The organism is Acinetobacter sp. ANC 5054 (assembly GCF_002135295.1).
GTDB lineage: Bacteria > Pseudomonadota > Gammaproteobacteria > Pseudomonadales > Moraxellaceae > Acinetobacter.
Genome location: NZ_NEGG01000010.1, coordinates 1 through 57,671 on the forward strand (window position 1 = coordinate 1; position 57,671 = coordinate 57,671).

At 39.6% G+C, this 57,671-nt stretch carries 52 protein-coding genes and 2 pseudogenes (1 of these 54 running past the window's edge); 31 read left to right on the plus strand and 23 right to left on the minus strand.

All coding sequences use genetic code 11. The features are described from left to right. Positions 1 to 248: 248 nt before the first annotated feature. Positions 249 to 466: pseudogene (locus B9T33_RS16685) on the plus strand (hypothetical protein); the annotation flags it as partial. Positions 467 to 501: 35 nt separating this feature from the next. On the opposite strand, the gene pcaD reads toward B9T33_RS16685, so the two are convergent. From pcaD to B9T33_RS10890, 12 genes are all read right to left on the minus strand, one after another. Continuing rightward, positions 502 to 1,281, minus strand: coding sequence for a 3-oxoadipate enol-lactonase (gene pcaD / locus B9T33_RS10835; RefSeq protein WP_086178918.1), 780 nt, complete (start codon positions 1,279 to 1,281; stop codon positions 502 to 504). Between the two features lie 67 nt (positions 1,282 to 1,348). Further along, positions 1,349 to 2,554: a 3-oxoadipyl-CoA thiolase gene (pcaF, locus tag B9T33_RS10840; protein WP_086178919.1), complete on the minus strand. Its 1,206-nt coding sequence runs from the start codon at positions 2,552 to 2,554 to the stop codon at positions 1,349 to 1,351. 136 nt (positions 2,555 to 2,690) lie between these two features. Next, positions 2,691 to 3,344 carry a 3-oxoacid CoA-transferase subunit B gene (locus B9T33_RS10845; protein WP_086178920.1) on the minus strand — a complete coding sequence of 218 codons (654 nt, stop codon included), beginning with the start codon at positions 3,342 to 3,344 and terminating at the stop codon, positions 2,691 to 2,693. 15 nt (positions 3,345 to 3,359) lie between these two features. Beyond that, complete coding sequence (locus B9T33_RS10850) at positions 3,360 to 4,031, minus strand: 3-oxoacid CoA-transferase subunit A (protein ID WP_086178921.1); 672 nt, start codon at positions 4,029 to 4,031, stop codon at positions 3,360 to 3,362. A gap of 46 nt (positions 4,032 to 4,077) precedes the next feature. After that, the gene (gene benE, locus B9T33_RS10855) at positions 4,078 to 5,307 is read right to left on the minus strand and encodes a benzoate/H(+) symporter BenE (RefSeq protein WP_086178922.1); all 1,230 of its coding nucleotides are present in this window, start codon (positions 5,305 to 5,307) and stop codon (positions 4,078 to 4,080) included. Positions 5,308 to 5,361: 54 nt separating this feature from the next. Continuing rightward, on the minus strand, positions 5,362 to 6,147 hold the full coding sequence (benD, locus tag B9T33_RS10860; RefSeq protein ID WP_086178923.1) for a benzoate diol dehydrogenase BenD: 786 nt from the start codon (positions 6,145 to 6,147) through the stop codon (positions 5,362 to 5,364). 17 nt (positions 6,148 to 6,164) lie between these two features. Beyond that, the gene (gene benC, locus B9T33_RS10865) at positions 6,165 to 7,181 is read right to left on the minus strand and encodes a benzoate 1,2-dioxygenase electron transfer component BenC (RefSeq protein WP_086178924.1); all 1,017 of its coding nucleotides are present in this window, start codon (positions 7,179 to 7,181) and stop codon (positions 6,165 to 6,167) included. 90 nt (positions 7,182 to 7,271) lie between these two features. Next, the gene (gene benB, locus B9T33_RS10870; protein ID WP_086178925.1) at positions 7,272 to 7,781 is read right to left on the minus strand and encodes a benzoate 1,2-dioxygenase small subunit; all 510 of its coding nucleotides are present in this window, start codon (positions 7,779 to 7,781) and stop codon (positions 7,272 to 7,274) included. Next, entirely contained in the window at positions 7,778 to 9,175 is a 1,398-nt protein-coding gene (benA, locus tag B9T33_RS10875; protein WP_086178926.1) for a benzoate 1,2-dioxygenase large subunit, read from the minus strand. The genes benB and benA overlap by 4 nt, the downstream gene beginning before the upstream one ends. An 80-nt stretch (positions 9,176 to 9,255) precedes the next feature. After that, a complete protein-coding gene (gene catA / locus B9T33_RS10880; RefSeq protein ID WP_086178927.1) occupies positions 9,256 to 10,176 on the minus strand; it encodes a catechol 1,2-dioxygenase in 921 nt (306 codons plus the stop codon). 139 nt (positions 10,177 to 10,315) lie between these two features. Then, positions 10,316 to 10,606: a muconolactone Delta-isomerase gene (catC, locus tag B9T33_RS10885; RefSeq protein ID WP_086178928.1), complete on the minus strand. Its 291-nt coding sequence runs from the start codon at positions 10,604 to 10,606 to the stop codon at positions 10,316 to 10,318. Between the two features lie 26 nt (positions 10,607 to 10,632). Continuing rightward, the gene (locus B9T33_RS10890) at positions 10,633 to 11,742 is read right to left on the minus strand and encodes a muconate/chloromuconate family cycloisomerase (RefSeq protein ID WP_086178929.1); all 1,110 of its coding nucleotides are present in this window, start codon (positions 11,740 to 11,742) and stop codon (positions 10,633 to 10,635) included. A 116-nt stretch (positions 11,743 to 11,858) separates the two neighbouring features. On the opposite strand from B9T33_RS10890, the gene B9T33_RS10895 reads away from it, so the two are divergent. From B9T33_RS10895 to B9T33_RS10965, 15 genes and pseudogenes are all read left to right on the plus strand, one after another. Further along, a complete protein-coding gene (locus B9T33_RS10895; protein WP_086178930.1) occupies positions 11,859 to 12,773 on the plus strand; it encodes a LysR family transcriptional regulator in 915 nt (304 codons plus the stop codon). Between the two features lie 323 nt (positions 12,774 to 13,096). Beyond that, complete coding sequence (locus B9T33_RS10900; RefSeq protein WP_086178931.1) at positions 13,097 to 14,473, plus strand: MFS transporter; 1,377 nt, start codon at positions 13,097 to 13,099, stop codon at positions 14,471 to 14,473. A 126-nt stretch (positions 14,474 to 14,599) separates the two neighbouring features. Then, entirely contained in the window at positions 14,600 to 15,835 is a 1,236-nt protein-coding gene (locus B9T33_RS10905) for a DcaP family trimeric outer membrane transporter (RefSeq protein WP_086178932.1), read from the plus strand. Between the two features lie 253 nt (positions 15,836 to 16,088). Next, positions 16,089 to 17,039 (plus strand): annotated as a pseudogene (locus B9T33_RS10910) (RHS repeat domain-containing protein); the annotation flags it as partial. Then, positions 17,039 to 17,308, plus strand: coding sequence for a hypothetical protein (locus B9T33_RS10915; protein WP_086178934.1), 270 nt, complete (start codon positions 17,039 to 17,041; stop codon positions 17,306 to 17,308). The pseudogene B9T33_RS10910 and the gene B9T33_RS10915, both read left to right, overlap by 1 nt. A 667-nt stretch (positions 17,309 to 17,975) precedes the next feature. Continuing rightward, the gene (locus tag B9T33_RS10920; RefSeq protein ID WP_086178935.1) at positions 17,976 to 20,228 is read left to right on the plus strand and encodes a TonB-dependent hemoglobin/transferrin/lactoferrin family receptor; all 2,253 of its coding nucleotides are present in this window, start codon (positions 17,976 to 17,978) and stop codon (positions 20,226 to 20,228) included. 76 nt (positions 20,229 to 20,304) lie between these two features. Beyond that, positions 20,305 to 21,117: a hypothetical protein gene (locus B9T33_RS10925; RefSeq protein ID WP_086178936.1), complete on the plus strand. Its 813-nt coding sequence runs from the start codon at positions 20,305 to 20,307 to the stop codon at positions 21,115 to 21,117. A 52-nt stretch (positions 21,118 to 21,169) separates the two neighbouring features. Further along, complete coding sequence (locus B9T33_RS10930) at positions 21,170 to 21,982, plus strand: DUF4198 domain-containing protein (protein ID WP_086178937.1); 813 nt, start codon at positions 21,170 to 21,172, stop codon at positions 21,980 to 21,982. A gap of 315 nt (positions 21,983 to 22,297) precedes the next feature. Next, the gene (locus tag B9T33_RS10935) at positions 22,298 to 22,990 is read left to right on the plus strand and encodes a GntR family transcriptional regulator (RefSeq protein ID WP_086178938.1); all 693 of its coding nucleotides are present in this window, start codon (positions 22,298 to 22,300) and stop codon (positions 22,988 to 22,990) included. 221 nt (positions 22,991 to 23,211) lie between these two features. After that, positions 23,212 to 23,337 carry a hypothetical protein gene (locus B9T33_RS16650; RefSeq protein WP_265733594.1) on the plus strand — a complete coding sequence of 42 codons (126 nt, stop codon included), beginning with the start codon at positions 23,212 to 23,214 and terminating at the stop codon, positions 23,335 to 23,337. Next, positions 23,334 to 24,515: a phosphotransferase enzyme family protein gene (locus B9T33_RS10940; RefSeq protein ID WP_086178939.1), complete on the plus strand. Its 1,182-nt coding sequence runs from the start codon at positions 23,334 to 23,336 to the stop codon at positions 24,513 to 24,515. The genes B9T33_RS16650 and B9T33_RS10940 overlap by 4 nt, the downstream gene beginning before the upstream one ends. A gap of 186 nt (positions 24,516 to 24,701) precedes the next feature. After that, the gene (locus tag B9T33_RS10950) at positions 24,702 to 26,873 is read left to right on the plus strand and encodes a TonB-dependent siderophore receptor (RefSeq protein WP_086178941.1); all 2,172 of its coding nucleotides are present in this window, start codon (positions 24,702 to 24,704) and stop codon (positions 26,871 to 26,873) included. Between the two features lie 13 nt (positions 26,874 to 26,886). Further along, a complete protein-coding gene (pnuC, locus tag B9T33_RS10955; RefSeq protein WP_086178942.1) occupies positions 26,887 to 27,465 on the plus strand; it encodes a nicotinamide riboside transporter PnuC in 579 nt (192 codons plus the stop codon). Between the two features lie 112 nt (positions 27,466 to 27,577). Beyond that, a complete protein-coding gene (locus tag B9T33_RS10960; RefSeq protein WP_086178943.1) occupies positions 27,578 to 28,315 on the plus strand; it encodes a 5'-nucleotidase, lipoprotein e(P4) family in 738 nt (245 codons plus the stop codon). Between the two features lie 48 nt (positions 28,316 to 28,363). Then, positions 28,364 to 28,663 (plus strand): hypothetical protein, encoded by a 300-nt coding sequence (locus B9T33_RS10965; RefSeq protein WP_228145815.1) that lies wholly within the window; start codon positions 28,364 to 28,366, stop codon positions 28,661 to 28,663. A 351-nt stretch (positions 28,664 to 29,014) separates the two neighbouring features. Here the strand turns inward: B9T33_RS10965 and B9T33_RS10970 are convergent, their stop codons facing one another. Then, entirely contained in the window at positions 29,015 to 29,683 is a 669-nt protein-coding gene (locus B9T33_RS10970; RefSeq protein ID WP_086178944.1) for an epoxyqueuosine reductase QueH, read from the minus strand. Between the two features lie 148 nt (positions 29,684 to 29,831). Next, positions 29,832 to 30,272 carry an Rrf2 family transcriptional regulator gene (locus B9T33_RS10975; RefSeq protein ID WP_086178945.1) on the minus strand — a complete coding sequence of 147 codons (441 nt, stop codon included), beginning with the start codon at positions 30,270 to 30,272 and terminating at the stop codon, positions 29,832 to 29,834. A 108-nt stretch (positions 30,273 to 30,380) separates the two neighbouring features. Here B9T33_RS10975 and B9T33_RS10980 point away from each other — a divergent pair, with 108 nt between their 5' ends. The 5 genes from B9T33_RS10980 (at position 30,381) to B9T33_RS11000 (ending at position 35,421) form a co-directional block, all read left to right on the plus strand. After that, positions 30,381 to 31,268, plus strand: a complete 888-nt coding sequence (locus B9T33_RS10980; RefSeq protein ID WP_086178946.1) for an NAD(P)/FAD-dependent oxidoreductase — start codon at positions 30,381 to 30,383, stop codon at positions 31,266 to 31,268. A 505-nt stretch (positions 31,269 to 31,773) separates the two neighbouring features. Next, positions 31,774 to 32,757 (plus strand): putative oxygenase MesX, encoded by a 984-nt coding sequence (locus B9T33_RS10985; RefSeq protein ID WP_086178947.1) that lies wholly within the window; start codon positions 31,774 to 31,776, stop codon positions 32,755 to 32,757. A gap of 111 nt (positions 32,758 to 32,868) precedes the next feature. After that, positions 32,869 to 33,912 (plus strand): methionine synthase, encoded by a 1,044-nt coding sequence (locus tag B9T33_RS10990; protein WP_086178948.1) that lies wholly within the window; start codon positions 32,869 to 32,871, stop codon positions 33,910 to 33,912. Between the two features lie 165 nt (positions 33,913 to 34,077). Further along, a complete protein-coding gene (locus B9T33_RS10995) occupies positions 34,078 to 34,572 on the plus strand; it encodes a flavin reductase (RefSeq protein ID WP_086178949.1) in 495 nt (164 codons plus the stop codon). 48 nt (positions 34,573 to 34,620) lie between these two features. After that, positions 34,621 to 35,421 carry a sulfite exporter TauE/SafE family protein gene (locus B9T33_RS11000; protein WP_086178950.1) on the plus strand — a complete coding sequence of 267 codons (801 nt, stop codon included), beginning with the start codon at positions 34,621 to 34,623 and terminating at the stop codon, positions 35,419 to 35,421. Between the two features lie 379 nt (positions 35,422 to 35,800). Here the strand turns inward: B9T33_RS11000 and B9T33_RS11005 are convergent, their stop codons facing one another. Beyond that, complete coding sequence (locus tag B9T33_RS11005) at positions 35,801 to 36,496, minus strand: DUF1826 domain-containing protein (protein WP_086179049.1); 696 nt, start codon at positions 36,494 to 36,496, stop codon at positions 35,801 to 35,803. Between the two features lie 235 nt (positions 36,497 to 36,731). Here B9T33_RS11005 and cfa point away from each other — a divergent pair, with 235 nt between their 5' ends. From cfa to B9T33_RS11030, 5 genes are all read left to right on the plus strand, one after another. Next, a complete protein-coding gene (gene cfa, locus B9T33_RS11010) occupies positions 36,732 to 37,871 on the plus strand; it encodes a cyclopropane fatty acyl phospholipid synthase (protein WP_086178951.1) in 1,140 nt (379 codons plus the stop codon). 316 nt (positions 37,872 to 38,187) lie between these two features. Continuing rightward, the gene (locus tag B9T33_RS11015; protein ID WP_213033197.1) at positions 38,188 to 38,598 is read left to right on the plus strand and encodes a cation efflux protein, CzcI-like; all 411 of its coding nucleotides are present in this window, start codon (positions 38,188 to 38,190) and stop codon (positions 38,596 to 38,598) included. A gap of 46 nt (positions 38,599 to 38,644) precedes the next feature. After that, entirely contained in the window at positions 38,645 to 39,967 is a 1,323-nt protein-coding gene (locus B9T33_RS11020; protein ID WP_086178953.1) for a TolC family protein, read from the plus strand. Between the two features lies 1 nt (position 39,968). After that, positions 39,969 to 41,210 (plus strand): efflux RND transporter periplasmic adaptor subunit, encoded by a 1,242-nt coding sequence (locus tag B9T33_RS11025; RefSeq protein ID WP_086178954.1) that lies wholly within the window; start codon positions 39,969 to 39,971, stop codon positions 41,208 to 41,210. Next, the gene (locus B9T33_RS11030; protein WP_086178955.1) at positions 41,200 to 44,355 is read left to right on the plus strand and encodes an efflux RND transporter permease subunit; all 3,156 of its coding nucleotides are present in this window, start codon (positions 41,200 to 41,202) and stop codon (positions 44,353 to 44,355) included. The genes B9T33_RS11025 and B9T33_RS11030 overlap by 11 nt, the downstream gene beginning before the upstream one ends. A gap of 332 nt (positions 44,356 to 44,687) precedes the next feature. Here the strand turns inward: B9T33_RS11030 and B9T33_RS11035 are convergent, their stop codons facing one another. The 3 genes from B9T33_RS11035 to B9T33_RS11050 all read right to left on the minus strand — a co-directional run bounded on the left by B9T33_RS11035 (position 44,688) and on the right by B9T33_RS11050 (position 46,254). Next, positions 44,688 to 44,924: a VF530 family DNA-binding protein gene (locus B9T33_RS11035; RefSeq protein ID WP_086178956.1), complete on the minus strand. Its 237-nt coding sequence runs from the start codon at positions 44,922 to 44,924 to the stop codon at positions 44,688 to 44,690. A gap of 140 nt (positions 44,925 to 45,064) precedes the next feature. Further along, positions 45,065 to 45,400 (minus strand): hypothetical protein, encoded by a 336-nt coding sequence (locus tag B9T33_RS11040; RefSeq protein WP_228145816.1) that lies wholly within the window; start codon positions 45,398 to 45,400, stop codon positions 45,065 to 45,067. A gap of 632 nt (positions 45,401 to 46,032) precedes the next feature. After that, the gene (locus tag B9T33_RS11050; protein ID WP_086179050.1) at positions 46,033 to 46,254 is read right to left on the minus strand and encodes a hypothetical protein; all 222 of its coding nucleotides are present in this window, start codon (positions 46,252 to 46,254) and stop codon (positions 46,033 to 46,035) included. A gap of 109 nt (positions 46,255 to 46,363) precedes the next feature. Here B9T33_RS11050 and B9T33_RS11055 point away from each other — a divergent pair, with 109 nt between their 5' ends. Together B9T33_RS11055 and B9T33_RS16470 are read left to right on the plus strand one after the other, a co-directional pair. Beyond that, complete coding sequence (locus B9T33_RS11055; RefSeq protein ID WP_086178959.1) at positions 46,364 to 46,570, plus strand: hypothetical protein; 207 nt, start codon at positions 46,364 to 46,366, stop codon at positions 46,568 to 46,570. A 488-nt stretch (positions 46,571 to 47,058) separates the two neighbouring features. Continuing rightward, a complete protein-coding gene (locus tag B9T33_RS16470) occupies positions 47,059 to 47,217 on the plus strand; it encodes a hypothetical protein (protein WP_171263623.1) in 159 nt (52 codons plus the stop codon). Positions 47,218 to 47,280: 63 nt separating this feature from the next. Here the strand turns inward: B9T33_RS16470 and B9T33_RS11060 are convergent, their stop codons facing one another. Beyond that, positions 47,281 to 48,084: a hypothetical protein gene (locus B9T33_RS11060; RefSeq protein ID WP_086178960.1), complete on the minus strand. Its 804-nt coding sequence runs from the start codon at positions 48,082 to 48,084 to the stop codon at positions 47,281 to 47,283. 190 nt (positions 48,085 to 48,274) lie between these two features. On the opposite strand from B9T33_RS11060, the gene B9T33_RS11065 reads away from it, so the two are divergent. Together B9T33_RS11065 and B9T33_RS11070 are read left to right on the plus strand one after the other, a co-directional pair. Continuing rightward, positions 48,275 to 49,693, plus strand: a complete 1,419-nt coding sequence (locus B9T33_RS11065; protein WP_086178961.1) for a PLP-dependent aminotransferase family protein — start codon at positions 48,275 to 48,277, stop codon at positions 49,691 to 49,693. A gap of 169 nt (positions 49,694 to 49,862) precedes the next feature. Next, on the plus strand, positions 49,863 to 51,290 hold the full coding sequence (locus tag B9T33_RS11070) for an amidase (RefSeq protein WP_086178962.1): 1,428 nt from the start codon (positions 49,863 to 49,865) through the stop codon (positions 51,288 to 51,290). 119 nt (positions 51,291 to 51,409) lie between these two features. Here the strand turns inward: B9T33_RS11070 and B9T33_RS11075 are convergent, their stop codons facing one another. Continuing rightward, a complete protein-coding gene (locus B9T33_RS11075) occupies positions 51,410 to 53,557 on the minus strand; it encodes a TonB-dependent receptor family protein (RefSeq protein ID WP_228145817.1) in 2,148 nt (715 codons plus the stop codon). A gap of 243 nt (positions 53,558 to 53,800) precedes the next feature. Between B9T33_RS11075 and B9T33_RS11080 the strand changes: the two genes are divergently transcribed. Continuing rightward, the gene (locus B9T33_RS11080; RefSeq protein WP_228145818.1) at positions 53,801 to 54,478 is read left to right on the plus strand and encodes a Sir2 family NAD-dependent protein deacetylase; all 678 of its coding nucleotides are present in this window, start codon (positions 53,801 to 53,803) and stop codon (positions 54,476 to 54,478) included. A 250-nt stretch (positions 54,479 to 54,728) separates the two neighbouring features. On the opposite strand, the gene B9T33_RS11085 is transcribed toward B9T33_RS11080, so the two are convergent. From B9T33_RS11085 to B9T33_RS11095, 3 genes are all read right to left on the minus strand, one after another. After that, a complete protein-coding gene (locus tag B9T33_RS11085; protein WP_086178964.1) occupies positions 54,729 to 55,343 on the minus strand; it encodes a TetR/AcrR family transcriptional regulator in 615 nt (204 codons plus the stop codon). A 68-nt stretch (positions 55,344 to 55,411) separates the two neighbouring features. Beyond that, positions 55,412 to 57,157: a bifunctional 3-(3-hydroxy-phenyl)propionate/3-hydroxycinnamic acid hydroxylase gene (locus B9T33_RS11090; RefSeq protein WP_086178965.1), complete on the minus strand. Its 1,746-nt coding sequence runs from the start codon at positions 57,155 to 57,157 to the stop codon at positions 55,412 to 55,414. Positions 57,158 to 57,264: 107 nt separating this feature from the next. Beyond that, positions 57,265 to 57,671, minus strand: the 3' portion of a protein-coding gene (locus B9T33_RS11095; protein WP_086178966.1) for a VOC family protein. Its footprint extends 571 nt past the window's final position; the window shows 407 of its 978 coding nt (coding positions 572–978); its start codon lies off the right edge, out of view; the stop codon is at positions 57,265 to 57,267.

The following is a 57,671-nucleotide window of genomic DNA, read 5'->3' on the forward strand; positions in this document are numbered from 1 at the left end:
CCTCTATGCTCAATTTGGGTGGCCTGCCTTTCACTAGAATATGCTTGCGCAATTGCTCAACCATTAAATAAAGGGTTGACCATGAGATGCCTGTGTATCGCTTAAACTGGGTTTCAGAAAGCTTCTTTGAATCAATGTATTTCATCCGCATATTATGCATGATAATTTAAGATTGTTTGGTACAGATAATCAGCAAAATGTAGATCGTTTTTTGATTTATGAAAGAGATCTAATGATTAAACTATGAATGGGATAAGTGTAAAGCAGAAAAAGCTAAATCCAATTTCTTTGAAAACTCAGAAATTAGCAGCAATAACATTCGTTTCCAAGGTGCATGAGCAAAGACAGAGCATTGCTCTGTCTGAAGCACAAGAATCAATACACAGGACTGCATTACAATCGCTATCGTTATTATTCGCCTTATTTAAGACGCTTAATTTATAAAGATCCGATAAAGCCTTTAGGATGATTGCTATGTAATTATATTTATTAGCGATAAACTCAAATGCTAATAAAACCTTTAAGTGCCTGACAAAATGCTTTCGGTTGCTCTAGGTTGGAAATATGAGATGCATTAATTTCAAATAAGGAGCTGCTTCGTACATTGTTAATAATGTATTGCGCATCGGCCACAGTCGTCACAGGGTCTTTTTGACCTGCAACCACCAACATTGGCACAGTGATGTTTTTAAGCTGTTCACGAACATCCGCTTTAGCCAAAGCTTCACAGCAGCTTGCATAACCTTCTGGGCTGCCAGCACCAAGGTCGTTACTTAAAGATTCTACAATTGCTGCGTTGCTTCGGATAAAGGGTTCGGTAAACCAGCGTAATGCTGCTGTTTCGGCAATCGGTTTTAGGCCTTGTTCGCGTACTAAAGCTGCGCGCTCGTTCCAAGCCTGTTCTTGCCCGATTTTTGCCGCCGTATTGCAGACTACAACATGGTTAAAGCGTTCTGGATGATGAATGGCCAACCATTGACCTGTCATTCCTCCCATGGATATACCGCAAAAACTAGCTTTGGCAATATTTAAATGATCTAGTAGATTTATCACATCATTTCCAAGCTGCTCTATGTTGTATGGTCCTTTTGGTGCGCTAGATGCACCATGGCCGCGCGTGTCATAACACACAATAAAATATTCTTTTTTAAAGAAATTGATTTGCGGCTTCCACATACTGAATTTGGTGCCCAGCGAGTTAGAAAAAATTAGTGCAGGCTTGGTACTGTCACCAAATGTTTCATAATTAATTTCAGCATCATTTGAAATAAATTTTGGCATGTTTTGAATCCTTAATTTTATAAATCCCCCTAAATCCCCCTTTGATAAGGGGGACTTTTATTGAGGATTAAACACGTTCAATAATCAAAGCGATCCCTTGTCCAACACCAATACACATTGAACATAGCGCATATTGACCGCCAGTTTGTTCCAGTTGATTGAGTGCTGTTGTGACTAAACGTGCACCCGATGCGCCGAGTGGATGTCCCAAAGCAATCGCACCGCCATTTGGATTTACTTTAGCCAATCCATCTTCTAGACCAAGATCACGAGTCACTGCTAAAGCCTGTGCTGCAAAGGCTTCATTCAGCTCAATCACATCCATCTGATCGAGTGTTAAGCCTGTTTGAACAAGTAATTTTTTGATGGCAGGCGCTGGACCAAAGCCCATGATGCGAGGCTCTACACCAACCGTGGTTGCGCCAATAATTTTGGCACGCGCTTTGAGTCCATATTTTTCTACGGCATCATCCGATGCAATGAGTAGGGCCGCAGCACCGTCATTAATCCCTGAAGCATTACCTGCAGTGACTGTACCTTCTGCCTTCACTACTGGTTTGAGTTTATTTAAACCTTCGAGTGTGGTTGACGCACGCGGGTGTTCATCTGTATCAACAATAACGGCATCACCTTTACGTTGAGGTATGCTGACCGCAATAATTTCGTTTTTAAAAAAACCTTTGGCTTGGGCTACTGCGGTGCGCTGTTGACTGTTATATGCAAAGGTGTCTTGATCTGCACGGTTAATATTGAACTGTTCCGCAACATTTTCCGCAGTCTGCGGCATGGTTTCTACGCCATACATGTCTTTGAGTTTTGGATTAATAAAGCGCCACCCCATTGTGGTATCTTCAATCTTTTGACTGCGGCCATATGCACTGTCCGATTTACCCATGACAAAGGGTGCACGCGACATGCTTTCTACGCCACCTACAATAATCAGATCTGCTTCGTTGGCTTTGATTGCACGTGCGGCCATTGCTATGGCATCTAGTGATGATCCGCATAAACGGTTTACTGTGGTTGCAGGTACTTGATATGGAAGTCCTGCCAACAGTACAGACATACGTCCGACATTACGGTTGTCTTCACCTGCTTGGTTGGCACAGCCGTAAATGACATCATCTACTTGTTCCCAATTAATAGTTGGATTGCGTTGCATCAGTGCTTTAATCGGCACTGCGCCGAGATCATCTGCACGTACTGGTGCAAGTCCACCAGCATAACGTCCAAATGGTGTGCGAATAGCATCGATGATGTATGCGTTTTTCATTTTGTTTATTTCCAAATCCTTTGAATCCCTCCCAACCTCCCTTTAAAAAAGGGAGGAGAACCACAACCCAAATTGATCATGTGGAAGTCCCCCTTTGAAAAAGGGGGATTTAGGGGGATTAATCATTCATTCTGTATTAATTAAATGTCCCATCCACCAGCTTTGCACCAGTCATAGACTGCAGTTCCTCAAAGCTCAGACCGTCTACTTTTTCAATCACGGTCATGCCTGTAGGCGTCACATCAATGACGCATAGGTCGGTATAAATGCGGTCTACGCATTTCAAGCCAGTGGCAGGGTAACTTAATTCAGCGACAATTTTAGGCTCGCCTTTTTTAGTTACATGATCTGTGGTGATAAATACTTTCTTTGCACCCACAGCCAAGTCCATTGCACCGCCCACCGCAGGGATTGCATCGGGAGCGCCTGTATGCCAGTTGGCTAAGTCGCCATTTTCAGCCACTTGGAATGCACCAAGTACAGCAATATCTAAGTGACCACCACGCATCATGGCAAATGAGTCACCATGATGGAAAAATGCACCGCCAGTCAACATGGTGACAAATTCTTTACCCGCATTAATCAGCTCTGGGTCTTCTTGACCTTTTTCTGGAGGTGGGCCAAAAGCCAATAGGCCATTTTCAGAGTGTAGAAATACGTCTTTATCTGAAGGTAAATAGCTGGCAATTTTAGTCGGCAGGCCAATACCCAAATTGACATAAGCGCCATCTGGAATATCTTGTGCCACACGTTCAGCGATTTGATCGCGGCTTAATTTTAAATAGCTCATCATGATCTCCTCGTTTTACTGTGCTGGCTGCACTTGTACAACATGCTGTACAAAGATGCCTGGGGTAATAATATGCTCTGGATCTAAAGCACCAAGGTCGACTACTTCTGCAACTTGAGCAATAGTCACATCAGCCGCCATAGCCATGATTGGACCAAAGTTACGTGCAGATTTGTTATAAACCAAGTTGCCCCAGCGGTCGCCCTGATGTGCCTTAATTAAGGCAAAGTCCGCTTTGATTGGATTTTCTAAAACGAAATCTTTGCCTTCATAATGTAAAGTCGGTTTGCTTTCAGCAAGCAAAGTACCAAAACCAGTCGGTGTATAGATTGGACCGAGACCCATACCAGCAGCTTGAATTCGGCAAGCCAAGTTGCCTTGCGGCACCAGCTCTAATTCAATTTTGCCAGCGCGGTAAAGCTCATCAAATACCCAAGAGTCAGACTGACGCGGGAAAGAACAAATGATTTTACGTACAGCACCTGCTTTCAGCAGTTTGGCTAGGCCATAATCGCCATTACCCGCGTTGTTATTGACGATCACTAAATCTTTAATACCGAGTTCAATCAGACCATCAATGAGTTCAGCAGGCTGACCTGCTGTGCCAAATCCGCCAATCATGATGGTTGAACCATATTTAATTTGGGAGAGTGCTTCTTTTAAGGAAGCTGTGCTTTTATCAATCATAATTGTTCCTAAGGCCAAATAATGTGGCGTTATGCATAACAAAAAACTATTTAGAATCTATTTGAGGTGCAGCAGGTGCAGTGACTGCTGAAATTTGCTGCTTAGGTTTAGTCAATAAAAGATGGGCAATAATACCGATACAAATTCCCCAAAATACTGAACTTAAACCTAAAAAATGCATACCTGATGCTGTTGCCAAAAACGTAATGAGTGCAGCATCGCGTTCAGATTCATCTTTCATGGCAACAGAAATATTGGTGGAAATTGCGCCAAGCAAGGCCAAGCCTGCAAGTGCTGCAACTAGCTCTTTAGGCAAGAGACTGAACAGCATGACAATACTGCCCGCGAACAATCCGCCTAAAATGTAGAACAGACCATTTGCAATCCCCGCGATATAGCGCTTATCTTTCAGCTCATGCGCATCTTTACCCATACAGAGTGCTGCGGTAATGGACGCTAAAACAATCGTAATACCGCCCACACAAGCGACAGCCAAAGAGGCAATACTGGTTGCAGTAATAATAGGTTTGGCAGGGGTGTCATAACCGCTGAGCTTCATAATGGCCATGCCCGGTAAAAATTGTCCCGTCAAACTGACTAAAATGAGCGGAATGGCTAAATTCAACATGCTATTTAGAGTCCATTCAGGGCTAATCCAGTGTGGAATGGCCAGACTGAAATTGACGGACACTGGGTTCATTTTTCCAAAAAACAAACTCAGCAGTACGCCTGCGAATAAAACCCACACCATGCTGTAACGCGGATTCAGGCGTTTTGAAATCAGAAAAACCAGCAACATGCCAAAGACAATCAGCGGCATACTATCTGTAGATGTAAATAATCCCAGTCCAAACTGAAAGAGAATGCCGGCCATCATCGCAGCTGCAATTGACTGCGGAATCCATTTCAATAATTTGTCAAAATAGCCACTGAGTCCAATAAACAAAATGACTAAAGCTGCTGTGATATAGGCAGCAACGGCTTCATTTAATGAAATATTCGGAAACAGCGTAACCAGCAGTGCAGTGCCAGGTGCAGACCAAGCAGTGATGACTGGTACTTTGTATTTAATAGAAAGAAAAATGCCTGCAGCTGCTGCACCAATTGAAATGCCCCAAATCCAAGAAATCATCATTTCTGGCGCAACTTGGGCCTTTTGTGCAGCTTGGAAAAAAATAATCAGCGGTCCTGAATATGAAATAAGAACCGCTAAAAATCCTGCCACCGTAGCGGATACAGACCAATCCGCTTTAAGCATTTTTAACAGGGTCGCCATTGCTCTTGCCTCCATGCCGATAAATCAATGATCCTGTGTCATGAACGATCAGTTTTAACCTTGATCACCGCCGCCAACGGGAACTACAGTCCCAGTCATATATGAAGATTCGTCAGAAGCAAGGAATAGAATTGCATTCACTTGTTCTTGAATAGTGCCGTAACGCCCAAGGAATGTACGGTCAATGGTTTGATCGACAACTTCTTGCATCCATTGTTTTTCGGCATCGGATAGTGGATTCGCGTTACGTGGCACTTTACGCGGTGGTGCTTCTGTACCGCCAGTTGCGACTGCATTGACACGAATACCATCTTTAGAATGGCAAAATGCTAAAGATTTGGTTAATGCATTGACGCCGCCTTTAGAGGCCGAATAAGGAATTCGGTTAATGCCGCAAGTGGCAATAGACGATACATTAACAATCACGCCAGACTGATTTTTTAACATTTCAGGCAATACGGCATGGCAGCACCACATGGTTGGAAATAGTGAACGGCTGACTTCTTTTTCAATTTCTTCAGGGCTAAATTCGGTGAATGGCTTCATCCAAATCGCACCGCCGACATTATTGATTAATCCATCAATTCGGCCATAAGTTTCAACGGCTTTGGCTGCAACAGCTTCAGCTCCCGTATAGGTCTCTAAATTTGCTTTCACCACAATGGCATCACCATTGTTGGCCTCAATTTCTGCTAAGGTCTCGTACACATAGTTAGAAAAATCTGCCAATACCACATGAGCGCCTTCGCTTGCCGCTTGCAATGCAACACCACGGCCGATGCCTTGTGCGGCACCTGTCACAATAATGACCTTATTTAAAAATCTTTGACGATCCGACATTGAAAAAACTCCTAAAATTAATTTGCAGAGAATTTTTCAAAAAGGAAGTTCGCTGGTTTAACGCCAGCAGAATCCAGCCATCCACGTACAGCATCAACCATCGGTACGGGGCCGCAGAGGTAAACATCAACATCGCCGCCGTTTAGCCATTCATTGTCTACATGACTGGTGACATAGCCTTTACGTTCATGCGCAGATTCAGGGCTTGCAACAACGGTACGGTATTCAAACCAAGGTAATTTATTTTGTAAATCGTTCAGCTTTTCTAGGGCAACCAAGTCAAAGTCATTGGTCACGCCAAAGACAAGACGTACAGGCTGATCAGAACCTTTTTCTTCTAAAACTTGCAGCATCGACATAAATGGCGCAATTCCTGTACCGCCAGCCAGCATAACGACAGGTCGTACAACATTACGCAGGTAGAAGCTACCAAACGGGCCTTTAAAACTCATCACATCGCCAGCTTTGGCATTGGCGCTAAGGAATGAGCTCATTTTGCCTTCTGGCACATTACGTACAACAAAGCCAGTCAAACGGTTGCCCGGTTTAGAGCTAAACGAATATGAACGAGTTTCTTCTGTACCAGGAATGCCTACATTGACATATTGACCCGCCAAGAAGTTAATTTCTGGCTGACCTTCGTCTAGCTGAATATCGAAAGTAATGGTCGAATCAGACAAATTTTCTACACGTGAAAGTGTGCCTTTAAACTCGTGGATTTCAGTTTTGCAGACATCAGAAGATGCCTGAATTTGGAATATTGCGTCTGAGGTTGGTTTGCATTGGCATGCCAAAATATAGCCTTCAGCTGCTTCTTCAGGTGTTAACGCGTCTTCAATATAATTATCTTCAGGCATATCAAATGAACCTGATTCACAAAATGCACGGCATGTACCGCAAGCACCGTCTCGACAGTCTAGAGGAATATTGATCTTTTGGCGGTAGGCTGCATCCGATAAGGTTTCACCTTGTGCAACAGAAATAAAGCGTGTTACGCCATCTTCAAATTGAAGTGCAACATTGTGGTTTGACATGGCTGAATATCCTATATAAATCTTTGGAACTAAGCCTTTCAGCCAAATGTCCTTCTGGCCGAAAGGTATACCTTGCTGTAAATAACAGTCTTAGAGGTGATAAATATCAATCACTTGGTTGATATAATCGTTTTTCAATACAACATACTTGCTCAGAATCTTTGGTTCAGTACCAGAAAAATCAATTTCATAGCGTGACATGCCAAAGTAGCTGTAATTGGTTTTGTAGCGGAAGCTCAACGTATTCCAGTTAAATCGAACGGTCACTTTGCTGCCTTCACGTTCAACCACTTCAATATTACAAATGTTGTGGCTGGTGCGGGTGTCTGGCATGGTTGCAGAGGAGCGTTCTGTTTTAATACGGAACACGCGATCTTCTAAACCTTGACGGTCAGGGTAGTAAATTAGTGAAATTTCTGACTGAGGGTCTTGGGTGAGTTTGTCGTCATCGTCCCAAGCAGGCATCCAAAATGATGCAGAAGGTGCATAGCAATTTACCCAGTCATCCCACTGTTCATCGTCCAAAAAACGCGCTTCGCGATACAAAAACTGAGAGATTGCTTCAAGCGTTACGGCATCTTGCTGCACGGCTGCATTCATGCACTTTCTCCCATAGCTTTAGCTTCTAATTCCGCTAAGTCTTTTTCTGCTTGAATCGCGTGTTTCATCATATGCAGCCAATATTGATGCTGCGCAAGATATAAACCTTCATCTTCCGTTTTAATGCCGCTGAGCACAGGTTTTAAACCGATTTCATTGGCTGCATCGTCTGGGCCTTGAATCCAATGTTTTGAACCGCGGCACATATCGTTCCATTCCAGTTCAATACCCGCATAGCCCGCTTGGCAAGCACGGAATTCTTCTAGATCATCTGGTGTTGCCATGCCTGAAGCATTAAAGAAGTCTTCATACTGGCGGATACGGCGTGCGCGAGCTTCAGGCTCTTCTCCCACAGGCGCAATACAGTAAATCGTCACTTCAGTTCTATTGACTGAAAGTGGGCGAAGCACTCGAATTTGCGAACCAAACTGGTCCATCAAATATACGTTTGGGTATAGGCAAAGGTTACGTGAACGCTCAATCATCCATTTAGACATTGGCGCGCCAAATTTTTCGGTATATTCATCCGCTTTAACAAAGTTTGGACGGTCTTCAGGGTTTGCCCATTGCGTCCAAAGCAGCATGTGGCCATGTTCAAAACCGTATGATCCGCCGCCTTGCTTGCCCCAAGAACCTGCGCTCATAGCGCGGATATTATCAGCAGCCTGTGCTTCTTTACGATGCTGAGTAGTTGCCGCATAGTTCCAATGAACCGCAGAAACGTGATAACCGTCTGCACCATTTTCTGCAGTCAGTTTCCAGTTGCCTTCATAGGTATAAGTAGATGAACCGCGAAGTACTTCTAGGCCTTGATCAGATTGGCCAACAATCATGTCAATAATTTTTGTGGTTTCACCTAGAAATTCTTCAAGTGATGGAACATCAGGGTTGAGGCTACCAAATAAAAAGCCTTTATAACTTTCAAAACGTGCGACTTTTTTTAAGTCATGCGAACCGTCTTGGTTAAAGCAGTCTGAATAGCCCGCTTCTGATGGATCTTTAACTTTTAGCAACTTACCTGAGTTATTAAATGTCCAGCCGTGGAATGGGCAGGTATAGGTTGCTTTGTTGCCTTTTTTATGACGGCAAAGCTGTGCGCCGCGGTGTGAGCAGGCGTTAATCATGGCATTCAGTTCACCTTGGCGGTTACGCGCAATGATGATGGGCTGACGGCCAATATGTGTGGTGTAGAAATCGTTATTATTTGGAATTTGGCTTTCGTGTGCCAAGTACACCCAGTTACCTTCAAAGATGTATTTCATCTCTAAATCAAAAAGGGCTTGATCTGTAAATACAGAACGATGAAGTTTAAATTCACCGCTTTCAAAATCGTCAACTAAAAGCTCGTCAATACGATCAAGATGGCAGGTGTTAATTACTGGAATACGAGGCATGTCCGTTCTCCGATTTTCCAACTTATTAGGGGAGCCACTCAGAAGTCATGGAACTGACATCTGAGTTTCCTTTGAGAGTATTAAGCGCTAGCGCGGCGACGATCAACTTCTGTCGATGGCGCTACTGATTGGTCTTTCACCAATTCCACATTAAAAGTAATGTGTTTAAACGCTTCTTTCTGGCCGCGGCGTTCCAGTTCTGCAGCATCTGTCACATCTACAGCAGTCGCGACTAAACCGTCACGAGTTGCAAATGCAAAGTCGTCCCAAAGATATTTGTCGCCTTCAATATTGAATTGAGTGGTCAGCTTGCGGTAGCCCGGCGCGGAAACAAAGTAATGCACGTGAGAAGGGCGGTTGCCGTGACGTCCTAATTTGTTTAATACAAACTGAGTTGTGCCTTCAGGCGGGCAGCCATAGCCCACTGGCATAGTGGTTTGAGCTACATATTGACCGTCTTGATCTGCAAGAATGGTACGGCGCAGGTTAAAATCAGACTGAGATTTATCAAAGAATGAATAGTTGCCTAAGCTGTTGGCATGCCAAATTTCAACTTTAGCGTCTTCAATAACATTGCCTTCTGTATCGGTAACTGTGCCTTCAATAAACAATGTTGGAATTTTTCCAGCTTCAGAACCATCATCCATACGGGCAAAGCCAACTGTTTCTGGTGCGCCTGCAACATAAAGTGGGCCTTCAATCGTACGTGGCGTACCGCCTGTAATGCCTGCTTTGGCATCCGCTTCATCAGCACGTAAATCAAGATAATGTTCTAAGCCTAAACCAGCTGCCAAAAGCCCCAATTCGTTGGCTTGGCCCGCATCTGTAAAGTATTCAAGGCCTTTCCATAGCTCTGATTGTGAAATATCCAAGTCTTCAATGGCTTGGAATAAATCACCCAGCAAACGTACAGTAATTTGCTGTATACGTGCGTCTACAGGTCCAGTTGCAGTGTCTACATTCATTTGTTTAACGAGTGCATCAATTTCTTGACGGTTCATACTAATGCTCCTTAAGTATGCAATATATTCAGGTGGCTGGAGTGAAAGAAGATTTCACTTAGCTGCCATAATCCTTGTTTCAAAACATTTAATTTTTAGCAGCCTGTTTTCAGGCTCTAACTACATCAACAGCTGCTCCTTAGCTGTCGTCACTGCGTACCGAAGATGGATGACGATTTAACGCCATGACTTCAATCTTCATGTAAGGGTAAAGTGGTAAACCTTGTAAAATGCTGTGCAATTCTTCATTGCTTTCAACATCAAAAATGCTGATGTTTGAATATTGTCCAGTAATACGCCAAATGTGGCGCCATTTACCCTTGTTTTGCAGATCTTGTGAATAGGCTTTTTCGACTGCCTTAATCTCATTGGCTGTTTCCGCAGGCATATCCAGCGGAATATTCACGTCCATACGTACTTGAAAAAGCATGTGAAACTCCTGTTAATTCTTAACGCTTATTTACGGCGCAAGTTGTCAATCTTATCTTCATCCAGTTCAATACCTAGGCCCGCAGTTTTAGGGACTGCCAATTCAAAGTTTTGGTATTGAAGCGGTGTTTTTAAAATGTCCTCTGTTAGCAGCAGCGGGCCAAAAAGTTCTGTGCCGTAAGCAAGGCTTTCAAATGTTGTAAATGCATGTGCAGATGCGATAGTGCCGACTGGGCCTTCCAGCATGGTGCCGCCATACAGGTCTATACCTGCCAATTTGGCAATTTTGGCAACTTCACAGCCTTCGCTTAATCCGCCTGATTGAGCGACCTTTACTGCAAAAACAGAGGCTGCATTGCGTTTTGCTAGGTGATAAGCGCTGTTTGGTCCCATCAGTGATTCATCAGCCATAATGGCAATATCAAACTTACGGGTTAAACGCTGCATAGCATCAATATTGTCAATTGCGCAGGGCTGTTCAATCAGATCAACGCCGCCATCTTGCAGTAATTGAATACCTTTGATTGCTTCTAATTCTGACCAAGCGCGGTTCACATCTACTCGGATTGAAATATCTGCACCTAAAGCTTTTTTGATTGCCAGTACATGCTCAACATCTGCTTCTACAGGGCGTGAACCAATTTTTAATTTGAAAATATTGTGGCGTTTTGCCTCAATCATTTTTTGCGCTTCAGCAATATCTTTATCTGTATTTCCAGAAGCTAGCACCCAAAGCACAGGTACACTGTCACGCAGACGCCCGCCAAGCAGCTCACTGACTGGCAAGCCAACACGCTGCGCTTGAATATCTAATAAAGCCGTTTGAATGGCACATTTAGCAAAACGGTTGCCGTTGATATTACGCTTAATGATTTGCATAGTTTTCGCGACATTTAAACCCTGCAGCGATTTCATCAGTGGCGCAAAATAAGTTTCAATATTGGTTTTTATGCTTTCTGGACTTTCTTCACCGTAGCCTAAACCGCCAATCGTGGTCGCTTCGCCCCAACCGATAAATCCATCTTCTGTTGTGACTTTAATCAAAACGAGGGTTTGTGTTTGCATTGTCGCAACCGCCATCTTATGAGGGCGAATTGTAGGAATTTCGACAAGCAGTGTTTCAATGGATTTATACATCTTTGACTCTTCGCAACCTTGCGTTGTGTACTTGATGTGATATACCTTAAAAGAATAATATTTGACTGTCGAAGATCAAATTTGCATTTTTTTATATTTAAAAGGTATGGATTGAAATGGAACTCAGGCACCTTCGTTATTATGCAGCAGTGGTAGAGGAGCAAAGTTTTACCAAAGCCGCAGAAAAGCTTTTTATTGCTCAGCCACCGTTAAGCCGCCAAATTCAGAACCTTGAAGCAGAGCTTGGCATTCAACTTTTTGAACGCGGCAGCCGCCCACTTAAGACTACGGAAGCAGGTCAATTTTTTTATCAGCACGCAGTTAAACTTTTGTCTAATGCTGAAGAAATTAAAACCATGACCCAGCGCATTGGTTTAGTCGAAAAAACCATTACCATGGGTTTTGTAGGATCTTTGCTTTATGGCTTTTTGCCAAAAATTATTTATTTATTCCGTCAGCAGCATCCAAATCTAAAAATTGAATTGATTGAGATGAGTACCAAAGATCAAATTTCGGCATTAAAAGAAGGAAGAATTGATGTCGGATTTGGCCGTTTGCGTATTTCAGACCCCGCGATTAGACGTGTGTTGTTACGTGAAGAACCCTTAATGCTAGCTGCACATAGCAGCCATCCTTTTTCGCAACAAAAAGAAGGAGTGTATTTAGCCGACATTGTAGATGAAAATTTATTTTTGTACCCAAGTATGCCTAAACCAAATTTCACTACTCAAGTCCGTCAGTTGTTTTCAGAACATGGACTTGACCCAAAGAACTTAAAGGAAGTTCGTGAAATTCAGCTTGCTTTAGGTCTGGTGGCGGCAGGAGAAGGGATGTGTATTGTGCCAGCCAGCGCACGCACCATTCAGTTTTCACATTTAAATTATATTCCGATATTAGATAACGCTGCTGTCAGTCCAATTTTCTTAGCGATACGCTCTATGGATGAAAGTGAATATATCCGCTCTCTATTTGATAGTATTTATCAAGTCTATGATTTAGAAGCAATTAAATACGATCGAGCGGTGATCTAGCTTTAGGCGAAATTTTATTAAAAAAATGCAATTCTTCACAGCTTAATAAAACAATAAAAATCATGTAAATATTAAAGTTATAGCGAATTTAAGCGAAAGTCTTAAATTCGCTTTTTTATGCTTAAAAATAAGCCAAAAATGCTTAAATTGCATTATTTTAAACACTTTTTAAAATATAAATACTGTTTTAACTATTTGCTATATATAAATAATTTTTTAAAACCGACTAAAAAGGTATAAATTTAGAGCTAATCGGTTTTGGACATAAAACCCCTTTGCTTCATTGTTTCTCCTGCAAGGAACATCGCAAGCAGGAGGCGAGCATGAACACCCAATCTATAAATATCAACCATGTGATTGATGAAGCAAAATTTAAGCCTTTCCATTGGGGCGTACTCATTTGGTGTCTTTTAATTATTATTTTTGATGGCTACGATTTAGTCATTTATGGCGTTGCATTGCCATTGCTGATGCAGGAATGGTCACTTTCTGCGGTACAGGCAGGCATGCTGGCCAGTACCGCATTGTTCGGCATGATGTTTGGTGCCATGTCCTTTGGAACGCTGTCAGATAAGTTAGGCCGTAAAAAAACCATTATGATTTGCGTCGCCATTTTCAGTGGTTTTACATTTTTAGGCGCGTTTGCAACGAACCCTGTCGAATTCGGTATTTTACGATTTCTCGCAGGTTTAGGTATTGGCGGTGTGATGCCAAACGTCGTTGCGTTAATGACAGAATATGCACCAAAACGCATCCGCAGTACCTTAGTGGCTTTGATGTTTAGTGGATATGCCATTGGTGGTATGACTTCTGCATTATTGGGCGCATGGCTAGTTACCGATTATGGCTGGAAGATCATGTTTTATATTGCAGGGATTCCATTTTTAGCATTGCCCATTATTTGGAAGTTTCTACCTGAGTCGCTGATGTTTTTGACCAATAAAGGCGAAACCGAAAAAGTTCGTGCGATTGTTCAAAAAATTGCACCAGAACAGAATGTTACAGCACAAACGACATTTACACAGAATGAAGCAACCGCTGGAGATGAAGCGCCTTTAAAAGCACTGTTCCAGCAAGGCCGAACCTTTAGTACAGTCATGTTTTGGATTGCATTTTTTATGTGCTTATTGATGGTATATGCGCTAGGTAGCTGGTTACCAAAACTCATGATTCAGGCTGGCTATTCATTAGGTGCAAGTATGCTATTCCTCTTTGCCTTGAATATTGGCGGGATGATTGGCGCGATTGGCGGTGGTGTTTTGGCAGATAAATTCCATCTAAAACCAGTACTCAGCATTATGTTTACTGTTGGTGCAATTGCTTTGGTGCTGCTTGGTTTTAATAGTCCGCAAGCCGTACTGTATACCTTAATTGCTTTAGCTGGCGCAGCAACGATCGGTTCTCAAATTTTACTCTATACTTTTGTCGCACAATTTTATCCAGCTGCAGTACGTTCTACAGGCATGGGCTGGGCATCAGGGATTGGACGAATTGGCGCAATTGTAGGTCCTGTACTGACAGGCGCATTACTTACGCTTGAATTGCCGCACCAAATGAATTTTCTAGCGATTGCCATTCCAGGCGCTATAGCAGCTATAGCTGTATTCCTTGTGAATTTAAAAGCGTCTGTGGAAGGCGTTAAAAAAGAAGAGCAAGGGCTACCGATCAAAGGCACAGCCATAAAAAGCGCTACGAATTAAGCGACACATTTAAAAACCCTTCAATCTTTAAAATCCTCAAAACCCTTATGCATATATATAAGGGCTAGAGAAATGCTGTATCTAAAAACTGTAAAAAAGGAACGGGTTTAGCCCAGAGAGGTCAGGATGAACACTCAATTTTTAAACTTTATGCTTAAACCCTTAACATTGGCCTGCATGATTGCATTGCCTGCTGTCACACAAGCTGCACCAGCATCTGAAGCAGAAGTAGAACAACTGCGCACAGAGGTTAAAGCAAAATCTGAATTCGTTGCTGTACAAGCGTCTACACCTGCCATTAAAACCGAAGGGTTAGCTTTAAAAACCAAAGGCGGCGCAGAATTGAGTATTTATGGTAACGTCCGTGCCGATGCACTGTATCAATCTGAAGGCGGCAGTGCTTCACGCCTATATAACCAAATTAGTTCTGTACCTTTAGATGGCAATGGGGAAAGTTCTGACCGTTTAAAAGCATCACTGGCAGCTACACGTTTAGGATTGGATTTTAAAACTCCAACTCAGGCAGGTGATGTGGGCGGTAAAATTGAAGTCGATTTTTTAGGGGCAAATGATAGTTTGCGTATTCGCCATGCCTATTTAACTTATGATAATTGGCTGATCGGACAAACATGGTCAAACTTTGCCGTACCCGATTATATGCCCGAAACGATTGATGCATTAGGCTATGTAGGGGGGGCAGTAAAGCGTACACCGCAAGTGCGCTATAGCTATAAATTTGATCCTGCTACAAATTTAGTTGTGGCAGCAGAAGATTCAAAAGATGATAGTTCCAATATGCGTTTGCCTGCATTGACTGCCCGTTTAAATCATAAATTTAGCGATACATTGGCAGTCAGCGCACGTGCAATGGCAACAGAAAAGAAAACTGATGCAGACACTGAAACAGCATGGGGTCTAGGACTGGGCGCAAAATTGGATCTTAGTGATCAAACCGTAGTGAAAGCAGATTACTACCATGTAAAAGGCGACAGCAGTTTTGTATCGTGGGCCAACTCAGGTTTTGTCACGAATGCGGATAAAGATATTATTGCAAGTAATGAATTCGATTCAATTACTTTAGGCATCACCCAACAATTTAACGCACAACTGCGTGGAACTTTGGGCTATGGCTACATGAAGGCAGATAAAAATAATCGTTATATCAATGCTTTTGCAGATAAAACCAAAATTAATAAAGACTTATGGCAAGCATGGGCCAATGTATTTTATAGCCCAACAAAGCCCATCAGCTTAGGGCTGGAATATGTCTACGGTGAACGTGAAGCATTTGGTGCCGCACCAAACGGTAGTACTAAAGGTGAAGATAACCGTGTAAATGCCGTAGCAATGTACAATTTTTAAAATTATTCAAAATAGGTAAATGTAAAAATGGCAATTTAAGTTTCAGATTTTGATTCTTAAATTGTCATTTGGATATTTACCTATTGTTTTATAAAAAATTAAGTTCAATAAACAATATTTTAACTCCATGCCGCACTATCGATTTTAAGTATTTCGAAATACGTAGGACAATATCTACGTTGACATCGTAGAGGTCGTTAATTCGAGTCGACTTATCCGTATTAAATTTTTTATTTTTAAAACAAGTAAATTTAATCAACATCATCAAACAGATAATGAGCAAAATGTGATTTATGGATATGAGGTGAATACTTTAGCCTATGAATCCAATGATCAAGTGACCAAGCACTATGTATACGAGAAAGGTTCATTTGTTCCATTAGTCCAAGCAGTTTATACAGAAGGCATTGAGCTTCATCAATCCCCTGACTGGTCAAATAAGCCTTATAGCCTACAACGTGATCCATTGTGGAAAATGAGTAAGAAGGCTAAAGATTGGAATGATGTATGGTTTTACCACTGTGATCATTTGGGTACGCCACAGGAAATGACTGAGCATACGGGTGCGATCATTTGGAAAGCCAATTATTTTGCTTGGGGCGAGTGTAAGCCTGAAAAAGCTAAATCCAATTTCTTTGAAAATTCTGAAATTATTTCAAATAACATTCGTTTTCAAGGACAGTATTTTGATTTAGAAACAGGTTTGCATTACAACCGCTACAGATATTATTCACCTTATGTGGGGCGTTTTATAAGTAAAGACCCAATAGGACTTTTAGGTGGATTGAATGTTTATGCTTATGGAATAAATGCAATAGGGTGGACTGATCCGCTTGGATTGAGTAGTAATTGTCCATTGAATTGCCCAGCTGGGACTATAGATCCTTCAAGTGTTCATTTCATGCAAAGTAGTGCGAAGAATCAGACTGGTGATTATACTGTTTTAGGCAATGCTAAATCCCTTAAGAATGGAACTTTAGATGCAAATGTATTGAGAGCAAAAGTATGGAAGGATAATTCAGGTAAAATTTGGACATTAGATCATAGGCGTCTTGCTGCGTTTAAATTGGCGAAGAAATGTATGCCGATCACTTGGGCTTCTGCTCAAGAAGTAGACCAACAAATGTGGAAAATGTCGACTAAAAATGGTGGAAATTCAATGAAGTTAAAATTAGGCAATGGTCAATCTACGGTGGTGAAATAGTGAATAAGTTGAACGAAGCAGTTGAAAAAATAAGTACTAAAGAGGATTTTTTAGAATTTACACAAATTCTAATGGAGGATCTTTCATTAAATAAATGGGAGAATAATAATTTAGCTGATTATCTTGAAGGTGTTAATAGTTGGGTGGATGATATGGAGGGTTATTTTGAAAATATGAAAGATTTTGACACACTAGAAAAAATTAATAAAAATCAGCTCGATTGGAAAATTTTCGCTAAAATTTTATTAGCAGCTACAATGTATGAATAATTAAATTTCATAAATAAATATTCGGAGTTATCTATATTTAAATTATGGATAACTCTAAGTTCTTATTTAATAAATTTTTGATCCTATCACTTAATTATTCAATTAGACAATCAGAAACGGAAACTAATTTGGAAAGTGAGTTACCTTGCTTGGGGTGAGTGTAAGGTTGAAAAAACTAAGTCGAATTTCTTTGAAAACTCAGAAATCATTTGTAATAACATTCGTTTCCAAGGTACATGAGCAAAGTTAGAGTACTGCTCAAACTGAAGTGCAAGGATCAAGAAACAGGGCTTCATTACAACCACTATCACTATTTTTCACTCCAGTAGGGCGTTTCACTTCTAAAACTCCAAATGTATTGGTTGTTAGGCATAAGGTTGATGCTAAATTTCCTAATCGAGTCGAAATAATTTATTAAAAATTCACATCAAAATCATGTCATTAAATCTTAAATATAGGCAAGTATTTGTAATATAAAAATAAATATAAAATATTTAATGTGGGAAAATAACAAGGTAAAGTATTGTAAAGTTTAATACAAATGATTATGATTCGCATTTATAAAATATCATCCATTTATTGAGCCCCTTAGCGTGTGCGCTATAGGGGTAAATTTATGGGTAGATAAGTTGAATGATTATTATTATCTTTTGTGTGGGATGTCGTGATGGATCATCAAATAAATAATTGCTTGTTGACCAAGAAAATTGGATTGACGTTGTTAAAACCAAGCCACTTAACATTATGTTTAGCTGCGATTATGGGGGGAGGTCACACATTCGCGGAAACCGTCCAAGAGGAAAAAACTGGATTTAAGACAGCGGTAACATTGCCTGTGATTACTGTATATGCAGAGCAAGCGGAAAATACTGCGGCATCGGTGACCAGCATCAACCGTGACAGTATGGATCAAACGGGTGTGCAGGATATGGCTGATATAGTGAAATATTTGCCCTTAGTTCAAGCGCCATTTTCTGTATATGGTGGCGGTACATATATTGATAGTGCTGGCACCAGTAGTTATAACATTCGTGGTTTGGATGCCAATCGAATTGGATTAGATATTGATGGTGTTGATTTGGCTGAAGCCGCGATCAGTCCGTATATGCCACCTGCAAGTATGAATAAGCGTGGTGCAGGACGTGATTATATTGAGCCTGAAATGCTGAATGCAGTAGATATTGTTTCAGGTACAACAGATGCATCAACCGATGGTGTGGGTGGTCGCGTATCGTTTAAAAACAAATCACCCCATGACTATTTAAAACATGGAGAAACCCTCGCAGGTGCTGCCAAAGCTGGCTATAGCTCTGCCGATGATTCTTGGTTGGCATCGGTCACTGGTGCAGTCGGGAATGAACAAGTTAAAGCTCTAGTTGCTTATGCACACCGTGATGGTCATGAAACCAATGGAAATTCTAAAACCAAGGCATTTAAAACAGATTGGCAACAAGATGCTGCACTTGCCAATTTTAGCTGGGAAATGAACGATGAACATCAACTTAATCTGACTGCAGATATCTATCAAAAAGAAGCAGATACACTGGGGATGGATGTATCTGCATTTATTGCGTTTAAAACAGATACTGCAACCCAGCATCAAAAAATTCAACGTAGTACATTTTCGATTGAAGATATCTACAAGCCAACACAGCTATCTTTATTTGATAAATTAAGTACCAAGCTGTGGCATCAGAAATCGGAAAATGAAACACGTACGATTTATGATACTGGAACCTATATCCGAGATTTCTTAAACAGTTATGAGCAGACCAGTACGGGTATAAAGCTGGATGCAAAAAAAGATTTAGATGCACAAAAACTCAAATATGGTCTGATCTATGATCACAAAGCCTATTCAAGTGACCGCGTAGAAAGTCGTAGTAATGGACAAAAAATTCCATTTACTGGCACATATTTAACCGATTCAACTTTGGACCGATATGCAGTTTATGTTTCAGATCAATTCAGTTTTTATCCAAATAACAAAGAGCTTTCATTTACACCTTCACTACGTGTAGAGCATCAGCAATATAAACCTGAAGATTCAGGTTCTAAAATTGAATCAAAAGACTTTACATATTTAGCACCGGGTTTCACAGCTGCATATCAACTGACACCTGAAAATTATAGCTATTTTAAATATGCTCGCGGTGCACGTATTCCATCACCCATGGAAATGGGCGGATCTTATGAAACCTCCAATGGTGCAACGTATCTGGTGAAAGGTAACTCTGATTTAGAAAAAGAAACCAGTGATGCTTTTGAAATTGGCTTAAAAAATACCGCAATTGATGGCGTAAAATTCGACTTAACGGGCTTTTACACCGTTTATAGCGACTTTATTGATTATAAACAGGTTTCAGTTCCTAACTATTTCTTGGTTTATCAAGCGCAAAACATTGCCGATGCGAAAATTTGGGGTGGTGAGCTCTCTGCTCGCCTTGACCTTGGACAATTTATACAAAATTCAGAAGGTTTTAGCCTTGCATTAGTGGCAGGAAAAACACGTGGTACGGCAAAAAATAAAGATGGTTTAAAAACTGGACTGAACTCGGTACAGCCAGAGAAAGGTAGTCTAACGTTTGCTTATGATGATCCAAATCAAACCTTTGGCTTGGGTTTAACTGCAACGGCTGTGGGTTCAAAGCAGGCGCAATTAGATGCAAGTGCATTTCAACCGAATGGTGAACAGCTGAAATATGAAAAAGTTGCGGGATATGCGGTGTGGGATTTATCTGCCTATTGGAATATCAATAAAGAGACTAAGCTCAATGTGGCTTTGAATAACATTTTTGACAAAACCTATTGGAACTATGCTTCTGTCGGAACGCTCAATGCAACAGAAAAAGCTGAAATGATTGACCGTTCTGCTGAACCCGGACGAAATGTAACTGCCAGCATTCAATATAAATTTTAAACCTATTTCTATTACCTGAGATCACAGCAAAACTGCTGTGATCAATTTAAACTTTTGCAAAAATAAGGACTTGATGATGTCAAAATTTACTGTATATGCATTGGGCGCAGCAATTGCAGCTGTAGCAACATGGACGGCAGCGAAGGACGTAAATGCAGAGCCCTCTGTATTTCAAGAAGCATATGCTTTGTATGTACTTCAACATCCAGACAACAAATCACAGAATAGCCAAACCTTAATCAAACAATTTAGCCTAAATTATGCTGATTTATTTAAACAACATAATAAGGTCACGCAAGATCAGTTTGTACAATTTGAACAACAGCAGTTAGATACGCTGATGAAACAACGCCGTGAAATGTCTTTAAAACAGGCTTATGTTCGCTATGGTATATTAGATGCAGATAAAAATCAGGTATTAACCTTAAAAGAATTCCAAGATATTGGACTCAAAAACTTTGCTGATTATGACAAAAATGGCGATGGCATCGTGACTCAGGATGATGTGAAAACAGCCGCAGCCAAGGGCACAGAAACACATGATGGCTTCCGCGTCCGTCTACCAATTTCAATGCCAATGGCCAACAATCCACAAGAATTTATCAATCAATATGGCAAGGGCAAAGGTCATGCAACGTTGGGTGATTTTCTAAGTGGTCGGGATCAGCAATTTTTTGCCACAGACAGCAATCAAGATTTAACTGTTTCTGAAAAAGAATATGTGGATGAATTTATGGGACGTTTTGACAAAAATACGGTGTCTGGAAAAGAACAAATGAAGGAAGTTTCAGCGCGTAAATTCCAGGCCATGAGTGGCGGAAAAGCAACAATTCAAGCGAAAGATGTTGAAAAATTTGCCAAACAATTAGATCGAGCAATTAGCCAATAAAGCATTCAATCAACAGACCATAAACTTATTTAAATTTAATAGGATTTGAGTAATGAAAAAAACATTGCTTGCATGTACTTTGGCGATGATTTGCGTGAATGCTTTAGCACATTCACCATTTATTGCACCAAGTAATTATATTGTAAATGGCAACAATACCTCGATTTTATCGGGTTTTGCAGAACATGCTTTTGATTCAGAAGTTGCTATACGTGGTTTTGATTTTTATGTGGTTAATCCCAAACATGAACAAAAAAATCTAGAGGTCGTAAGCACTTCAAGTTTAAGCAGTGCCAATGTGGAATCCACCATTGATGGAACCTATCAAATTGTAGGTAAGCGCAGTGCAAGCATTCAATATGCAAAAGTCGGTAAGCGCTGGCTACGTGTACTTGATGCGAAAGGTACAAATGTTCCACCATTGGATGCGCGTTCATTTGTACTGCCTACAGAATTGAGCCCAAAGAATGAAAAACTTGATGTGAATCGTATTGATGAGTTGCTGAGCTTTTTCTCGAAGTATCAGACATCGGATATTCAAAAGAATCAGTCAAAATTGGGTTTAAGTTTTGATTATTCGGTACATCCAAATAGCATTAAAGTGGGGCAATCATTTACTTTGACAGTAAAGTTAAATGAGAAAGCAGCTGACGGTTATCAAGTGCAGCTTGAAAAACAGCAGACTTCAGCAAGTGAAAAAAGCGAGGTTTTAAAATTAAAAACCAATGCACAAGGTCAAGTTCAATTGCCATTTAATGAAAAAGGTCAATATTTGGTGACGGTCACTTCACCTGAGCTGAATGAAACCATTAAGCCGCAATTAAATACCTATCGCAGTATTTTGAGTGTTTATGTGAATCCTTAAAATGTGAATGCTTAGAATTCTTAGCTGCACATTTGAAATTCAACAACATATTGTTGTCATCAAAACCTGACTCGGACTTTTAAATCCGAGTCTTTTTATTGGATGAAGGTTCAAATGTGAATGGATTCTGAAACATATTCAGTTGCATAATTTTAGGATGCTATTTTTGAAGTATTAAATTCACTCAGAAAAATGCTGTTAAGTCCTATACAAGCCTTTTAGCTGAAATTTCTTGCTTTATAATAAGCGAGGTTAAAATTTGTGGTAGCGTTTTAGGTAAGTTGCCAGCCCATTTCGATTGAAAGGATAGTGCATATGAAATACATGGAAATCAGAAACCTAATTGGGCAAGAACTACAACAATATGCTCCCAATCAGCTGATTCCATCGGAACGCTATTTGGCACTGAAGTATGAGTGTTCTAGAGAAACCATTCGTAAAGCATACGAGCAGCTACGCGCAGAAGACAAAATTTATAAAGTGCATAATGTCGGCTGGTTTGTGAGCAATAAAAAAATTCAGTACTTCCCAGCGTCGATAGAAAACTTTAACAGCTACCTCAAAGCGCAAGGTTTTAACGCTAAAACAGAACTTGTTTCTGCAAAATTGGTCGATTCTGCTTTTGATGGGGCAGATGTTTTTGACCCTGTAATCAGCCAAGATGGTTTTTTTGAGATTATACGATTGCGTTATGCAGATAATGTTCCAGTATTGCTGGAATATAATTATTTGCCTGCTGCTTTATTTCCAAATTTTCTCGATTTTGACGTCATTCCTTCAGTTGAAGAAGTTGTAAAAAATCATTATCAATTCAATTACAGCAGCAGCCGTTTAAAAATTAAAAATACGGCAGCGGAAGAGTTTGATGGTAAACAGCTTGGAATTCCATCGAGTCAAACGGCTATACGCATTGAACGCATATCAAAATCAGATGATCAAGTGATTGAATTCGATATTGAAATATGGCCTGAGGATAAAATTGAAATGAATATGGAGATCTATGCTTAAGCTGATCTTTTACTCAGCTATATTATTTTGAATACATCGATTGATGGATAATCATTGCGCTGCAGATAAACCAATAGAAAAGAGTCAACTGAAATTGAAATGGTATTTATTGTTAGATCGAATAAATAGTTTAAAAAAATAATTTAATCAGTAAATAATATTGGTATGTACCACTTATATCTAATACATTTCGCACTGTTTTATCGGGTGTGGGATGATGCATGGCTCAAAGTTTTCAATATGACAATGATCGTCAAGATCGCTGGCTGGGCTTAAATCTCTTCAGCTGTTTGAATGCTCCACTGTATGTGTTTGACGCTTATCGACTTTTGGGTGCTGCCGCATGATGGAGCAAACCAAAAATTTGGGTCATGGCATGGGAGAAAGTCCAGAAATCAAAGATTGGTTGGATATTTCCAGCGGTGATCTACATTCACTCCAGCAGCACTATCCGCAAGTCATTGGTCAACAGACTATTTTATGGCGTAGCCCGCGTCCATTTTCAGCAGCGCTTTTGCTGCAGGTCAATGCTCAGATTTTTTTTGTTAAACGCAGCAACCGTTTATTTCGCAGTGCGCAAGATTTACAGCAAGAACATCAACTTATCCGTTATTTAGATGCGCAAGGCATCGATGTGCCAAAAATTATCTCTGCACATCATGGCGCAACGGCAGTGGAGTTGGGAGAGTGGAGCTATGAAGTGCATGAAAAAGCGCATGGTGTAGATCCTTATGCCAATCAGCTGTCTTGGAAACCGTTCTTCTATGCAGAGCATGCGGCAAAAGCAGGAAAAAAATTAGCAGAACTGCATCAAGCGGCAAAGCATTATCCAGTCACTCAGGGGCGAAGTGCCGAGCAGTTGATTTCAAATCAAGACTTGCTAGAAAGCGAAAACATCCATTTAGCTATTTCACAGCGCATTCAAAATAGCCCAGCGCTGAGTGCATATTTTGCAAATAAAGTACTAGATGAGACATGGCTGAAGCAGCTGATCAGTGTGCATAGTCAGATTAAAAGCACCATGCAGCAGGTGCCCAAAATTTGGACCCATAATGACTTTCATGCCTCAAATTTACTGTGGTCAGATGCAACTGATGCTGCAGAGATTACAACCGTTATTGATTTTGGTTTAGCCGATCGTTGCAGTGCTATTTATGATTTGGCAGTGGCAATTGAGCGAAATTTTATTGATTGGCTTGCGTTGGCGAAGGGACCTGATCTTTATATTGATGAAGCGGGTTTGACTGCTTTTGTTTGGGCCTATATTGAACAGGCGGGATTGAGTCCAGAGCTGGAAATACTGCCTGAATTGATCAAAATTGTGCATAGTGATTTCGCACTGTCCGAGCTGGAATACTTCGCGGGTATTACTCAAAACATCAAACATGCCGATGCAGCCTACTATGACTGGCTCATTGCACATACAGCATGGTTCTTCCAGCCGCAAGGCCTGCAATTTTGTCAAAAATTGGCGCAGTTGATTCAGTCTTATAAGGGGCACACTTTTGAGGTGTGTAAGTCATGATGCAGCCTCAGACGTTTAAGCCATTTTTAATCCGCATTCAGTTTGTAATCAGTGCTTCGTGCATCTTTGCTGCGACAAACATATTCACTTCTATTTCAAAAAATTATCGATTTCATCGCCAAGCCATCACGACTGCAGCTTGCAGATTGATGCAGCGCGCTTTAGGGAAAAATGGAAAGGTTAAATATGAATCTTCAATTTAAGCAAAATTCATTGGTACTGGCAGTTAAAGCTGCGGTTCTGTCACAGCTGTGCTGGGTGCCGTCAGCCTTCGCTGAAGCTGCAGTTAAAAAATTGGAAACCATTACTGTTACAGCACCGCAAGCAGCTGATCAAGAAAAAAATACTGTTGCGCTGGAAGGTTTTGGCACAAAAGAACTGAAGAAAGCAGCGGCTTCAATTACCGTACTCAATGCCAAATTGCTGGAAGATCAGCATGCGCGTATTTTAGCAGATGTCGTAAAAAATGATGCCTCTGTCGGGGACAGTTATGCGCCGATTGGCTATTACTCAAATTTTGTATCACGTGGCTTTACGCTGGATTTAGGATCAAGCTACTTGTTGAATGGCAATGTGGTGCGCGGGGAGCAAAACCTATCTTTAGAAAATAAAGAGCGGGTGGAAATTCTAAAAGGCATTTCGGCCATTCAAAGCGGCATGTCTACACCCGGCGGTGTGGTTAATTATGTGACTAAGCGCCCGAAAGAGGTGAAAGCTGCCAGTGTGAATGTCGATGAAAACGGTCAATTCTCGATAGCGGCGGATGTTGGTGGTTTTGCAGGCAGCGAGCAGCAGCTGGGTTATCGTGTGAATTTGGTCGGCGAGCAGATCAACAGTTATGTCGATCATGTGGGCGGTAAACGCTATATGGGTTCATTGGCGCTGGATTGGAATGTGACAGATCAGTCTGCATTGCAGTTTGATATAGAGGCGCAGCGTCAGCAGCAGCGGTCTGTTCCGGGCTATCAGCTGCTGGATGGCAAAGTGCCGCAAAATGTGCAGCCAGAGCGTTTGCTGGCTTATCAAAGCTGGGGCAAGCCCGTCACTATGGACAGCATTAATAGCAGTTTAAAATATAGCTATGCCTTGAATGATCTTTGGACAGCAAATCTGGTGGGCGCTTACAGCCGAGTCAAAATTGATGATTACTCCACATTTGCATGGGGCTGCTACAGCAGTGTTTGCCAGTACAGCGGTTTAGGCAATGGCTTTGATGCCAACGGCAATTACGATATTTATGATTATCAAAACCCAGACGATACCTATGTTACTCGTCAGCTAAAAGCACAGCTGCAAGGGCAATGGTCATTGGCCAATACTTTGCATCATGTAAATCTAGAGTTGGGGCAAACCGATAAATCGCGTAAACGTTCTGACCGTGTCAATGAATATATAGGCGTGGGGAATATCTATGAAGATACCATTGATTTTGCCCCGACGACTGAACAAGTCGGCTCACGCACCAAGGCGCTGGACAGTTCTCAATGGGCCATCACCGCTTCTGATCGAATCGAATTTGGAAAGCAATGGTCAGCGCTATTGGGCGGTAAGTGGATTCATTTGGATGAGCAGGCCTATAGCCGTAAAGCCGTGCAAACCCGTGACACCAATTTAGATAAATTCCTGCCGCAGCTGGCATTAAGCTACAGCCCAAACGATGATGCAACTGTATATGCATCTTATGCAAAAGGTCTATCGGATGGCCGTTCTGCCGCATGGTATGCAGAAAATGGTGACGATATCTTGGCGCCAATTCAGTCTGAACAGTATGAATTGGGCTATAAACAGCAAATTAACCAGTTCCTTTTCACTGCGGCCCTGTTTGATTTACGTCAGGACAATCAATATACCGCTATAAATCCTGCGGATGGAAAATACTATTTTATTCAAGAAGGCGAACAGCAGAGCCGAGGTGTAGAACTTGGACTGTCGGGTAATATCACACCGCGACTGAGCATGAACAGCAGCATGGCATTTACGCGTACACGTTTAGATGGTGTATCCAACCCAGATTATGCAGACCATCAAATGCAAAATGCACCAAAATTCCGTATCGCCAGTTTTGTTACTTATGATCTGCCGCAAGTAGAGGGGTTAAAACTGATGGCAGGCGGGCGCTATAGCTCGAGTAAATTTGCTAACCGTGAAGCCACAGCCAAAGTGGGTGGTTATAGCGTATTTGATGCTGGCGCAGCCTATGCCTTCAAATGGAATAAAACCGATGCAGAGCTTCGCTTAAATGTAGACAACCTATTGAATAAAAAATATTGGAGAGATGTAGGGGAATCGGATGGAGATGGTTATATGTTCCTTGGCGCACCGCGTACAGCCAATTTAGCCCTTAAATTGAATTTCTAAGCAGGTATCAAATATGTCTCATTTAGAAATCGCCGCTTTTATTTTAAATGTATTGGGTGTTTGGCTCACATCAAAACAGTATCGCATTTGCTGGCTGGTGAATATTGTCGCGGTGATTCTCTATATGATTTTGTTTTACCAAGTGCATTTATTTGCAGATGCCGCGCTGCAAGCTGTATTTGTCATTATGCAAATTTACGGTTGGTATAGTTGGTCTAAAGCCACTGTAGATCGGCCTTTGTGCGCTGGCTATATGCAAAAGCCAATTATGCTCAAAAGTATTGCAATTGGTGCAGTAGGTGGTGTGTTTCTGGGCTTGCTATTTTCTGTCTATACCCAAGCTTCCTTACCGTGGCTGGATTCGATGCTGGCATCATTCAGTTTGGTGGCGAGCTATTGGGCAGCAAAAAAATATATAGAAAGCTGGGCCATGTGGTGCATTTTAGATGCCATTTATGTGCTGATGTATGTGTATAAATCCCTCAATCTTACTGCGTTCTTATATTTCCTGTTTATTTTGTTGGCGCTGAATGGCTGGCGGATGTGGAAGCAGCAATGGAAAGCCGAACAGCAAAATGCCGTGTTGCTGTAATGACATTAAAACGATTGAGTGATGAAACTGAATAATTAATTTATGAACCAAGTGAATTTAGGCGAGCCATTGGAAAGCGAATCCAGTGTGCTGTTTAAAGGTGAATGTGAAGATGAACATGAAAAAAAACAGCTTAAATTTTGTGCTGTCGTCAATCGCAATTTTAGGTGCAGCACAGCTTCAGGCAAAAGAAGCGCAAAGCTGCACTGCAGTACAGCAATATGGTATGAGCCTGAAATTCCAAAACCGCTCTGCAGAAGTACAAGCGCTGCAGCTGCAAGCTTTTAATATTGCAACACATCGTTTAAAAGAAATTTTGCAGAATCATCCAGATGCCAAAAATCTAGCGATTGTCACAGATTTGGACGAAACCGTATTAGACAATACTGATGTTTTTGTAAATGACTTAAAGCGCTGTGAAGATTATACCAACTGGAAATCTTGGGATGCGTGGGAACAGTCAGGGCAGCCTAAGCTGATTTCTGGTAGTCTAGATTTTCTGAATTATGCCAATCAGCAAGATGTGAAGATTTTTTATATTTCCGACCGTGCTGAAAAATACCGTGCATCGGCAATGCGGATGATGAAGCAGTTGAATCTGCCGCAGGTAGAAAGTGATCAAATTTTGCTGTACGGCACATCTAAAGAACAGCGCCGTCAGATTGCTGCCAAAGACTATGAAATTGTGCTGCTGCTTGGGGATACTTTGCATGATTTTTCCGATGCATTCAGTAATCATCAAACACCTGTAGAGCGGGCAAAAGCTGTGGCAAAGAATAAAGAAAAATTTGGTGAGCGTTTTATTGTGCTGCCCAATGTCAGCTATGGTGCTTGGTCAGAAGCTAAATAATAAGGCGGAATTTTTTATGGCCATTTTACCTGTTGTAGATGAATGACGATGGAACCTATGGATGCAACAAATTTAAAATTGATTATTTTTAATAGTTTTTTGGGAGCAATAGCCAATAATATCCGTGCAATTGCATACGATTTTACGAGTGACACCATTTTAATATATGGGTATTTGGATGTAGTTCCTGAAGAGGATGATTTTGAAATCATAGATAATGCTGTGACTGAAATAATGTCATCCTGTCCAGAGTTTTTAAAACAGGAAATAAATTTAAAGCAATCTAATCAACCATTTGGGAAATTAAATTCTTATAAAGGGTGGGTTTTTTGTCGTTATGAAGAATAATTTTGGATCAAACAATGAGCCAACATAATTTAGTTATAATATTGATATTAAAAAGATGAAAATAAAAGTCATAAAAAAGATTTAAATTTTTTTGAATGTCAATGTGGCAATGCTTGGGCATACACTAATGCAAACTTTGAAATAGACAAGTTTTTAGAGCTTTGTTCTAACTGAAGCGCGGGGATCAAGAAATAGAATTACTTTATACCCATTACTACTCATCACCACTGGAAATAGTGAACACGTATGAAATGCTACTCAAGAGCTAATGCTTTCAGTACGCAGCACCAGCTCTTGGAAAAATTGGTATTTAGCAACAGAAGCCTAAAGACAGCTGTTTAGAAGTGACTGCTAATCTTCATCGTCCATAGCATTGGAATAAAATTTCACGCCAAGTTTAATGCGATCGCGTCCTTGGCTCATGCGCCAGCGGTTGGTATCACGCAGTGAATATACACAGCCGCAATATTCTTGCTGATAAAACTCTTCATTTTTACTGATTTCCAGCATACGAACGGCGCCACCATTTTTACGCCAGTTATAGTCCCAGTAGCTAATACCTGAATAATGTGAGGCAGAGCGATGACCGCAATCATTAATCTGCTTCATATTTTTCCAGCGTGAAATACCCAATGAACTGCTGATCAGGCTAAAACCATGTTCTGCTGCATATAGTGCGGTGCGTTCAAAACGCATATCAAAACACATGGTACAGCGAATGCCTTTTTCAGGTTCATTCTCCATACCTTTAGCGCGCTCAAACCAGTTGTCAGTATCATAGTCACAGTCAATAAAAGGAATATTATGCTTTTCTGCAAAGCGGATATTTTCCTCTTTACGGATTTCATATTCTTTGACGGGGTGAATGTTGGGGTTGTAAAAGAAGATCGAAAAATCGATACCCGATTCAATCAATGTTTCCATGACTTCCCCTGAGCATGGCGCACAGCAAGAGTGAAGCAGAAGTTTGTCATGACCATTGGGCAATGTCAGTTTTTGGCGTTCGAGTTTGTTCGACATAAAATAATAAGGATTAATTCTAAACCTTATATTCTAGCAATTCATGGTTGTGCTGCTGGTCAAATACGCTGATATTTTCTAAGCATGAGATGAAGTAGATTCAGGTTGTTGGCTTAAAAATTGAATCAAGCCTGAAGATTTGTCCAAATTATTCTTTTTTAATCTGTTTATTCCATTCAATCTGAAAATCATGCGCCAATTGATCTAATCGGGTTTCCTTGAGATTTTTGATGAGAATCTCTTGTGCCTCAAAAAAGGCATGATCAAGTGCTCGATTCACGACGAGTTCGACCACACAATTTGGTTCTGAATGCTCATTTCCAATTGCAAAAATTGAAGGTTCGCCAACAGCAAGATAAATATCATATAAGGAAATTTGGTTTAATGGCTGAATAAGTGTCCAACCGCCACCAGGGCCTTTTTCCGAATCAACAAATCCGTGCTTTTTTAATCCTGCCATGGTTCTACGTACCACAACCGGATTTGTTGCCAGCATTTCAGCAATGTAGTCTGAGGTGAAAGGTTTATTTTCACGCGCCATATGTAGCATCACATGCAACATTCGTGAAAGTTTACTATCTTTACGCATGGCGAAATTTATCATAAGAGTGATTTTATAGATTGTAACATTAAAAGTTCCGTATAAACTTCTAGAATGATATAGTAACTTTTAAAGTTACATAATATTGAGTTTGAAATGAATTATGAAGTTGTGATCATTGGTGGTAGTTATGCTGGACTTTCTGCGGCTCTACCTTTGGCGCGTGCGCGCCGCCGTGTTTTAATTATTGATGCAGGGCAGCGCCGCAATCGATTTGCAGAACATTCTCATAACTTTTTAACGCAAGATGGGCGTTCACCAAATGCTATTACTGAAGATGCTAGAGCACAATTGAAAAAATATTCAACTATTTCATGGTTATTGGAAACAGTTACGGATGTAAAAGCTACCGCAGGGAAATATTCAGTCATTGCAGGTGAACAGCAGTTTCAAGCAGAAAAAATCATTATTGCCACAGGGTTAAAAGATGAATTACCGCAAATAGAAGGCTTAGCAGAACGTTGGGGTAAAGCTATTTATCATTGTCCATATTGTGATGGCTATGAACTGAATTTAGGTAAAATTGGCATGCTGGCATCAGGAATGCATTCACTACAAACGGCATTAATGCTGCCTGATTGGGGCAATACGACCTTATTTTTAAATGATGCAGTTCGTGAAGATCAACTCGATGATGAGCTATTAACTAAACTTGCGCAACGTCAAATTCGGATCGAAACACGCAAAATTGACCATATAGAAGGCCATTGTGATGTTGTCTTTGTCGATGGTGAGAGCATTCGTTTGGATGGATTATTTGTTTCTACAGTTACGCGGTTTCAATCAAACTGGATTCATCAATTAGGTTTAGAGATGGACTGCAATGATTATAGTGAAACCATTAAAACTTCACCGACCAAAGAAACAAATGTGAAAGGGATTTATGCCTGTGGTGATGTGACTCGTTCAGGTGGTTCAGTTGCATTATCGGTTGGTGATGGCGCAATGACAGGTATTGTGGTGCATAAGTCTTTAATTTTTTAACTGTGTTTATTGCTGGAACACGAATTTAGTAAGTATCTGATGAGAAATTCAGATACTTACATCTAAAAACTATTTAGGTGCACTCTAATTTCAACGTGTATATGAGCTAAAATTCAATTAATAGTTTTGATCTTTTCTCATCTCAACATGAGCTAAATTCATTTTGAATAAATTTTAAGCTTCATTCCTAAGTATGTTTATATGGATAAAGCTCTATTGAAAAGAATGATTTAATTTAATGTTTTACAATTAATTTATAACTATAAAAATTTAATAAAGCATTGTTGTATAAGTAATTTTATGGTTTTTTAAAGATCCTTGTTAACGAAGTCTACTTGCTTTAATTTTACTCAGTTGAGTGATTTTCATTGGACTAAAGCCATCAAAGTGAATTTTACTCACTTTGTGTTGAGACTAAATCATTTTTATTCATCTTAGAATTCACGTATAAATTGCTCCATACAGAAATTTTGATTTATTTTTAGATATTAGGGCAGTGAAGATCATGAGTAATAAATTTGCATGTTCAATTAAAAAAATTCGTTTTGATGAGAACTACGAACCATCAAATAACACACGCCAAACAACAAACTTTGCCAATTTAGCACGTGGTGAACACCGTGCAGAAAATTTGCGCCGTACATTGGCAATGATCAATAACCGCTTTAACACGTTGGCAAGCTGTGATAACCCAAATGCAGATCGCTATTCACTTGAAATTGATATTATCTCTGCTGAATTAGATGTTGAAGGCAACGGTCAAACTTTCCCATTTATTGAAACACTGAAATGTACTGTCATTGACCATAAAACCAATGAACGCATCGAAGGCATGATTGGTAACAGTTTCTCTTCTTATGTACGTGACTATGACTTTAGCGTGGTACTGCCAGCACTAGGTTGCAAGTTCAATGAAAAGCCAGAAGACTTTGGTGATCTACACGGTAAGCTATATCAACACCTTGTAAATTCAGAAGTCTTCAAAGCTGAATTTAAAAAACAGCCTGTAATTTGTTTAAGTGTTTCAACCACTAAAACCTATTACCGTACTGCCAATGTTCATCCAATCTTAGGTGTGGAATATACCAATGATGAACATTCACGTACTGATGATTATTTTGCAAAAATGGGCTTAAGCGTTCGTTATTTCAAACCTGAAAATGCAACTGCACCATTGGCATTCTATTCTGAAAATAACTTGTTAAGCGACTACACAGATTTTGAATTGATCAGCGCGATCAGCACCATGGAAAGTTTCCAAAAAGTGTACCGTCCTGAAATTTACAATACCAACTCTGTAGCAGGTCTGGTATATCAACCAAGCTTGAACTATCAAGATTTCTCACTGACTCAAGTGGTATATGACCGTGTTGAACGTGGTCAATTGGCAGTAAAACAGGGTAAATGGACTGAAGAAAACTTCATTAAGCCATATAAAGACATTCTTGATGAATGGGCTGCTAATTTCAGCGTTGAAAATGCCGCTTAATCGCACAGTTTGATTTAGACACTAGATTTCTTGCATATGCAGTTCATAACGAATGAAGCATGTGCAAGAAATTGATTCTTTGTAAAAAATTTAGAGATAGAAGATTTAAAAATGGCACTTGTACAACCAAAATTGCTACTCCCAACGTCAACAGCAGGTAGCTTACCAAAACCATCTTGGCTTGCAGAGCCAGAAAAGCTTTGGTCGCCTTGGAAACTTGAAGGCGAGCAATTGCTTGAAGCAAAACAGGATGCTTTACGTTTGTCATTGCAAGAGCAAGTGCATGCAGGCATTGATATTGTTAGTGATGGTGAACAAACCCGTCAGCATTTTGTGACCACATTCATTGAACATTTAGATGGCGTGGATTTCGAGAAACGCGAAACTGTACGTATCCGTAACCGTTATGATGCGAGCGTTCCAAGTGTTGTAGGTGCTGTAAGCCGTCAAAAGCCAGTATTTGTCGAAGATGCGAAGTTTTTACGCAGCCAGACCAATCAGCCAATTAAATGGGCTTTGCCTGGTCCAATGACGATGATTGATACGCTGTATGACGGTCATTATAAGAGCCGTGAAAAATTGGCTTGGGAATTTGCCAAAATTTTGAACCAAGAAGCGCGTGAATTAGAAGCTGCAGGCGTAGACATCATCCAGTTTGATGAACCTGCATTTAACGTATTCTTTGATGAAGTGAATGACTGGGGCGTGGCAACTCTAGAACGTGCGCTTGAAGGTTTGAAATGTGAAACTGCGGTGCACATTTGCTATGGCTACGGTATTAAAGCCAACACAGATTGGAAAAAGACCTTAGGTTCTGAATGGCGCCAATACGAAGAAGCGTTCCCGAAACTGCAACAGTCTAAAATTGATATCGTGTCTTTAGAATGCCAAAACTCACATGTACCAATGGACTTAATTGAATTGATCCGCGGTAAAAAAGTGATGGTCGGTGCGATTGATGTGGCTACAAACCAAGTGGAAACGCCTGAAGAAGTAGCGAATACACTGCGTAAAGCATTGCAATTTGTGGATGCAGACAAGCTTTATCCTTCTACTAACTGTGGTATGGCGCCATTGGCTCGTGAAGTTGCACGCGGCAAATTAAACGCATTAAGCGCAGGTGCAGAAATTATCCGGAAAGAGCTTTCTGCTTAATTTTTTAATTCGTATAAGAGCATGGTGTGTTCGATCTCTTGGACACACCATCCCACTTCAAATTTTGTTAAAACGCATTAGATCATTTGCCTAAGGTCGAAATCATTAGGCAGGTCAACATATAGGAAACATGCAGTTCCAAACGAGGGACTGAGGAATAAAGTGATGATTCAAGCTACAGACTTTAAAAATGCAATGTCATTGTTAACAAGTGCGGTCAATGTGGTGACAACTGCAGGAATGTCTGGCCGTTATGGATTTACTGCATCAGCGGTATGCAGCGTCACTGATACACCTCCAACTTTATTGGTTTGCATGAATAAATCATCACGTTCACATGAACATTTTATTGAAAATAAAATCTTGACAGTGAATGTATTGGCTGCTGAACATGAGCACATTTCAAATGTATTTGCATCGAGTAAATACGGTTCGGATGAGCGTTTTAGTCAAGGCAACTGGACCACACTAGAAACTGGATCGCCTGTGTTTGAAGAAGCTTTGGTGAGTTTTGACTGCGAGATTGATCAAATTCAGGAAGTGGGTACGCATAGCATTTTTATTTGCCGTGTAGCTGCAATTCAAAAAAGTGAACAAGATCAAAGCCTCGTGTATTTTAATCGTGCTTATCATCAAGTGGGCCAAGTTGAAGAAGCTTAAATACTTTTGATCATGTTTTAACGAAAACTTATTTAAAGACAGTATATTGTGGAATTAATCATTTTCTTGATCATCGGCGCCTTTGCAGGATTTGCCGCTGGACTTTTTGGTGTGGGCGGTGGAACGATCATCGTGCCATTGTTATATGTGGTCTTTACTCAAATGGGTTATAGCCCTGATGTGATCATGCATTTGGCGTTAGGAACTTCATTGGCCACTATTGTAGTGACATCTATTAGCTCGACGATGGCGCACAATAAAAATGATGCGGTGATCTGGCCTATATTTAAAAATCTGGCTCCGCCGATGGCGATTGGCTGCTTTGCAGGTGCGGGCATTGCAGGCATTTTATCTGGCACACATTTACAGCTCATTATTGGTGTGTTTTTGCTTTGGGTGTCTTACACCATGTTTACGGGTGCAAAAAAAGCCGTGGATACCAGTAAGCCTTTGCCGTCTACAGGCAAACAAATCGGTGCGGGCGCTGGGATTGGTGTAGCTTCTGCTATTTTTGGCATTGGTGGTGGTAGCTTAACCGTACCGTATTTAAGTCAAAATGGTCTGGTTATGCAAAAAGCCGTGGGAACTTCCGCAGCGTGCGGTTTACCCATTGCGATCGCAGGCGCTTTAGGTTTCATGTTCTTTGGTATGAAAGAGCATATTGATGTACCGAACACCATTGGCTTTGTACATGTTTATGCCTTTTTAGGCATCAGTGTGATGAGCTTTGTGACAGCTAAATTTGGTGCTAAAACTGCTCATGCGCTGTCGCCAGCAGTGCTTAAAAAATGCTTTGCTGCCTTATTGGTGGTGATAGGGTTGTTCTTCCTGTTTAAGGGCTTCAATTAAACTCTCAGCAAAGCATCATTAGTAAGTTAATAAAGCTCACAATCTGTGGGCTTTTTTTCTTTAAGCTAAAGGTTTGTATAAGCAATAATATTTCTTTGATATTGAGAAGGGGCTATGTGAATTTTAACTCACAATCAAGGTAATAATGAAAAGTTACTTCTTCTTTTGAGATGAGGAGCATGCTCTGCTAGTGGATGAGTGTTGATTGTTCATATAAATCCTCTCCCTAACCCTCTCCTTTAAAAAGAAAAGGGAACATCCATTGTGAAATGGATAGTGGTAAATATTTAATTTATACGAGATGTATAATATCTTGTCAAAAATTGATAAATGGATCAGTAATATCTCAAGATTAGAAAGTTAATGTCCTAATAAATCCTTAACAAATCAAAAGCAAACGTAATTCATTATGCTCTACAGGTGCTCTATGCACACAAGGCAGAACCTGTTGTTGTGGATGATCCACCGCTAAACGCCATAAATGACCTAGGCCCAAATTTACAGGTCTGGCATCAGGCTTAAGCTGATAATGCAGATCGAAATAATATTCTTCCAAAAATCCTGCAAACTCAGCGTCAGTACCTTCGTGCAAGGCTTCGAGCTGTTCACGAATTTCAGGAATTAAAATCTTTTGTTCTACTTGCTCATTCGGCACGATATCGCTTGCTGCACCGTAATAGGTACATAAAAAGGTGTCGGTCGCAATGGGAGAGCGATCAACATGAAAAGAATAGACATCTGTGGAAATGAAATCCAATTCATCATCCCGTTCATAATTTTTTAGTAAATTCAGTGAAGGTGATGCACCAAAATCAGCGAGCAATTGCATATCTTGCAAAATGATTTCTCTAGCGAGATTGCCCTGTTCAGACAGTGTTAATGCTAAAAGATCGTCACGAGAAATTTCTGTAATATTTTCAATTAATTCAAGTTTATTGACGATTTCTTTAAAATCTCCAGCCAAATTTCTAGGCCAGCATAAAGCATTCATTTTTCCTTGAAACTGTGTATTTACCAGTTCAGGAAAGGTTGAAACTAAGCCAATTTGCTCGTTATTTAACAAGGGATTATGCATAGAAAATAAAAATACATCAGAAATCATCTCGTATCATACACCAGTGCATAGGCTGTGATATGAAGTACATTCATGCATTCGGAATAATTTTGAAAGACAAGAAATCTGTATACAAGTTGTAAAATGCTGGTTTTATGATCAGTAATTCAGTTATAAATATATTGAAAATAAAAATATGATGTACAACGCAATAGAAATATATGAATCAATCACTTAATGAAATTTAGGAGTTGATATGAATAGTTTTGTTGGCAATCCGGAAGATCATTTAAAAGATGTCATTGTGAATTTGCTTAATCAAGCGGATATCGAGATTAACGGTGATCGACCGCATGATATTCAAGTGCATAATCCAGCGTTATATAGTCGAATCATACAAGAAGGCTCACTTGGTTTGGGCGAAAGCTATATGGATGGCTGGTGGGATTGTGAAAGGCTAGATATCTTCTTCTATAAAATTTTACGTGCACAGCTCGATAAGAAATTTCCTAACAACTTAAATAATATCATTCGTGTCGCAATCGCGAAATTTCGGAATTTTCAATCAAAAAAAAGGGCATGGATAGTAGGTGAAGAACATTATGATTTGGGAAATGATTTATTTGCCTTAATGCTTGATCCGTATATGCAATATTCCTGTGCCTATTGGAAAGATGCAGAAAATCTAGAACAAGCACAACAACATAAACTGGATTTAATCTGCCGTAAGTTAGATTTAAAACCTGATATGAAAATACTTGATATTGGTTGCGGTTGGGGCGGTCTTGCGGCTTATGCCGCCAAAAATCATCAGGTTTCTGTTACGGGTATTACTATTTCCAAAGAACAGCAAAAATTAGCGCAAGAACGCTGCGATGGTTTGGATGTGAAAATATTATTGACGGATTATCGGGATATTTACGATCAATTTGATCGCATTGTCTCTATTGGGATGTTTGAACATGTGGGCCCTAAAAACTATGACACTTATTTTAAAGTGGTGCAAAGAAACCTCAAGCCGAATGGCTTGTTTTTACTGCATAGTATTGGCTCTAACTCAACCATGCTAAATGGTGATGCTTGGACCAGTAAATATATTTTTCCAAATGGTTGTTTACCGTCAATTGAGAATATTGCGCACCATAGCAGCGGTAAATTTGTGATGGAAGATTGGCATAATTTTGGTGCCGATTATGATTTAACGTTATCAGCTTGGTATGCACGTTTTCTTGAAATTTGGCCGCAAATAGAATCGAATTACAGCCTGCGTTTTAAACGCATGTTTAGCTATTATTTAAATGCCTGTGCTGGCGCTTTTAGAGCTAGAGATTTGCAATTATGGCAAATTGTATTTACGCCAGAAGGCCGAGATGGCGGGATACGCGTAGCACGGTAATTTAAATTAATCAGTTGGAATGGCTAAATTGTTAATCTTGCGTGGGTTGATAATGGTGAATGGAACCGTAGGTTCATATGCCTAATTCATCTTGATTACTGTACTTAAGTATTGCTTTTTTTGCAGGAAGATAATTTTGAGCATTAGTTGTTCTAGAAAAGCACAATCACCATTAATTGTTCTTGAAATGGAAGCGGATAGTATCTCAAAAGAATTTCTATACTTAAATAAAAACACATTCAGTATTGTCAAAGCCTTGACTTTGAAGTGACTCCAAACCTTATAATTAGCGAGCTAAATTTTAATTGCTATGCTGATGCGTTCTACTACATGGATTACAGTCTTGGTTGGATTGTTCATGTTCCAAAGTTTTTGGAATGTGGCTGCGGCCTTTTGTGTCCATGAACAGCAATCTCAATTACAGCAGAGTTATCATTTTGGTCATCACCAAAATACTTTATGTGTAAGTGATAATCATCAATACGATCATCATGAACAGTCAGAAAACAAAAAAACAATCAGTAATGATTTAAAAATTGGTGAAGATCATCAAGATCATTTGCCATCCATGACACATTTGATTGTACAAAATGAAAAATTTGATGTGGTTCATCCTAACTTTGAAGTAGAAGTGGATCCTCAATTTCATTGGAAAAACAGCTATCAGCCTCCTGACTTATTTCTTCAAAGTCCACCTCCCGAATTTTCCCCGCTAATGGTGGGGTAGCCTAAACATTCCCACCACTTTTATTATTTAAATAAGTGGGAAAATCATGTCTTTAAAACCGATGGCGTTCATACGCCACAGTCTAGTTGCATGCATCATGCTGGCATCTCTACCAGTGAGCTATGCTGAGACTGTAACTAGCTTTGAATCTGCATTCGCCAAAGTACAAAGTTATCAATCACAAAATGAGGTCTGGCAGCAAGGCCAGAACATTTCTGATCTCAATATTCAACAAAGTCGTCTATTGCAAAATCCAAGTTTGAATGTGGAGCAGTCTGGATTTGGTTCAGATCAGGAAAAGGAACTCAGCATTGGGATTCAACAACCCTTGGACCTTTTTGGTGAGCGTAAGTTAAAACGAAGTATCGCCAACATCTCGAATCAGCAATTACATCTTCTGCAAGAATTATGGAATGCACAAAGTGAACTTATTGTGAAATTCGCATGGTCACAATTGATCGTCGCTGATGTCGAACAGTCTATGTATGCATCCCAACGCTCTGTCAGTCAAACCAATTTGGAGAGTGCTCAAAAGCGATATCAAGCGGGGAGTATTGCTTTAGTGAATTATGAGCGAGCACAAATTGAAGCATTAGAAATACAACGACTACATCAGCAAGCCATTTTAAACAAGCAATTGGCACAGCGACAACTGACAAATTTATGGGGTGATACATCCTCAGATGTCCAACTGAATTCTTCATCTATACCTTGGCCAGAGCAAAGTACTCAAACCGTGCAGAACAACATATCTGAGGGTTGGCTTGAAAAGTTATATGCCTTGAATACGCAACAATCGAATCATCAAATTGAAAATTTAAGGTTAAAAGCTCGTCCTAATCCCACGCTAAATGTTGGAATGAGGCAAACTCAGGCACCAAATGAAAATACGGATACTGCTCTTGTATTCGGTGTTGATATTCCAATCAATATTTTTAATCGCCAGCAATACACCATTCCAATGGCTCAACAGCAACAACTCTTGATGAATCAACAGCAACAGCGCGAACTTAAGCAACAAATTCTTGATATCGCCAATCAGATGCATCAATTGAAAGCTTTACGTAAGCAATTGGATTCAACGACTTCTCAGATTGATTTGGCGGTTAATGTTCAGCGTCGTACATTGCAAGGTTTTCAAGCGGGCAAGCTTTCAATCACCGATGTTCAGCAATCAACAACTCAATTGCAGAATATTCGATTAGGTCAATTAGAAATTTTAAAACAGGCATGGCGTATTGCACTGACTGCTGAAGCACTCAGTCTAGGTCTTAGTATTGAAGATATAAGCCGTTCAGACGCTTATATGCAACTGAATAAAAAAACGATTGAAGCAACTCAAAATTTAATGAATGAGGGAGCACTATAAAATGTTCGTCAAAGAAAATGGAAAAATATCACAGTCTCTCATTATTTCAATTTTGATTATTGTCACGCTCTTGATCAGTCTCTCAATCTGGTGGAGTTCCAATAAGACTCAATCGGATGAACACGGTGATGAAGCAAAGAATACAGAACATCATGATGATGAGTATGGAAAAGAAAGTCACGAAGATGGGCATGCAGATGAAGGTGAAATCACACTTACAGCACAGCAAATAGTAGAACAAGGTTTGAAAGTTGATCTAGTATCAACTGGTCTGGTTGAAAAAGTCAGTATATTGCCGGGGAAATTGGTAGTGAATACCGATCAGCAAGCCCATGTGTCACCCAATTTTAGTGGTCATGTCGAGCAAGTGAAGGTGGCTTTAGGACAGAATGTAAAACAAGGTCAAACTTTGGCTATGTTAACAGTCCCTGAACTGATTGATCAACAATCAAGTTTACGAATAGCGCAAGCGAATCTCGATTTGGCTCGTCAAGATTATCAACGGGAGCAAACACTTTGGTCTCAAGGAATTTCAGCAAAGCAAGATTACCAACGTGCTGAAAATGCCTATCGTCAGGCTCAAATCAGTGTGCAATCCGCACAAGCTCGGTTAAGGGCATTGGGGGCAGATGGCAATCAGAATGGGCATTTCTCGATTAAGGCGCCAATTTCTGGGGTGATCAGTCAGAAGGATATTGTTGTTGGTGAAAATGTCCAATTGGCTGATCAGTTGTTTGTGATTGAACAGTTAAACGATCTTTGGTTGGAGTTTAATGTGCCAAATCAGTTCTCAAATCAAATTCAAGCTGGGCAAAAAATTCAATTTAAAGTGAATGGCTCAAATGAAAATTATTCTGCCATTGTACAAAGCTTAACCTCTCAAGCAGATACACAAACTGGTCGTTTAATTGTACGTGCAAAATTAGATGGGGAAGCCGCAGAACTACGTCCAAACGTCATGGTCAATGTTTTAATTTCAGAGCCTACAGCAAAATCTGTGCTGCGCGTCAAAAAAACGGCACTACAAACAATTGAAGGTGCAGATACTATCTTCATTGTGGAATCTGAACAGAAAGGACAGCTTCATTTAAAAGCACAAAAAGTACAACTCGGTCAGGCATCAAGCGATGGACAGTGGCTTGAAATTATTTCAGGCCTAAATGCAGGGCAGAAGTATATTGCACAAGGGAGTTTCTTGCTGAAATCTGAATTAGAAAAAGATGAGGCTGGCCATGAGCATTAATTCTGAATTACCAAAACCTGAAGGTTTATTTGAACGAATTATTCAGTTCTCAATTCAAAATGCAATTTGGGTCATGCTATTTGTCTGTACTTGGATTGCAGTTGGTATTTATAGTTATCAAAAACTCCCGATTGACGCTGTACCTGATATTACCAACACACAGGTTCAAATCAATACTCAAGCCAATGGTTTTACCGCACTTGAGGTTGAACAGCGGATTACCTATCCCATTGAAAATGCCATGGCAGGCATTCCAGATTTAGAGTTAACCCGCTCTATATCTCGTTATGGATTATCTCAAGTGACCATTGTTTTTAAAGATGGCACGGATATCTATTGGGCGCGTCAGCAAATTAATCAGCGCGTACAGGAAGTACAATCTGATTTACCTGCACAAATTTCACCAACCATGTCACCTGTTTCTACGGGTTTAGGGGAGATTTATCAATGGGTGCTTAAAGCAGAGCCAAATGCAAAAAAGGCTGATGGAACTGCATATACAGCAATGGATTTACGTGAAATTCAAGATTGGATTGTGCGTCCACAATTACAACGTGTTGAGGGGGTTGCAGAGGTCAATAGTATTGGCGGTTTTGAGAAAACCTACGTGGTATCTCCTGATTTAAATCGGATGCAACAGCTCAATATTTCATTAGAACAGTTGCAACAAGCATTATCCCAAAATAATGAAAACCGCGGTGCGGGTTATATTGAAGACAATGGACAACAATTGACGGTTCGTGTACCCGGTACATTGAACAATCTGAGTGATATTGAAAATACGTTAGTGAGTTCTCTGAATGGTAATCCGATACGTATTGGAGATATTGCAAATGTGTCCATAGGTCATGATTTAAGAACAGGTGGTGCAACCTACAATGGTGAGGAAACCGTTTTAGGTATTGCCATGATGGCAATGGGAGAAAATAGCCGAACTGTATCGAAAGCTGTGAATAGGAAGATTCAAGATATTCAACAGAGTTTACCAAAAGGTGTCGTCATTGAAACCGTGTATGACCGTACAACCTTAGTTGAAAAGACAATTCAAACTGTACAGAAAAACTTAGTTGAAGGGGCAATCCTCGTCATCATCATTCTGTTCCTGTTTTTAGGAAATATCCGTGCTGCTTTAATCACAGCCTGTGTTATTCCACTTTCGATGTTGTTTACTCTAACGGGCATGGCACAACAAAATATTAGTGCCAATCTGATGAGTTTAGGTGCGCTTGATTTCGGTATTATTGTGGATGGTGCCGTAGTGATTGTCGAAAACTGTATTCGTCGGCTAGCTCATGCACAGCAACAATTAAAAAGACCACTGACACAGAATGAACGCTTTAGAGAAGTATTTTTAGCAGCTCGACAAGCGAGACGTCCTTTGATTTTTGGTCAGCTCATTATTTTAGTTGTATACCTACCGATTTTTGCTCTAAGTGGTGTTGAAGCAAAAATGTTTCACCCTATGGCACTGACAGTTGTTTTGGCATTGGTTGCTGCCATTATTTTATCTATCACCTTTGTACCTGCTGCAATTGCGTTATGGGTGAAAGGAGAGATCAAGGAAACTGAAAGCCGGTGGATGACATGGCTCAAAGCGAAGTATCAACAAACTTTGGATCTCGCTTATCAATATAAAGCATCGGTCTTAACTTTTGCGATTTGCTTATTGGTGATTACAGGTTTACTTAGTACTAAAATTGGCAGTGAATTTGCACCACAACTCAGTGAGGGCGATTTTGCAGTACAGCAATTGCGTTCACCGAGTACAGGCTTGGAAGAGTCTTTACGTATACAGGAAAATACAGAAAAACTGTTATTGAAAAAATTTCCTGAAATTAAAACTATTTTTGCCCGCACAGGAACAGCGGAAGTTGCAACAGATGTCATGCCACCGAATATTTCAGATGGCTATATCATGTTGAAACCACGCGATGAATGGCCAAATCCTAAAGAAACCATTGCTGAACTTCGTTCTCGCATGGAAACTTATCTAGCAACAATTCCCGGAAATAATAGTGAATTCTCACAACCTATTGAGCTGCGATTTAATGAATTAATCTCAGGTGTTCGAAGTGACGTAGGGGTGAAGATATTTGGCGATGACATGCAAGTGTTGAATGTTGAAGCTGCAAAAATATCGAAGGTCATTCAACAAATTTCAGGCAGCAGTGCAGTCAAAGTTGAACAAACTTCAGGCTTACCTTTGCTAAATGTTGAAATTAATAAAGCAACAGCAGCGCAATATGGCTTGAGTGTGAAAGCAATTCAGGATGTAGTTGCAGCAAGCATTGGCGGTCAAAGTGTAGGAGAATTTTTAGAAGGAGATCGTCGTTTTGATTTCATTATTCGCCTAAATGATCAGGATAGAAGCGTAGCAAGTGTCTCTAATTTGCCACTTCAGCTTCCGAATGGAGGTAATATTTTATTATTGGATGTTGCCAAAGTCTCTACCATTGAAGGGATTAACCAAGTGAGCCGTGAAAATGGTAAACGACGCGTGGTGATCACTGCAAATGTGGAAGGTCGTGATTTAGGATCGTTTGTTTCCGAGGTACAGACTCAACTTCAAGAATATAAATTACCAAGTGGGTATTGGATTGAATATGGCGGGCAATTTGAGAATTTAGCCTCGGCTAAATCACGCATGCAGATTGTGATTCCACTGGCTTTAATCATCATTCTTATTTTATTGATGGCTGTTTTTCACAATATCAAAGATAGTCTGCTTGTCTTTACAGGAGTGCCATTTGCTTTGACTGGAGGCGTGTTGTTGCTTTGGCTTAGAGATATTCCACTGTCTATGTCGGCAGGAATTGGCTTTATCGCATTGTCAGGGGTTGCTGTACTCAATGGGCTAGTCATGTTGACTTTTATTAAGGAGTTAAGAGACAAATATTCATTACATGAAGCAGTATGGCAAGGTGCAATTTTACGTCTCAGACCTGTTCTAATGACAGCATGTGTCGCATCTTTAGGTTTTGTTCCAATGGCTTTAGCCACAGGTACAGGTGCTGAAGTTCAAAGACCGCTTGCGACTGTTGTCATTGGTGGAATTTTATCCTCAACCTTGCTTACTTTAGTGTTATTACCAGTGCTATATCGTTGGATGAATACACGAGATATAAAAATTGATAAAGGAAAGTAAGGATTCACAATCATAGTTTTTAAATGATGCTTAATTTTCCGTATTGATTTTGAACTAAACTTTTGACCGTATTATTTAATGCGGTCATTCTATTTAAAAGTGATTAAAACTGCTGAACTGTTTCAGTAATTAAATGTATGTTTAATAAATACTCAAATGAATGACTTAGATTGCTAAAATGATAACTTATAAAATAATAGGTTCATGGCCCTAGCTTTGAATACATTTAGTCTTACTAAAAAGGTCTTAAGAATAGATTTAATTTGTATAGGAAAGTGGTGGTAGTCCACCATTACCTAAAAGGTATCTACATAATCAGTGGCTATTCATAGCTACGATTTCTGTTTGGCTTTTTGGCGTAAGACATATAAATATAAGCTTTCTACTTTGTCACGTGCCCATGGAGTGGTACGCAAGAATCGCAATGATGATTTAACGCTTGGGTCTATACAAAAACATCTAATTTCAATTTTACGACTCAAACCTTCAAAGCCACCGTAGTAATCCAATAATTCATCCAAAATGTCAGCTAGTTTTTTGCCATGTAAAGGGTCATTGGAGCTGCTCATAATAGATCAATCGTATTTGGGGAGGTCATCATTATAACCCGAGCGAGTTGAAATTGAGAGGGGTGACCGTTCAATCTTCTGGAAATGTTTCAGTTGAGAGAATTGTTAATACTGTGAGTATGGCAGCTCTAAGTTTTATTTTAATAGCACTTAAATCCTGATAACTGTAATTCTTGTTTTAAATTATCAGCACCTTCTGAAGTCATAAAATTTTGGAGATAGTTTGTTGATTCAAAATAAAACTCATGGACTGTGTTATGTACGATAATGTTGTCAGCGTTTATAACTGCATTTGCCATAGAACACACTTCTTTTTTATCTTTATCAGTCAGCGCTTTTACATCATTTTTAACGTTATTCAATATCAATTTGCCATGAACGATGATTTCTAATTGTGGGTAAATTTTTTCTAGCATCTGTAAATATTTCTTTTCATCTGCATAGTTTGGATATTCTTGCGCTTGAATTGTGTTCATTGCTGAAAGGGCAAATAGGCTAATTAGGACCTTTTTCATTTTTAAGTTTTTGTAAGACTTCTGAAAATTTAGTATAGCATTTGGTTTTTAGCGGCCGAATGAAATTTTAGGTTTTTATAGTGGAAGTCCTGCATTTTTGTTTTGAAAGCAACATCCATGTCATAGACTGCGTCTGCTGTATTGGGTAGTTCGAGTAGTGATCTGATTTCAGCATAACGTATATTATGTTCATTAAGATACTTCACTAGAGAGATTAACATTGTGCTAAATCCCTCTAGTGAAGTTGCGCCAACGTGTCAGCGGATCTAGGGCGCAATCTCCGATATGCTATTTAACATAATATACATTATACGAAATCAGTCTCTAAATAATCTATCCAACAATTTAGGACAAATAATCCACCATATCGGCGCAATAATCATTAATAAAAGTAAATATAGAAAATCATCTAATGTCATTGTTGTCTCAATAGATCAAGAAAAAAACTTAAAATAAAACAGCATGCAGCAATCAAAAAACAAATTGTACTTTTATTCATAATTTATTATCTCCAAGAGCGATCTTTACCGGCATCTTATTAGAGGGGGTATCCAATCCCCACTGTAAACTCGCTGTATTCGATTGTTTATTAATCATCCCTGAATCCCCATTGAACGCATATGGTCATTTTCTTGTTTTAGCAAATTGCAATATTCAGCGACTTTTGGAGAACGATAGCCCCACTCTGTCATGACCATTTCAATGTGAAGAAGAACCTTTTCAGATTCGTAAGCAGGATTCCCACCAACAATGAGCTGACATGCCCTGTCGAAGATGATTTTTGAGACTGTTTCGAAAGCTAGTTCTTTTTCCATTGCAACAACATCACACGCAACAATTTCACAGGAATATAACAGAATTGCACGCAACACTGCAACGTGTGACACAATAATGTTGTTGCGTTAAACAATGTTCAGGTGTTACATGAAAAAATCAGACTTATCAAAAACTTATAGAGTTCGTGGAGAATTTGTTGAATCTATTAAGGAAAAATCACTAGACTTTATTATTGAAACTAAAGAAAGAATTGAAGAAGCGGATATAATTAATGCTTTAATTTACAAACACTTAAAAGACATAAACTCAAAAGATGTAACAAAATACATTGAGGAAATAAAAAAAGCTGATTAGTGTAATTCTTATAGACATCGAATATTAAATATACAAAAAGGGCCGAATAAGGCCCTTCTTAATTAGTAAACGACTAATTTCGTATAATGAAGATTGATGTTAAATGACGGCGATTTTGCAGCTCGATATTGTACAAAATCACCTATGTAACATAATCTTCGACCACATTATACGAAATTCTAGATACCTGACTCCATATAGACTACTTCATTTACTTATTACTCAAACTACAAACTTTTATCGCTTCATAATTGATGAGCTCTAGTGATCTGAATCTTTTTATCTTGAGTTCTATTCATCAACGAGCAGATTCAATAAACACTAAACTGTGTATGCACGTTTTTATCTAAAACAAATCGATTCGCTTCTACACAACTCAAAATTCAAATTATAACTGTTATAGAAATTAATTCATTCTTTGTACCTACCACCACAGCTTTTAAAATTGAATAATCACCTACAACCACTAGGTATTTAGAGTACGTGTTATGAGTGAGCAACAACCTAAAAAACCGCAAAAATACGCTGACAGTGAAATTTCAGATAAAGCCTTTAAACGCGCGATTATTTGGTTTGGTATCTATGTACTACTATTCTGTATTGGTGTCGCTTTTGTTGTTGGCGCAGATAATTCGTATTTACCTTAATGTATTAAATATAAAACGAATAAAAGCTTGTAAGCACTTATGCTTACAAGCTTTTTTTGTGTTCTAACTTATTTTTTCATGTTGAATATTGGTCTGAATATACTCACCATAGACGGATAATTTTTCAAAAATATGCTCTGAATAAAACATATCCTCAACCAATATTGCTGCTTGTTTTAATGAAAATAAATTTAATAATTCCAATAACTTGGCATTTATTAAAGAATATTTATGACATAACTCAATATACTGCTCATCTTTATTTTTAAACAATAATTTCAACAGATTGATTTTACTTAAATCAAAATCTATTTTTATCAGGTCTTGCTGCACAAGCAATATTTCAACATTGAACGTTATTTCTAGTTTTTTGAGTAAAATTTCATCAACTTTTAAACTAGTGATACATATTATTTTTGATACTTTTGAGTTGCATAAGCTATTGATTAAACTACTATAAAAATACTCAACATCAGAAAATTCATTATTTTCCAGCTCTATATATAGATTTAATGAGCTCAATACATCATCAATCTTATGCTGGCTTAATTCATAATCTGTTTGAAAATAATGATTTAAAATAGCGTTATTTTCTGAGATTTTAGGTGTTGTATAAATCACTTTCTGATTAAGATTCGCCAAAATAAATGGTGCAAATAGAAATGCAGCATTTTCAGCCTTAGAAAGCATATTTTCTTGGCAAATCGAAATATAACCCACCTGCTCTATTTGTCTTAAAGTCTTGCTTCGCAGTAAAACAGCGTCTAGGTTCGGATGCTTCTGGTATAAGTGACTGAGGACGTTATCCGTTATTTCATGATCGACCAGTAAGTGGTTTAAAGCTTTAAGTTCAGTGGTTTCAAACATCTACGTCTCCAATTTTAAAAAATTTCTAGATCATTTTGATAGAAGTAGAGCTTAAAAGTGATAACGACCTTTAGCTAGGTACAGCATTCTTTAAAATTCCTATAACAGTGCAATCACATCTGTTATAAAAATAAGACTAATTTGAAGTTGATCTGATATATTTATAACAGATTAGCTACTTTCATAAGCCATGTATAAATCAGAACAGCTTGCGCAGCAATTACGTCATCTAATAGAAAATGGCACATTAAAAGCGCATGAAAAATTACCTTCGCTGCGTGAACAGGTTCAACTGTCTGGATTTAGCTTAATTACGGTCATGAATGCTTATCAAGAACTTGAGTCGCGAGGCATGATCTATGCGCGTGAAAAATCTGGCTATTATGTTACGCAATCGATTGTAGAATCAGACTCTGAACGCTCTTATATTGTTTCCTTAAATAAACCAGTTGAGATTAACTCACTGGTGTTTAAATATTTAAAATCAATTCAAAATCAAAATGTCATGCCTTTTGGCTCTGCATTTCCCTCACAAGATGTAGTTTTTTCGAAGAAACTAACTCAAATTATGGGTCAAATATCGCGCAATAAAAAAAGCTACGATGCTATTGATAATCTACCACCTGGGAATTTGGCGCTGAGAAAATTAATCGCTCAACGCTACTGTATGCAAGGTATTCCCACTGAACCCGATGACATTGTCATTACATCAGGTTGTATGGATGCACTGAATTTATCGCTACAAGCGATTGCCAAATCTGGTGATTATATTGTGTTGCAGCAAAATATTTTCTACGGCGCATTACAAGCAGCCGAACGACTCGGCCTAAAAGTGGTTACTATCCCAGAACATCCACAAGATGGTTTTGATCTAGAAGCTTTTGAACATATTTTAAAAACCTATCCAGTAAAGATTTGCTGGTTAATGCTCAATTCACATAATCCGATTGGTTTTACTGTATCGGATGACATTAAACAGAAAATCTCAATTTTACTGCATCAATACAATGTGCATTTAATAGAAGATGATGTGTACGAGGAAATGTACTTCGGCAATAAAAAACCATTGTCCATGAAGTACTTCGATCAAAAAAACATGGTGCTACATTGTTCTTCATTTTCCAAAACATTGGGTGCTGCATTTCGTGTTGGCTGGGTACATGCAGGTATATATTCACAAAATATTCAGCATTTACAGCTCATGAGCACAATTTCAGTGAATACTTTATTGCAAAATGCTTTGGTAGAATTCATCTCAAATTATCATTATGAAAAGCATCTGCGTGTATTACGTAAAAGCTTGCAGCAGCATAAATTACAATTTTATCGTTATTTAGAGAGTCGTTTACCTACTGGATGTAAGCTGCAATATCATCCTAGTGGATATTTTCTATGGCTCAAATTACCTGAACATCTAAATAGCATGTTGATTTATCAACAGTTGATCCAACAAAACATTGGCGTTGCACCAGGCCAACTCTTTAATGTATCAGAGCAAAAGAACCAGTGTATTCGCTTAAATTGTTCTTTTGCATGGAATGAGCAAATCCAACAGGCGGTCGATACCCTACTCCATATTCTCAGCTTAGATGTTCCTTCTCAGACCTGACTAATTTGACAATTTTAATTGTCATAACTATTCTATAAAAACTAAAGCTCTAGCCATGTATTTGCAATTTCTACAGTTTTTCTATTCACAGGATCACTTCAGAGTTATAAGTGCAAGCCAAAAAACAAGTAAATACATGAAAGATCAAAACAAATAAATCGAGTATTACATGGACGAGAACAAAACCATCAAACGAATACACGCCTTCACTAATGATGCGCTTTCAGACTTAGATGCGACTGGTATCGCCCAACGTATTCAATCAAAACAAGTATCTGTAGATGAAGTTGTGCAAGCAGCCATTGCACGTGCCCAGTTGGTCAATCCAAGTTTAAACGCTATCGAAATTGATTGTTTTGAACGTGCATCCAAACAAAATGGATATATAAAACATGGCGTTTTTGCAGGCGTACCGTTTTTCTTTAAAGATAATCTCGACTATTTAGGATTGCCTTCAAATCATGGCTCAAAAGCCGTAAATGCAAAAGCTGCTGAATCAAACCCACAACTTAGTCAGCAAATGTTAGAACAGGGTTTTGTGGTCTTGGGTAAATCAAAATTACCTGAATTTGGTTTAAATGCCTCTACTGAATATAAAAATGGCACAGCAACGGTTAATCCATGGCATAGCGATTATTCCTGTGGCGCGTCATCTGGTGGTTCGGCAGCTTTGGTCGCTTCGGGTGTAGTGCCTATTGCGCATGCCAATGACGGTGGTGGTTCTATTCGTATTCCTGCTGCATGCTGTGGACTGATTGGCTTAAAACCTAGTCGTGGACGTACATATGACAGTGAAGCCGCAAGCAGCTTACCCATCAACATTATCAGTGAAGGTGTATTGACACGTAGTGTCCGTGATACGGCGCATTTTTTTGCTGGGATGGAGTCGAGTTATTACAATAAAGCCCTGCCACGTATTGGAACGATACATGGGCCTTCAAAAAGGCGCTTGCGAATTGCTTTAGTACCGCAATCCATTACAGGACACATTGACCAAGAAACTACACAGACCCTATTTGAAACAGCAAAGCTTTTGGAAAATTTAGGGCATCATGTAGAAGAGTTGCAATTGCCTATTTCAATCAGCTTCGTTAATGATTTTAGTGAATATTGGGGAATGCTCTCATTCCTTCTCAGCACATTTGGCAAGAAAATATTTGGTGCAGATTTCAATCCTAAAGAGTTAGATAATTTAACGGTTGGACTCTCTAAACTCTACAAGAAGAACTTTTATAAAACGCCATTGTTTATATATCGTTTAAAGAAAATGCAGCAACAATATCGTGAATTGTTTCATCACTACGATGTGTTGCTTTCGCCTGTATTAGCGCATACTACGCCGAAAATTGGCTATCTATCACCACAATTAGCATTTGATGAATTATTTGAACGTATACAAAACTATGTGACGTTTACACCAATACAAAATGTCGTCGGTGCGCCGGGCTTATCTATTCCAATGGGGCAAACGGCTGTAGATGCCCTTCCGATTAGTATGCAACTCTCTGCTGATGTTGGCGATGAAAAAACCTTAATTGAATTGGCCTATGAAATAGAAGAAGCCCAGCCATGGCGACGCATTCAGGATGCGAGTTAGTTCAAAGCAAAACTCACTATTTTGAATTAAACAATCTGAGCTTCATTCTATTGCTATATAAAAAGGGAGAATCTAATTCTCCCTTTTTCTTCATCTGAGTATGACGTATACCAATTTAATTAATGGAAGCTGTAGCTCAGTCCTGCATATACACCAAAGCCATCGCCCGGTGTCATCCTAGCTGGATCCTTTCCTGCATCGTTATATCCGGGTGTAATAGTCGATGCATATTTTTGATTACTAATATTTCGAAAATCCAACCAGGCCATATAATCTTTTTGCGGTTGTATGTAGCCTAAAGTTGCGCCCCATATTTGCCAGTCATTCACATAAAAACTATTGGCATAATCTGTCGGCGCTTTGCCTGCATATAGTGTATTAATTCCTGCATAAAACCCGAGCGGATGTTCATAGCGTAGTTCTGCTTGATAAATATGTTGAGGAATTCCAGCCAATTCATTTTTAGCAAATACCGTATCATTTTTATAATAAAAATTATTGTAGGTATAGGCTTGATTGAAAAGGACTGCGCCAAACTGATCATTACTCCACAAGATACTCTTTAAGCCTATTTCAATACCTTGATGAATGGTATCGGATGCATTAGATTCAGCAATAATCTGTTTTGGATCAGACAGGATTTCTACCGCGAGTAATTCATGACTCACTGCTGAATAATAATAGGCAGCATTCCACTCACCCATACGACTTTGACCACGTCCACCGATCTCGAAGGTATTTGCAGTTTGAGTATTTAAATGGATGGGAGCACTTTGACGCCCTGTTGCTGCACCACTATTTGCAGGAAAATATTCATCAGAGCCCCAAATTAAAGACCATGGATGAGGCGCTTCTAGACTGCGGCTGATATTTGCAAAGAGTTGAGCATCCGTTTCAAACTGATAACGTACACCCAATGAAGGTAATAGATTCCATTCACGTTCATTTTCTTTACGACTCTGAATAGGCCATGTCACTTCACTTTCACGATGGGTATAAGCCAAAGCAAGACGACTATCCAGCCAAAGCGTTGGCGTAAGTGCAAGTGCATTTGAATAATGCAGTACATAATCGCCACCTTGGTACGTATAGTGGCGTGTTTCCGTTCCCGCAGGATAATTTCCAATATCTACGCGCTGACGTTCTATAACTGTGCCAGCAGGTAAATGCGACGTACTTCGAAAGCCTAATGTATTTTGACTTTCTTTACCTAAAAATTCGTGAACAAACTGATAACGCGCAAAGCTACTGATATCATCATAATCAACATCTGTACTGTAGTAGCCCTCTTGTAAATACATCGGATAATGATGATAGGCTAAGCCAAACTGTAGTTGATTGCCTGATTCAAGTGTCATATTGGTCTTGTTCGCAAGCCATAAGCTACCGGGCTGCGGACGATGGTTATTCAGCGTGACGTTTAAAGGAACTGCTTGTGTCGGGTCTTGTTGAATTTGTTTTTGTGTTAAGCGTCCCGGCGTTTGATGATCTGTTTCCCTATAACGTAGATAGAATCGTGTATCAGTATTTGGGTTGATCTGATAGCCAATATTTGCTGCAATGCCTTTACTGTGACTAGATGAGTGATCTTGATAACCATCCTGATCACTTTGCGTAAGTGATATGAAGTAATCCACATCACCAATCTGCTGGCCTGAACTGATTTCAGACTTTTGATAACCACGACTTCCGATTTCATGCTGCAATTTTAATTTCGCAGTATCCTTTCCAGTTGGGGTACTGTAATTAATACTTCCACCTAGGTTTAATGCACCACGCGTCAGCCCATTCGCTCCGCGAAGTACTTCAATGGTATCAACCCATAGCGGTTCAAGTAATTCATATGGTGTACCTCCCGGCCCAGTAAAAGGCAAATCATCTAAAGTGACATAGATACCTGAGCCATGGGCGCCTGGTGCACGATTTATACCTGAGCCACGGATAGACAGTTTTATTCCTTCATTTCCAGCAGAAGCTGCATATATGCCCGCTTGATTACGAAATAAATCGGCATTTGTTCGCTTTGCAATATGTTCTGATTCTTCAGCGCTGATGACATTTCCTGCACCACTGACTTTATTGAGCTTCTTTTTTAATGATTCGACTTTGGATAACTGTGCTACATCAATGTTAATTTCTGGCAAAACTTCATCTGCATAAGTCTGCTGTGTGAGCATAATACTAAGCACGAAGGTACTAAGCACGAAGGTACTTAGTAGACTGCGTGTAGTCCGTATTTTTTGAGGTGAAAAAGCAGAAATATCCATATCGTTGTAATCAATTCAATTTAATTTAGCGCTGCGATTGTAGTGCTTTTATTTTAAATGCATGTATCAAAATATTTCAAAATTCCACTTTTGCATTTATACAACATCGCTGTTTTTTAATAATTGTCATTTTCTTAATAAAAATTAGCGTTAATTTCTAATTTTATGGTCAAAAATTATTTTTAAGTCATTTACTGAGTACGTGCATTTATTCCATCTATAACAATGAATCATCTATCTGCTATGGTAGCAAATCAGACACGTGGCATTAATACGTTTCGGGCAAGTGATGGTTTATGGGAAAATCATCGTGTTGAAGATGTCGCAACACCTGAGGCTTGGAATAAAAATCCTGAATTAGTTCAACGTTTTTATAATGAGCGTCGTAAAACGATTTTGGCCGCGCAGCCCAATAAAGCGCATCAGCTAATATCAGCATTAGAAGACTTTTATGATGTAAGCGTGATTACCCAAAATATAGATGATTTACATGAGCGTGCTGGAAGTAGCAATGTTATTCATTTACATGGCAATATTCGTTTAGCTAAAAGTTCGGGCCCAAATGCGCAGTACAGCACTGAATATTTTCATATCTATGGGGATGAGCTAAACATAGATAAAGACAAATGCCCTGATGGTTATCCCCTACGTCCACATGTTGTTTGGTTTGGAGAGGCGGTTCCTGCCTATGAAGAAGCAAGTATATGTGTACGGCAAGCTGATATCTTTATTGTGATTGGCACGAGTTTGGTGGTTTATCCTGTAGCAGGTCTAGTCAATGAAATATCAGATGAGTGTCAGGCTTATTATATAGACCCTCAAGCTGAACATAAAAACTTAGCTTCGCAATATCAGTGTATTGCACAAACAGCGACTTTAGGCATGCAATCTCTATTTGATCAACTGACGGCAGATCAATAGTCTCTTTTTAAATGAATACACATTAAATATTTTAGAACTCAAGTCACAAAAGAAGATGGAGTCTTTCCATCCTCTTATCCAACACACTAAATGCTATTTTTAATGCAAGTTTTTAGAAAATGGATAAGATCTCGCTCAATTTCAAATTGAATAACTGACTTAAAAATATTTTTATGAATGCATCTTCCATAAAATGAAATATCCACGCCTTATTTTGCATGAAAATTTCATCTCAATTAGGTTTTTATATTTACGGCTCTAACAAGGTTGGTAGTTCCATATAAGCAATTTCGGTTGCTTGCTCATGCTCAAGTCCCAGTGCGGATAAAATTAACTCTGCGACTTCACTGCCTATTTCACGCCATGTTTTAAAGCCTTCTAACACGGAGAATATCGAAGATAAAACGGTACCTGCAATCATATTCATCACGGCAAACATCTGCGATTCGGTTATGCTGTAACGTTTGCTCGTTACTCCTTTTAAAATATCGGATAATGGCGATTGTTCACCTGTCCAAAGTCCCAAAAGTGATTGCGAGCTAAAGGCAAAACGGCATAAAAAACGTCCCCAATCAGGTTCTTCATGTGCACGGCGAATGTACATGCGAATGCCTAAAGAAATACGTTTAGCGGAATCTTCTTCAGCACCTAATGTCTTAATAACACGTGCGTTCATTTCATTGGTCAATTGGCTGGCAATGTCTTCAAATAAAGAATCTGGATTGAGTCCATTATTGTAAATAGTCCCACGTGCCACACCTGCAACTTCAGCAAGTTCACTCACACTGACTGCGGTTGAACCTTTTTCTGCAAATAAAACCAATGCAGCGCGATGAATTCTTTTTTTAGATGAAGAAATTGCCACTGAGCAAACCTTTTGAACAAATTATTTAAATTTGAACAGATCTTAGCATATTTGTAGCATTTGTCTGACTAATTCATCATGCGCTCTAAGGACGTGCTTTGAGGTACTTTTAACTTTGATCTTAAAGCATTATTGAGCGCTAAAATAGTTTGATTTAATTCAGCCTCACTGACCAATGCAAAGACAAAATGGTCAGGCCTTAATATCAAAAAGACTTGTTCCTTGTGCATTACAGACTTTAATCGCCATTTTTCCAAGCTTTGTTCAATATCTTCAACTTCTTTTAAATACGGATTTAAGTCACGTTGGATTTGACCTTGCGGACGTGCGGCATAAGCATGAACCCAAATCGTTTGTATTTCTAAATTTTCAAGGATTGCTTTTGAGCTTTGTGACAAGTACTGCGTTGGATCTTGCCCTATCCCGATAATGGCGTAGTGGTTACCAATGACATCATCTAGTCGTACACGTTTTCCATCAAAACATCGAACCACTGGTTGTGGTGCCAAAGTGCCTTCAGGTGAATAGCGCTTTCTACGCTCCAACCCCAAATATTGTCCTTTTTTATAGACAGGTGCAGGTTTAAAGCCACCTTCATCTGACCATTTTCGTAGTAAAGGAACCGCTTGTATGGTTTTAAGCACGCTGTCTCGGAACATACAACCTAAAGGATGGGTCATGGAAACGATATCTTTTAAAAATACAGAAGAATCGATCATCGCTTTTGCATGGCTACGACGTTCAGACTCATAGCTCTCCAAGAGCGAATCATCTGCTCGCCCATACAGCACTTCACTTAATTTCCAGCCCAAGTTATAAGCATCTCGTATCCCCGAACTAGCCCCTTGTCCCATAAATTGTGGCGTCATGTGGGCGGCATCACCTGCCAAAATCACCCGTCGATCACGCCACTGGTTGGCAACCAAGGCATTAAAGGTATAAACCAATTGACGTTTCACTTCAAAATCATCTGGATTCACATATTTAGACAACAGCTCGCGGACTGTTTCAGGACGTTCCATATATTCCGCGGTTTGCCCTTTTTTCAGCATGAACTCAAAGCGGTGAAATCCATCGGGTTGGATACAACTCACTACGGGTAAATTTGGATCCACCACGAAGTTAAAGTACGGTAAGTGCCTTAAACCTTTGCTGCGATCTTTTTGTTTCAAATCGACCACAAGCCAAGGTTCTGGGAAGTTCTTTCCTGTCATTTCAATATTGAGTATGGTACGAACCGTACTACGACCTCCATCCGCACCAATCAAATACCGTGCCTGAATCTGTTGAATATCCAAATTGCCATCTGCATCTGTTTGAATATTGCTACTGTCATCAAACCTAAATTGCTGCGTGGCTTGATGCTGAATGTTTACCAGTTCATGATTTTGGCTAAAATCAAACAATTCACGACCACGACGGATATCTACATTGGGGTATTTTGCTAAGCCTTGTGTCAACGTGGTTTCAAGATATGGTTGATAAAAAAAGTTAATTACGGGCCAACCATTTGGACGCTTTAGGGGTTTGTATTGTCCAATCACTGTGCCATCTGGACGTGTCAACTGCACTGGCGTATCAATCAACATATCTTTATGTAGCGCTTCAGCCATGCCAATCGACTGGAAAATACGCATGCATTCATCATCCGTATATACAGCACGGGCATTGCCATAAAACACTGGCTCACGCTCCAAAATAACAACACGATGTCCGCGTTGCCCTAAGATATGAGCCAAAACTAAACCTGTTGGGCCGAGACCAGCAATGACGATATCAACGATATTAGAAGTTTTATTTTTTGTCGTTTTCATTACTTTTACCTTATAAATCGCATTTTTTAGGCGAAATTTAGCCAAGACATGTCATTGAAATAACGTGCCTGAGTTTTTATGCAGTTATGTTCTAAATCTTAAAATGCTTAAATCGGAGAATATTCATCACGTTTTAAAGATTGTAATCCACGATTGAAATTACCTAATTCATGCATCAAACCGTGCACAGCTGAAGGTTGTCGTGGCTTATGCCCCCAGACACTAATCGAGGTGTGTTTGGTAGGTTTCCATGTCATTTCATCAATTTTGATCGGGTTCCAGCCCAATTCGACTTCAAAGCCTGATGGACTTGCCACATAGAAAGATACTTCACGATCATTGGTGTGCAGTCCCACATCCCAAACCACATGAAAGCCATAGTCTTTACAACGTTGATAAGATGCTGTGACATCTTCTAAATCTAACACTTGGAAATTGACATGTTGAATTCGGGTACGAATAGGATCTAAGGACAAACCGCGGGTATGTGCAATCGCCACAGAATGGTGCCGTT

Bases quoted from the DNA above. Each gene is read 5' to 3' on its own strand.
- B9T33_RS11080 (WP_228145818.1), top strand. From the start codon at position 53,801: ATGGTAGCAAATCAGACACGTGGCATTAATACGTTTCGGGCAAGTGAT.
- B9T33_RS11040 (WP_228145816.1), bottom strand. From the start codon at position 45,400: ATGAACACAATTCAAGCGCAAGAATATCCAAACTATGCAGATGAAAAG.
- pcaD (WP_086178918.1), bottom strand. From the start codon at position 1,281: ATGCCAAAATTTATTTCAAATGATGCTGAAATTAATTATGAAACATTT.
- B9T33_RS16470 (WP_171263623.1), top strand. From the start codon at position 47,059: ATGAGTGAGCAACAACCTAAAAAACCGCAAAAATACGCTGACAGTGAA.
- B9T33_RS11015 (WP_213033197.1), top strand. From the start codon at position 38,188: ATGCGTTCTACTACATGGATTACAGTCTTGGTTGGATTGTTCATGTTC.
- B9T33_RS10975 (WP_086178945.1), bottom strand. From the start codon at position 30,272: ATGCGTAAAGATAGTAAACTTTCACGAATGTTGCATGTGATGCTACAT.
- B9T33_RS11050 (WP_086179050.1), bottom strand. From the start codon at position 46,254: ATGGAAAAAGAACTAGCTTTCGAAACAGTCTCAAAAATCATCTTCGAC.
- B9T33_RS10850 (WP_086178921.1), bottom strand. From the start codon at position 4,031: ATGATTGATAAAAGCACAGCTTCCTTAAAAGAAGCACTCTCCCAAATT.
- B9T33_RS11070 (WP_086178962.1), top strand. From the start codon at position 49,863: ATGGACGAGAACAAAACCATCAAACGAATACACGCCTTCACTAATGAT.
- B9T33_RS11060 (WP_086178960.1), bottom strand. From the start codon at position 48,084: ATGTTTGAAACCACTGAACTTAAAGCTTTAAACCACTTACTGGTCGAT.
- pnuC (WP_086178942.1), top strand. From the start codon at position 26,887: ATGTCTCATTTAGAAATCGCCGCTTTTATTTTAAATGTATTGGGTGTT.
- B9T33_RS10935 (WP_086178938.1), top strand. From the start codon at position 22,298: ATGAAATACATGGAAATCAGAAACCTAATTGGGCAAGAACTACAACAA.
- cfa (WP_086178951.1), top strand. From the start codon at position 36,732: ATGAATAGTTTTGTTGGCAATCCGGAAGATCATTTAAAAGATGTCATT.
- B9T33_RS16650 (WP_265733594.1), top strand. From the start codon at position 23,212: ATGGCTCAAAGTTTTCAATATGACAATGATCGTCAAGATCGCTGGCTG.
- B9T33_RS10890 (WP_086178929.1), bottom strand. From the start codon at position 11,742: ATGTATAAATCCATTGAAACACTGCTTGTCGAAATTCCTACAATTCGC.
- B9T33_RS10895 (WP_086178930.1), top strand. From the start codon at position 11,859: ATGGAACTCAGGCACCTTCGTTATTATGCAGCAGTGGTAGAGGAGCAA.
- B9T33_RS10925 (WP_086178936.1), top strand. From the start codon at position 20,305: ATGTCAAAATTTACTGTATATGCATTGGGCGCAGCAATTGCAGCTGTA.
- B9T33_RS10950 (WP_086178941.1), top strand. From the start codon at position 24,702: ATGAATCTTCAATTTAAGCAAAATTCATTGGTACTGGCAGTTAAAGCT.
- B9T33_RS10960 (WP_086178943.1), top strand. From the start codon at position 27,578: ATGAACATGAAAAAAAACAGCTTAAATTTTGTGCTGTCGTCAATCGCA.
- B9T33_RS11055 (WP_086178959.1), top strand. From the start codon at position 46,364: ATGAAAAAATCAGACTTATCAAAAACTTATAGAGTTCGTGGAGAATTT.
- benD (WP_086178923.1), bottom strand. From the start codon at position 6,147: ATGTCGGATCGTCAAAGATTTTTAAATAAGGTCATTATTGTGACAGGT.
- B9T33_RS10980 (WP_086178946.1), top strand. From the start codon at position 30,381: ATGAATTATGAAGTTGTGATCATTGGTGGTAGTTATGCTGGACTTTCT.
- B9T33_RS10995 (WP_086178949.1), top strand. From the start codon at position 34,078: ATGATTCAAGCTACAGACTTTAAAAATGCAATGTCATTGTTAACAAGT.
- B9T33_RS10965 (WP_228145815.1), top strand. From the start codon at position 28,364: ATGGAACCTATGGATGCAACAAATTTAAAATTGATTATTTTTAATAGT.
- B9T33_RS11005 (WP_086179049.1), bottom strand. From the start codon at position 36,496: ATGCATAATCCCTTGTTAAATAACGAGCAAATTGGCTTAGTTTCAACC.
- B9T33_RS10970 (WP_086178944.1), bottom strand. From the start codon at position 29,683: ATGTCGAACAAACTCGAACGCCAAAAACTGACATTGCCCAATGGTCAT.
- B9T33_RS10900 (WP_086178931.1), top strand. From the start codon at position 13,097: ATGAACACCCAATCTATAAATATCAACCATGTGATTGATGAAGCAAAA.
- pcaF (WP_086178919.1), bottom strand. From the start codon at position 2,554: ATGAAAAACGCATACATCATCGATGCTATTCGCACACCATTTGGACGT.
- B9T33_RS10985 (WP_086178947.1), top strand. From the start codon at position 31,774: ATGAGTAATAAATTTGCATGTTCAATTAAAAAAATTCGTTTTGATGAG.
- B9T33_RS10920 (WP_086178935.1), top strand. From the start codon at position 17,976: ATGGATCATCAAATAAATAATTGCTTGTTGACCAAGAAAATTGGATTG.
- benC (WP_086178924.1), bottom strand. From the start codon at position 7,181: ATGTCAAACCACAATGTTGCACTTCAATTTGAAGATGGCGTAACACGC.
- benE (WP_086178922.1), bottom strand. From the start codon at position 5,307: ATGGCGACCCTGTTAAAAATGCTTAAAGCGGATTGGTCTGTATCCGCT.
- B9T33_RS11020 (WP_086178953.1), top strand. From the start codon at position 38,645: ATGTCTTTAAAACCGATGGCGTTCATACGCCACAGTCTAGTTGCATGC.
- B9T33_RS11090 (WP_086178965.1), bottom strand. From the start codon at position 57,157: ATGAAAACGACAAAAAATAAAACTTCTAATATCGTTGATATCGTCATT.
- B9T33_RS11065 (WP_086178961.1), top strand. From the start codon at position 48,275: ATGTATAAATCAGAACAGCTTGCGCAGCAATTACGTCATCTAATAGAA.
- B9T33_RS11025 (WP_086178954.1), top strand. From the start codon at position 39,969: ATGTTCGTCAAAGAAAATGGAAAAATATCACAGTCTCTCATTATTTCA.
- benB (WP_086178925.1), bottom strand. From the start codon at position 7,781: ATGAATGCAGCCGTGCAGCAAGATGCCGTAACGCTTGAAGCAATCTCT.
- B9T33_RS11035 (WP_086178956.1), bottom strand. From the start codon at position 44,924: ATGAGCAGCTCCAATGACCCTTTACATGGCAAAAAACTAGCTGACATT.
- B9T33_RS10930 (WP_086178937.1), top strand. From the start codon at position 21,170: ATGAAAAAAACATTGCTTGCATGTACTTTGGCGATGATTTGCGTGAAT.
- B9T33_RS11075 (WP_228145817.1), bottom strand. From the start codon at position 53,557: ATGGATATTTCTGCTTTTTCACCTCAAAAAATACGGACTACACGCAGT.
- B9T33_RS10845 (WP_086178920.1), bottom strand. From the start codon at position 3,344: ATGAGCTATTTAAAATTAAGCCGCGATCAAATCGCTGAACGTGTGGCA.
- catC (WP_086178928.1), bottom strand. From the start codon at position 10,606: ATGCTTTTTCAAGTACGTATGGACGTGAATATTCCGCTGGATATGCCT.
- benA (WP_086178926.1), bottom strand. From the start codon at position 9,175: ATGCCTCGTATTCCAGTAATTAACACCTGCCATCTTGATCGTATTGAC.
- B9T33_RS10940 (WP_086178939.1), top strand. From the start codon at position 23,334: ATGATGGAGCAAACCAAAAATTTGGGTCATGGCATGGGAGAAAGTCCA.
- B9T33_RS10990 (WP_086178948.1), top strand. From the start codon at position 32,869: ATGGCACTTGTACAACCAAAATTGCTACTCCCAACGTCAACAGCAGGT.
- catA (WP_086178927.1), bottom strand. From the start codon at position 10,176: ATGAACCGTCAAGAAATTGATGCACTCGTTAAACAAATGAATGTAGAC.
- B9T33_RS11030 (WP_086178955.1), top strand. From the start codon at position 41,200: ATGAGCATTAATTCTGAATTACCAAAACCTGAAGGTTTATTTGAACGA.
- B9T33_RS10905 (WP_086178932.1), top strand. From the start codon at position 14,600: ATGAACACTCAATTTTTAAACTTTATGCTTAAACCCTTAACATTGGCC.